This is a genomic window from Alteromonas sp. BMJM2 (genome assembly GCF_027257845.1).
Taxonomy (GTDB): Bacteria; Pseudomonadota; Gammaproteobacteria; order Enterobacterales; family Alteromonadaceae; genus Alteromonas.
This window is the reverse complement of the sequence record NZ_JAPVOT010000009.1, coordinates 1-57,671: the sequence shown is the minus strand read 5'-3', so window position 1 is coordinate 57,671 and position 57,671 is coordinate 1. Positions and strand designations below refer to the sequence as shown.

At 44.0% G+C, this 57,671-nt stretch carries 54 protein-coding genes and 1 pseudogene (1 of these 55 running past the window's edge); 30 read left to right on the top strand and 25 right to left on the bottom strand.

Annotated elements, in window-relative coordinates; all coding sequences use genetic code 11:
- Window positions 1–219, top strand: the end of a protein-coding gene (locus O9X84_RS11465; protein ID WP_269519907.1) for a TonB-dependent receptor. Its footprint begins 2,115 nt before the window's first position; only the last 219 of its 2,334 coding nucleotides appear in the window; its start codon lies off the left edge, out of view; its stop codon occupies window positions 217–219.
- Window positions 220–462: 243 nt separating this feature from the next.
- Here O9X84_RS11465 and O9X84_RS11460 read toward each other — a convergent pair whose 3' ends face one another.
- The 4 genes from O9X84_RS11460 to rne all read right to left on the bottom strand — a co-directional run bounded on the left by O9X84_RS11460 (window position 463) and on the right by rne (window position 7,390).
- Window positions 463–1,134 (bottom strand): response regulator transcription factor, encoded by a 672-nt coding sequence (locus O9X84_RS11460; RefSeq protein WP_269519906.1) that lies wholly within the window; start codon window positions 1,132–1,134, stop codon window positions 463–465.
- A gap of 61 nt (window positions 1,135–1,195) precedes the next feature.
- Window positions 1,196–2,752: a sensor histidine kinase gene (locus tag O9X84_RS11455; RefSeq protein ID WP_269519905.1), complete on the bottom strand. Its 1,557-nt coding sequence runs from the start codon at window positions 2,750–2,752 to the stop codon at window positions 1,196–1,198.
- A 133-nt stretch (window positions 2,753–2,885) separates the two neighbouring features.
- The gene (locus O9X84_RS11450; RefSeq protein WP_269519903.1) at window positions 2,886–3,962 is read right to left on the bottom strand and encodes a phosphotransferase; all 1,077 of its coding nucleotides are present in this window, start codon (window positions 3,960–3,962) and stop codon (window positions 2,886–2,888) included.
- A gap of 113 nt (window positions 3,963–4,075) precedes the next feature.
- Window positions 4,076–7,390: a ribonuclease E gene (rne, locus tag O9X84_RS11445; RefSeq protein WP_269519901.1), complete on the bottom strand. Its 3,315-nt coding sequence runs from the start codon at window positions 7,388–7,390 to the stop codon at window positions 4,076–4,078.
- A 785-nt stretch (window positions 7,391–8,175) separates the two neighbouring features.
- Between rne and rluC the strand changes: the two genes are divergently transcribed.
- Together rluC and O9X84_RS11435 are read left to right on the top strand one after the other, a co-directional pair.
- Window positions 8,176–9,126, top strand: coding sequence for a 23S rRNA pseudouridine(955/2504/2580) synthase RluC (gene rluC, locus O9X84_RS11440; protein ID WP_269519899.1), 951 nt, complete (start codon window positions 8,176–8,178; stop codon window positions 9,124–9,126).
- Between the two features lie 16 nt (window positions 9,127–9,142).
- Window positions 9,143–9,832, top strand: a complete 690-nt coding sequence (locus O9X84_RS11435) for an HAD family hydrolase (RefSeq protein ID WP_269519897.1) — start codon at window positions 9,143–9,145, stop codon at window positions 9,830–9,832.
- A gap of 140 nt (window positions 9,833–9,972) precedes the next feature.
- Here the strand turns inward: O9X84_RS11435 and O9X84_RS11430 are convergent, their stop codons facing one another.
- A complete protein-coding gene (locus tag O9X84_RS11430) occupies window positions 9,973–10,587 on the bottom strand; it encodes a Maf family protein (RefSeq protein ID WP_269519896.1) in 615 nt (204 codons plus the stop codon).
- A gap of 152 nt (window positions 10,588–10,739) precedes the next feature.
- Here O9X84_RS11430 and yceD point away from each other — a divergent pair, with 152 nt between their 5' ends.
- From yceD to O9X84_RS11360, 14 genes are all read left to right on the top strand, one after another.
- Window positions 10,740–11,273: a 23S rRNA accumulation protein YceD gene (gene yceD / locus O9X84_RS11425; protein ID WP_269519895.1), complete on the top strand. Its 534-nt coding sequence runs from the start codon at window positions 10,740–10,742 to the stop codon at window positions 11,271–11,273.
- Between the two features lie 3 nt (window positions 11,274–11,276).
- Entirely contained in the window at window positions 11,277–11,447 is a 171-nt protein-coding gene (gene rpmF / locus O9X84_RS11420) for a 50S ribosomal protein L32 (protein WP_032095795.1), read from the top strand.
- 15 nt (window positions 11,448–11,462) lie between these two features.
- On the top strand, window positions 11,463–12,488 hold the full coding sequence (plsX, locus tag O9X84_RS11415; protein WP_269519894.1) for a phosphate acyltransferase PlsX: 1,026 nt from the start codon (window positions 11,463–11,465) through the stop codon (window positions 12,486–12,488).
- On the top strand, window positions 12,485–13,450 hold the full coding sequence (locus O9X84_RS11410) for a beta-ketoacyl-ACP synthase III (RefSeq protein ID WP_269519891.1): 966 nt from the start codon (window positions 12,485–12,487) through the stop codon (window positions 13,448–13,450). The genes plsX and O9X84_RS11410 overlap by 4 nt, the downstream gene beginning before the upstream one ends.
- 60 nt (window positions 13,451–13,510) lie before the next feature.
- The gene (fabD, locus tag O9X84_RS11405) at window positions 13,511–14,440 is read left to right on the top strand and encodes an ACP S-malonyltransferase (RefSeq protein WP_269519890.1); all 930 of its coding nucleotides are present in this window, start codon (window positions 13,511–13,513) and stop codon (window positions 14,438–14,440) included.
- 9 nt (window positions 14,441–14,449) lie between these two features.
- A complete protein-coding gene (gene fabG / locus O9X84_RS11400) occupies window positions 14,450–15,190 on the top strand; it encodes a 3-oxoacyl-ACP reductase FabG (RefSeq protein WP_269519889.1) in 741 nt (246 codons plus the stop codon).
- A gap of 199 nt (window positions 15,191–15,389) precedes the next feature.
- Window positions 15,390–15,629: an acyl carrier protein gene (gene acpP / locus O9X84_RS11395; RefSeq protein WP_032095800.1), complete on the top strand. Its 240-nt coding sequence runs from the start codon at window positions 15,390–15,392 to the stop codon at window positions 15,627–15,629.
- 81 nt (window positions 15,630–15,710) lie between these two features.
- Window positions 15,711–16,949 carry a beta-ketoacyl-ACP synthase II gene (gene fabF / locus O9X84_RS11390; RefSeq protein ID WP_269519888.1) on the top strand — a complete coding sequence of 413 codons (1,239 nt, stop codon included), beginning with the start codon at window positions 15,711–15,713 and terminating at the stop codon, window positions 16,947–16,949.
- Window positions 16,950–17,090: 141 nt separating this feature from the next.
- Window positions 17,091–18,098 carry an aminodeoxychorismate lyase gene (pabC, locus tag O9X84_RS11385; RefSeq protein ID WP_269519887.1) on the top strand — a complete coding sequence of 336 codons (1,008 nt, stop codon included), beginning with the start codon at window positions 17,091–17,093 and terminating at the stop codon, window positions 18,096–18,098.
- Window positions 18,099–18,100: 2 nt separating this feature from the next.
- Window positions 18,101–19,210, top strand: coding sequence for an endolytic transglycosylase MltG (gene mltG / locus O9X84_RS11380; RefSeq protein ID WP_269519885.1), 1,110 nt, complete (start codon window positions 18,101–18,103; stop codon window positions 19,208–19,210).
- Window positions 19,211–19,316: 106 nt separating this feature from the next.
- The gene (gene tmk, locus O9X84_RS11375) at window positions 19,317–19,940 is read left to right on the top strand and encodes a dTMP kinase (RefSeq protein ID WP_269519884.1); all 624 of its coding nucleotides are present in this window, start codon (window positions 19,317–19,319) and stop codon (window positions 19,938–19,940) included.
- A gap of 3 nt (window positions 19,941–19,943) precedes the next feature.
- A complete protein-coding gene (locus O9X84_RS11370) occupies window positions 19,944–20,825 on the top strand; it encodes a DNA polymerase III subunit (protein ID WP_269519883.1) in 882 nt (293 codons plus the stop codon).
- Between the two features lie 43 nt (window positions 20,826–20,868).
- A complete protein-coding gene (locus tag O9X84_RS11365; protein WP_269519882.1) occupies window positions 20,869–21,648 on the top strand; it encodes a TatD family hydrolase in 780 nt (259 codons plus the stop codon).
- Between the two features lie 9 nt (window positions 21,649–21,657).
- Window positions 21,658–22,215: a pyridoxamine 5'-phosphate oxidase family protein gene (locus tag O9X84_RS11360; protein WP_269519881.1), complete on the top strand. Its 558-nt coding sequence runs from the start codon at window positions 21,658–21,660 to the stop codon at window positions 22,213–22,215.
- A 280-nt stretch (window positions 22,216–22,495) separates the two neighbouring features.
- Here the strand turns inward: O9X84_RS11360 and O9X84_RS11355 are convergent, their stop codons facing one another.
- Window positions 22,496–23,131 carry an SDR family oxidoreductase gene (locus tag O9X84_RS11355; protein WP_269519880.1) on the bottom strand — a complete coding sequence of 212 codons (636 nt, stop codon included), beginning with the start codon at window positions 23,129–23,131 and terminating at the stop codon, window positions 22,496–22,498.
- Between the two features lie 247 nt (window positions 23,132–23,378).
- Between O9X84_RS11355 and O9X84_RS11350 the strand changes: the two genes are divergently transcribed.
- Entirely contained in the window at window positions 23,379–24,932 is a 1,554-nt protein-coding gene (locus tag O9X84_RS11350) for a substrate-binding periplasmic protein (protein ID WP_269519879.1), read from the top strand.
- A gap of 305 nt (window positions 24,933–25,237) precedes the next feature.
- Window positions 25,238–25,579: a DUF4870 domain-containing protein gene (locus tag O9X84_RS11345; RefSeq protein ID WP_269519878.1), complete on the top strand. Its 342-nt coding sequence runs from the start codon at window positions 25,238–25,240 to the stop codon at window positions 25,577–25,579.
- A gap of 107 nt (window positions 25,580–25,686) precedes the next feature.
- On the opposite strand, the gene O9X84_RS11340 is transcribed toward O9X84_RS11345, so the two are convergent.
- Both O9X84_RS11340 and O9X84_RS11335 read right to left on the bottom strand, forming a co-directional pair.
- The gene (locus O9X84_RS11340; RefSeq protein ID WP_269520004.1) at window positions 25,687–26,163 is read right to left on the bottom strand and encodes a YchJ family protein; all 477 of its coding nucleotides are present in this window, start codon (window positions 26,161–26,163) and stop codon (window positions 25,687–25,689) included.
- A gap of 181 nt (window positions 26,164–26,344) precedes the next feature.
- Entirely contained in the window at window positions 26,345–26,770 is a 426-nt protein-coding gene (locus O9X84_RS11335; RefSeq protein ID WP_269519877.1) for a deoxyguanosinetriphosphate triphosphohydrolase, read from the bottom strand.
- 501 nt (window positions 26,771–27,271) lie between these two features.
- Between O9X84_RS11335 and O9X84_RS11330 the strand changes: the two genes are divergently transcribed.
- Window positions 27,272–27,703: a YqaA family protein gene (locus O9X84_RS11330; protein WP_269519876.1), complete on the top strand. Its 432-nt coding sequence runs from the start codon at window positions 27,272–27,274 to the stop codon at window positions 27,701–27,703.
- 45 nt (window positions 27,704–27,748) lie between these two features.
- On the opposite strand, the gene O9X84_RS11325 is transcribed toward O9X84_RS11330, so the two are convergent.
- Both O9X84_RS11325 and msrP read right to left on the bottom strand, forming a co-directional pair.
- Window positions 27,749–28,429, bottom strand: a complete 681-nt coding sequence (locus O9X84_RS11325) for a sulfite oxidase heme-binding subunit YedZ (protein WP_269519874.1) — start codon at window positions 28,427–28,429, stop codon at window positions 27,749–27,751.
- A 1-nt stretch (window position 28,430) separates the two neighbouring features.
- A complete protein-coding gene (gene msrP / locus O9X84_RS11320) occupies window positions 28,431–29,438 on the bottom strand; it encodes a protein-methionine-sulfoxide reductase catalytic subunit MsrP (protein WP_269519873.1) in 1,008 nt (335 codons plus the stop codon).
- A 534-nt stretch (window positions 29,439–29,972) separates the two neighbouring features.
- On the opposite strand from msrP, the pseudogene O9X84_RS19645 reads away from it, so the two are divergent.
- A pseudogene (locus O9X84_RS19645) lies at window positions 29,973–30,104 on the top strand (RDD family protein); the annotation flags it as partial.
- A 41-nt stretch (window positions 30,105–30,145) separates the two neighbouring features.
- On the opposite strand, the gene O9X84_RS11310 reads toward O9X84_RS19645, so the two are convergent.
- The 3 genes from O9X84_RS11310 to O9X84_RS11300 are packed head-to-tail and all read right to left on the bottom strand — an operon-like array spanning window position 30,146 to window position 33,330.
- The gene (locus O9X84_RS11310) at window positions 30,146–31,489 is read right to left on the bottom strand and encodes an anti-phage deoxyguanosine triphosphatase (RefSeq protein ID WP_269519872.1); all 1,344 of its coding nucleotides are present in this window, start codon (window positions 31,487–31,489) and stop codon (window positions 30,146–30,148) included.
- A 19-nt stretch (window positions 31,490–31,508) separates the two neighbouring features.
- Window positions 31,509–32,108 carry a 5'-deoxynucleotidase gene (gene yfbR / locus O9X84_RS11305; protein WP_269519871.1) on the bottom strand — a complete coding sequence of 200 codons (600 nt, stop codon included), beginning with the start codon at window positions 32,106–32,108 and terminating at the stop codon, window positions 31,509–31,511.
- A gap of 1 nt (window position 32,109) precedes the next feature.
- On the bottom strand, window positions 32,110–33,330 hold the full coding sequence (locus O9X84_RS11300) for a pyridoxal phosphate-dependent aminotransferase (RefSeq protein WP_269519870.1): 1,221 nt from the start codon (window positions 33,328–33,330) through the stop codon (window positions 32,110–32,112).
- A 281-nt stretch (window positions 33,331–33,611) separates the two neighbouring features.
- On the opposite strand from O9X84_RS11300, the gene O9X84_RS11295 reads away from it, so the two are divergent.
- A complete protein-coding gene (locus O9X84_RS11295; RefSeq protein ID WP_269519869.1) occupies window positions 33,612–34,406 on the top strand; it encodes a DUF2189 domain-containing protein in 795 nt (264 codons plus the stop codon).
- Between the two features lie 360 nt (window positions 34,407–34,766).
- The gene (locus tag O9X84_RS11290) at window positions 34,767–35,087 is read left to right on the top strand and encodes a DUF3718 domain-containing protein (protein WP_269519868.1); all 321 of its coding nucleotides are present in this window, start codon (window positions 34,767–34,769) and stop codon (window positions 35,085–35,087) included.
- Between the two features lie 104 nt (window positions 35,088–35,191).
- Here the strand turns inward: O9X84_RS11290 and O9X84_RS11285 are convergent, their stop codons facing one another.
- The 5 genes from O9X84_RS11285 to O9X84_RS11265 all read right to left on the bottom strand — a co-directional run bounded on the left by O9X84_RS11285 (window position 35,192) and on the right by O9X84_RS11265 (window position 44,511).
- Window positions 35,192–38,365, bottom strand: a complete 3,174-nt coding sequence (locus O9X84_RS11285; RefSeq protein WP_269519867.1) for an efflux RND transporter permease subunit — start codon at window positions 38,363–38,365, stop codon at window positions 35,192–35,194.
- Window positions 38,362–41,760 carry an efflux RND transporter permease subunit gene (locus O9X84_RS11280; protein WP_269519865.1) on the bottom strand — a complete coding sequence of 1,133 codons (3,399 nt, stop codon included), beginning with the start codon at window positions 41,758–41,760 and terminating at the stop codon, window positions 38,362–38,364. Before O9X84_RS11280 ends, O9X84_RS11285 begins: the two co-directional genes overlap by 4 nt.
- 25 nt (window positions 41,761–41,785) lie before the next feature.
- Complete coding sequence (locus O9X84_RS11275; RefSeq protein ID WP_269519863.1) at window positions 41,786–42,928, bottom strand: efflux RND transporter periplasmic adaptor subunit; 1,143 nt, start codon at window positions 42,926–42,928, stop codon at window positions 41,786–41,788.
- Between the two features lie 244 nt (window positions 42,929–43,172).
- Complete coding sequence (locus O9X84_RS11270) at window positions 43,173–43,568, bottom strand: OsmC family protein (protein ID WP_032095821.1); 396 nt, start codon at window positions 43,566–43,568, stop codon at window positions 43,173–43,175.
- A 22-nt stretch (window positions 43,569–43,590) separates the two neighbouring features.
- Window positions 43,591–44,511, bottom strand: a complete 921-nt coding sequence (locus O9X84_RS11265; RefSeq protein WP_269519862.1) for a hypothetical protein — start codon at window positions 44,509–44,511, stop codon at window positions 43,591–43,593.
- A gap of 65 nt (window positions 44,512–44,576) precedes the next feature.
- On the opposite strand from O9X84_RS11265, the gene O9X84_RS11260 reads away from it, so the two are divergent.
- The 4 genes from O9X84_RS11260 to O9X84_RS11245 are packed head-to-tail and all read left to right on the top strand — an operon-like array spanning window position 44,577 to window position 47,945.
- On the top strand, window positions 44,577–45,302 hold the full coding sequence (locus O9X84_RS11260) for a 5-oxoprolinase subunit PxpA (protein ID WP_269519861.1): 726 nt from the start codon (window positions 44,577–44,579) through the stop codon (window positions 45,300–45,302).
- A 57-nt stretch (window positions 45,303–45,359) separates the two neighbouring features.
- Window positions 45,360–46,100: a 5-oxoprolinase subunit PxpB gene (pxpB, locus tag O9X84_RS11255; RefSeq protein ID WP_269519860.1), complete on the top strand. Its 741-nt coding sequence runs from the start codon at window positions 45,360–45,362 to the stop codon at window positions 46,098–46,100.
- A complete protein-coding gene (locus tag O9X84_RS11250; RefSeq protein WP_269519859.1) occupies window positions 46,090–47,082 on the top strand; it encodes a biotin-dependent carboxyltransferase family protein in 993 nt (330 codons plus the stop codon). The genes pxpB and O9X84_RS11250 overlap by 11 nt, the downstream gene beginning before the upstream one ends.
- The gene (locus O9X84_RS11245) at window positions 47,079–47,945 is read left to right on the top strand and encodes a D-amino acid aminotransferase (RefSeq protein ID WP_269519857.1); all 867 of its coding nucleotides are present in this window, start codon (window positions 47,079–47,081) and stop codon (window positions 47,943–47,945) included. Before O9X84_RS11250 ends, O9X84_RS11245 begins: the two co-directional genes overlap by 4 nt.
- A gap of 81 nt (window positions 47,946–48,026) precedes the next feature.
- Here O9X84_RS11245 and fur read toward each other — a convergent pair whose 3' ends face one another.
- A complete protein-coding gene (gene fur / locus O9X84_RS11240; protein WP_032095827.1) occupies window positions 48,027–48,452 on the bottom strand; it encodes a ferric iron uptake transcriptional regulator in 426 nt (141 codons plus the stop codon).
- Between the two features lie 313 nt (window positions 48,453–48,765).
- Between fur and O9X84_RS11235 the strand changes: the two genes are divergently transcribed.
- Window positions 48,766–50,763 (top strand): methyl-accepting chemotaxis protein, encoded by a 1,998-nt coding sequence (locus O9X84_RS11235; RefSeq protein WP_269519856.1) that lies wholly within the window; start codon window positions 48,766–48,768, stop codon window positions 50,761–50,763.
- Window positions 50,764–50,854: 91 nt separating this feature from the next.
- Here O9X84_RS11235 and fldA read toward each other — a convergent pair whose 3' ends face one another.
- From fldA to O9X84_RS11210, 5 genes are all read right to left on the bottom strand, one after another.
- Window positions 50,855–51,379 (bottom strand): flavodoxin FldA, encoded by a 525-nt coding sequence (fldA, locus tag O9X84_RS11230; protein WP_269519855.1) that lies wholly within the window; start codon window positions 51,377–51,379, stop codon window positions 50,855–50,857.
- 30 nt (window positions 51,380–51,409) lie between these two features.
- Entirely contained in the window at window positions 51,410–51,628 is a 219-nt protein-coding gene (locus tag O9X84_RS11225; RefSeq protein ID WP_032095830.1) for a DUF2788 domain-containing protein, read from the bottom strand.
- Between the two features lie 152 nt (window positions 51,629–51,780).
- Window positions 51,781–52,557, bottom strand: a complete 777-nt coding sequence (locus tag O9X84_RS11220) for an alpha/beta fold hydrolase (RefSeq protein WP_269519854.1) — start codon at window positions 52,555–52,557, stop codon at window positions 51,781–51,783.
- Window positions 52,558–52,646: 89 nt separating this feature from the next.
- On the bottom strand, window positions 52,647–53,045 hold the full coding sequence (locus tag O9X84_RS11215) for an H-NS histone family protein (RefSeq protein WP_269519853.1): 399 nt from the start codon (window positions 53,043–53,045) through the stop codon (window positions 52,647–52,649).
- A 155-nt stretch (window positions 53,046–53,200) separates the two neighbouring features.
- Window positions 53,201–54,850 carry an electron transfer flavoprotein-ubiquinone oxidoreductase gene (locus O9X84_RS11210; RefSeq protein WP_269519851.1) on the bottom strand — a complete coding sequence of 550 codons (1,650 nt, stop codon included), beginning with the start codon at window positions 54,848–54,850 and terminating at the stop codon, window positions 53,201–53,203.
- Window positions 54,851–55,221: 371 nt separating this feature from the next.
- Between O9X84_RS11210 and O9X84_RS11205 the strand changes: the two genes are divergently transcribed.
- Window positions 55,222–55,974, top strand: coding sequence for an electron transfer flavoprotein subunit beta/FixA family protein (locus tag O9X84_RS11205; RefSeq protein WP_269519850.1), 753 nt, complete (start codon window positions 55,222–55,224; stop codon window positions 55,972–55,974).
- Window positions 55,971–56,897, top strand: a complete 927-nt coding sequence (locus tag O9X84_RS11200; RefSeq protein WP_269519849.1) for an electron transfer flavoprotein subunit alpha/FixB family protein — start codon at window positions 55,971–55,973, stop codon at window positions 56,895–56,897. Before O9X84_RS11205 ends, O9X84_RS11200 begins: the two co-directional genes overlap by 4 nt.
- A gap of 141 nt (window positions 56,898–57,038) precedes the next feature.
- On the opposite strand, the gene O9X84_RS11195 is transcribed toward O9X84_RS11200, so the two are convergent.
- On the bottom strand, window positions 57,039–57,347 hold the full coding sequence (locus O9X84_RS11195) for an isoamylase early set domain-containing protein (RefSeq protein ID WP_269519848.1): 309 nt from the start codon (window positions 57,345–57,347) through the stop codon (window positions 57,039–57,041).
- Window positions 57,348–57,671: the final 324 nt, after the last annotated feature.

The following is a 57,671-nucleotide window of genomic DNA, read 5'->3' as shown; positions in this document are numbered from 1 at the left end:
AATCCAGAGGTAGATGACGTCGAAGCGTACAATCTGTTTAACGCCAATTTGTCATACGACTCGCCGGATGAAAGTTGGGGAGCCGATCTTATGGTTTACAACATTACTGACCAGGACGGCGTTAACTCATCAATGACCGACGTGTTTGGCGTTAACGAAACAGGCTTTCAGTTTATTCCACCGCGAATGGTAATGGGACGCATAAGATTCGCATTTTAATCTTCTGTTCATCTACTTTTAATGAAGCGTAAAAGGTTTCGTTATAATTTTTCTCTACTATACAAAGGGTAGCAAATGCAGTTGCCCTGTTGCTTAAAGGACATCAGGGGTGTCGGCGGAATATCTTGGGTTAAGGATTTGATGTGTGTGCCAATGATAAACCGCGTTAACGACAACACCGCCATTATTGCTACAACTATGCCCAACGTTGTCCCTTCGTTGGGCTTTTTTTTATTTGCGGTTTTATTTTACCGTTAACCGATAACCATTTCCCCGCAATGTTTCTATTGAAATTGAGTCATTGACGCTAAGCTTTTGCCTTAGGCGACTGATATACACATCGACAACGTTAGTGAGTGGATCGCTATGGCTTTTCCAAACTCGACTCAGTATACGTTCTCGCGAGAGCACTTTCTCCGCGTTTTCCGCAAAGTAATACAAGGTGTCATACTCTAGCTTTGTCAATGATAGCTCATCGCCGCACAAGGTAACAATTCTAGAATCTTTATCAATTTGTAAAGGGCCCACTGTTAAACTGTCGTCTACAGTTGCCGACCCCGCCCTGCGTTTTAGTGCAGTGATACGCGCTAATAATTCGTCAAAGTCGAAAGGTTTACACAAATAGTCATCAGCACCTAAAGTAAGGCCATTAACGCGCTCTTTTACGTCATCCACGGCAGTCAGTAGCAATACCATTGGAGCATTTGGCATGGCCTTTATCGTGGGTAAAAGCTCAACACTGTCCTCATCGCCAAACATCCTATCTAGCACAGCAATACTTGGCGATTCTTGCCGAATTCGTGTAATTAAATTGTGTAAGGTGCTCTCTTCTACGCATTGATATCCCTCGGCCGTGAGGCCGCGAGATAAAAATCGTAATAGAGGTGCCTCGTCGTCGGCAATTAAAATTTTCATTATAGGTTGTCTCTTCTCTTTCTTGTTTGTTCGCTGTTAGCCCTAAGAGCCGGCGCTAGCGTTAATGCGATGCTGGTTTTTTCAAGGATATTGTAAAGACCGACCCCTTTGATAGCACTGAGCTTGCCGTTAGTGTTCCGCCATGCGCTTCAGCAATGGCTTTTGCAATTGAAAGACCTAAACCCATGCCATCTCCCTGTCGCTTAAGGCGAACAAAGCGTTCAAAAATATGCTCCAAGTCGGAAGAAGAAATACCTTCGCTGGTATCCATGATATTAATACGTATCCAGTTATTATCATCATCTAGTGATACTACGATGGGAGTGCCGGGCGAGGAATATTTATTAGCGTTCTCAATCAAAATGGTTAATGCCTGAATGATTCGCTCTTTGTCTATCACAACGCTCTGGTTGTGTTGAAGTTGGCTCTGAAAAGTAATGTCACGTGTTTTAATCACTTTCTGCCACTTGGTCACTTGTTCAGAAAGTTCGCTCTCGAGCGTGCACTGAGCAACGTCTAAGTTAAATTCGTGCATTTCAGCCCTTGCCAATAAAAGCAGATCGTCTACCAGCTTACTGAGCTTTACAGATTGCTCTAAAATGGTGTTAAGCGTCTCTTGGTAAATTTCCACAGTAGCGGTTTGTTGACGAAGGGTTACCTGCGCTTCTCCTCGGATAATAGTGAGAGGGGTGCGCAGCTCATGGCTGACATCCGCCATAAATTGACGGCGCTTAGTATCGAGTTGCGTCAGCTTGTTATTGACCTCTTGCAGTGCCCGCGTTCGTGTTTCCACCTCATACTCAAGTTGCTTTCGGTGTGCAGACGCTTTGTCTTCATGGGCGCCAAGCCGCACAATCATAGAATTAAACGCTTTAACTAAATCGGTAAATTCGCTATCGAGAGTTTCTGGTAGCCTATAATGATAGTTGCCGGAGGCAATAGCGTCTGTTCCCGTTCGAATAACAGTGAGCGGATGATACAACGCATTAAACAGCCAATAGCATCCTAATAGGATAAACGGGCATGTAATGGCACCTAAAATAATGGTAAACCAAACAATACTGGTATTCAGTGTGTCTATACTTGAATTAATGCCCGACACCACACTGCTTTGGCGCACTACAGCGGTATTAATGGCTTCTCGAAATTGATTATCAATGGTGCTTTCAAGTAGCGTATGCAGTCTTTCTTGCTCTTTTAATGGTGTACTATCATTGCGCGCGGCTATAGCGCGAAATTCGTCGACAATACTGCCAATCAATGCTTCTAGTTCGTCAGTGTCTTCAACACTTCCCTGAGTTGCGTCAAAGCCAAGAGCGTCACGCTGAGCAAGCTCAAATTGTTTTATTCTTGCTATAGATTGGTCAATTCTTTCCTGTTTATTTCTTACGTTTGCTTGGTTTGCACTTTTACCGAAGATAAGTTCGTCAGTCAATTGTTTAAATAGTCGGTAGGATGTACTGGAAAGCTGCTGATGTTCAGACAATAAGGACTGAGCCAGCTGACTTTGTTCTAAATTGGTTCGCGTAAGATGTGCAGTTACCGCAGCGCTAGCAAGGGCGATGAATAGAATAAAGGTAGAGAGAAGGCCAAAAAGGTATAGTTTGCGTTTGTACATAAGAGCAGTAAGCTTCCGGTATTTATAACTATTACGTTAGGTTATTGTAAATTGGTCACTTATAAACCCAGTAATCCAAATGTCGCTATCCCAAATATCCTAATTAAGTGTATTTTGAAATAGACCTGAATTCTTAATCAGTGCTGCCTTCAAGCCATGATAACGCGATAGCGGTTTGATGCTGTAGCGCTTTATCAATTTTCCAATGATGTGGACTCCACCCTGCTAAAAATCGATGAAAGTCAGCACAAGCGATGGGGTAGAGTGTACGCCACTCGTTGATGAGTAGAGGTATTTCTGACTTTTCCAGTGCTGCTGGCGGCGCAGATTCGTATGTTTGAGAACCCATTGAGCAGCGCTGGTGTAAGGCGAGCGCTAGCGCATTAAAATAAACCTCTAAACAATGCTCAGAATACGTTACTTGATCATCTTCACTTAGCGCGCTCCCTAAAAAATACGCCACGTCTTTTACACCTATACCAAACCCAACGTATTGAAAGTCTACTGCCGCGCAAGACTGATAATCAGGTGTAAAACAAAAATTGGCGACCTTGGCATCACCATGCACCAAGGTTTGATATTTAGCGTTGTTCAGCGCGTTGTCTATTTTGCTTGCGCTATCTTTTAATTGGCAGGGAGTCATGGCTTGGTATTCATCTTCACGGGTTTTTAAATGCCAATAGGTACCCGTGTCCCAAAGCAATACATTGTGAGTTTGAAAGTACGATTTTGTGTGAATAAAGCGACTGTGAAATTCAGCCAACCAGATAAGCACTACCTCGGCCTGCGCCACTGTCAGTCCTAGCGTTGTTTGCGTAAAACCTAACTCTCCAAGGTCTTCCATGACTAATAACGTGCTGTCTCCGTCCTTCGCGGCTGCGATACAGCGAGGGGTTTTACAGCGTTCGGTGGTAAAAGGTTGAACGTACTGGTAAAAACTATTTTCTATAGCAAATGAGCGCAGCTTTCTGTGATGACCTGCATCACCGTTCCAGCCTCGAGGGTGCTCTTGAGTTACAGGTGTCACTGCGCATTTCACCACCGCAGATAAAGGCGCAGCAAGGTGACTGTTGCCTGCAGGTTGCAGCGTTGCGCGAAAGCAGGCGCCATAGCCGCTCCATAGTGTTTGAATAAGCGACGTCTCAATTGCGTTTGCCTGACAACGTTGTTCTAGCCAAGATATGAAGTGTGGGTTAATGAGTTGACTCATCGCTTAGCTCCTTATTTTTATAACGTATTTAAGGATGAGAGGCATAAAAAAGCCGCTTTAAACAGCGGCTTTTATTATTAGAGACGTTTTATCTCAAAGGTTCTAGCAAACGCTTAATCTACGCTGCCTGGTAGTGTGGCAGGAGCAGATGCTCGCGCTGATACCTGAGCCATGTTTGCAGTTTTACCGCAAACCGTCACAGCGGGGCGTGAATCATCTGACTTCGCTGTAAGCTTCACATCAACAAACTCATCGTCAACAGACGCAGGGGTTGTCATAGGGTGAGACGCTCTGCGTTTTCCTGTTCCGCTAGCACCTAGTGGTGTCGCTGGCTTGTCAGCCTTTTTAGCTGTTGCAGGCGTTACAGGTTTTTGATCAGCTACAGGCTTAGAAGGCGCTTTATTCGCTGAAGGCTCCTTACCCGCTGAAGGCTCCTTACCCGCTGAAGGCTCTTCAGCCACAGACTGCTTAGCCGCAGGCGCTTCTGCTGCATCTGATGACGCTTGCACAGTAGCGGCCTCAGCTTCCTCTGCTAAGTTTATTTCAACTTGCTTTGGTGCTGCTGTTTCAGCGTCATCTTGTTGAGCCGCTTTTACAGGCGCTGCTTCTTGAGTAGCACTTGATTTTGGTACTTCTTCTGCTTGCGAGGCTGCCTCGAACTGCAGTTCGTCTTGAACCGCTTCAACACTTGGCGCCTTCGCTGAGTCTTCCTGTGTAGCAGAAGTGTCAGTAGCAGGTGCTTTTGTCTCTTCAACGGTTGACGTTGTTTGTTCAGCAGTTGCAGTTACCGCATCTTTAATGCTGTCTGGTTGTGCAGTTGTTGACTGCGCTTGTGCAGAAAGTTCGCCAGGCAGGGTAGCCTGCGTTTCATCAACATTTACTGGTGCGGCATCGGCATGACTGACGTGACTATCTTGATTGGTAGTTTCGTTAGTCGCATCGTCATTTTGCTGCGCTTCCTTCTTGCGACGTTGACCTGCAGCACGAACGTGACGAGGAGAGCGACGTGAACGTCCTCTGCTTTCACGTTTTTGGCCGTTTTCGTCATTAGTTAGCTCTGAGATCACCGCGGCTTCTTGAATTTCTTCGCCAGAATCAGATGATTCAGCAGAAGAACCAATAACCGTTTTTTGCTTGGCGTGATGCTTCTCTAACGGCTTTCCTGCTGCGTCTTCAGTAACAGGCGCAGTGTTAATAATTTGCTCCTCAGGCTGCTTCTCAGCGCTTTCTGGCTTCTTAGGTGCAGCTGGTTTAGTTTCAGCTGGTTTAGTTTCAGATTTAGGCGCACTTTGTGCGTTAGCATTTGCTGAGTCATCTTTGTTCACTCGAACGCTACGACGCTTATCACGACGCTTTCTGCGCTCGGCAACTTCACGTTTCTTCTCAACTTGATTGTCCTGTTGTTCCACATTGTCATTAACAGGAGCGTCTTGTTGAGGCTTTTCGTGATTTGGCTTTTGCTGCTCATCACGAGGCTGTTGCGCTCTGCGGGGCTTGCGGCCACGGTTATTGCGCTTGTCGTCTTGATCACTGCGTGGTGGGCGTTGTTCCTGCTCACCGTCTTTTACTTGGGCTGGACCATTGCGACGGGTATTTTTACGAGGCTTACGACGACGGTCGTCATTATTGCGAGTATTACGCGGGTTTTTACCTTTGTAATTAGACGACGTTTTCTCGTCTTTCTCTTGGTTTTCATTCGGCTTAGCTTCAGGTTTGTTGCTATCGCCAAATACATCGTTTATCCACTTACCAATGCGAGCGAATAATGATGGAGATTCGTTTGTCTGCGCCGCTTTTTCCTGAACTTTAGGCTGAGCTACAGGCGCTGCCGTAGTAGGAGCAACAAGGCCTTTAAGTGCGGGCTCTTCACGCTTGACAGGGGCAGTGGTCGTCGTCACTTTCTCTGTTTCCACAGCAGGCATTAGATCAACTTCATAGCTTGCATCTTGCAGGGCATCATCTGGACGACGGCGCTCTACTTGATAATGAGGCGTTTCTAAATTTGCGTTTGGAATAAGCAGTAAATCAACACCGTGACGCTTTTCAAGAAGCTGAATAGACTTGCGCTTTTCATTTAACAGGTAAGTTGCCACCGACACTGGAAGCTGCGCTTCAATCTGTCCCGTATTCTCTTTGATACTTTCTTCTTCAAGTATGCGAAGGATGGAAAGTGCAAGGGATTCAGTACCTCGGATAGTACCGTGGCCTGAACAACGTGGACATACGTGATGGGCAGATTCACCAAGAGAAGGGCGCAAACGCTGACGAGACATTTCAAGAAGACCAAAGCGAGAAATGCGGCCTAACTGCACACGGGCTCTATCACTTCGTACCGCGTCTTTCATGCGGTTTTCCACATCGCGCTGATGTCTAACTGGAGTCATATCAATAAAGTCGATAACCACTAACCCACCGAGGTCACGTAAACGCAATTGGCGAGCAATTTCATCAGCCGCTTCAAGGTTTGTGTTCAGTGCCGTTTCTTCAATATCTCCGCCTTTTGTTGAACGGGCAGAGTTGATATCAATAGAGGTTAACGCTTCTGTAGGGTCAATAACGATTGATCCACCAGATGGTAAACGCACTTCTCGTTGGAATGCTGATTCAATCTGACTTTCAATTTGATAGTGACTGAACAACGGAACTTCACCGCGATAGAGTTTTACGCGGCTTGCAAAGTCAGGGCGTACCAATTCGATATGCTGAAGCGCTTGTTCATAAATACTGGTTTTGTCGATGAGAATTTCACCGATGTCACGGCGAAGGTAATCACGGATTGCGCGGACAATAACATTGCTTTCTTGGTGAATTAGGAAAGGTGCTTCTCGTTCCTCAGCAACGCTGGATATTGCGTCCCAGTGCTTGAGTAAGACTTTTAAATCCCATTCCAACTCTTCGTATGACTTACCAACACCGGCTGTTCGAACAATCAGTCCCATTCCGTCTGGAAGGTCTAGTTTACCCAGTGATTCTTTAAGCTCAGTACGCTCGTCACCTTCGATACGACGAGAAATACCGCCTGCACGAGGATTGTTAGGCATAAGAACTAAATAGCTGCCTGCTAACGATAAAAAGGTAGTTAGCGCTGCGCCTTTTTGGCCACGCTCTTCCTTATCGATTTGAATAATAACTTCCTGACCTTCCTTAATAACCTCTTTGATATTAGGTCGGCCTTCAAACTTGTAACCTTTTGGGAAGTAGGTGCGGGCTATCTCTTTTAATGGTAGGAATCCATGGCGGTCAGCGCCGTAATCGACAAAAGCCGCTTCTAAACTTGGCTCTACTCGGGTTATTTTGCCTTTATAAATATTTGCTTTCTTTTGCTCGTGCCCAGGACTTTCTATATCTAGGTCGTACAAGCGTTGCCCATCTACTAGAGCAACACGCAACTCTTCTTGTTGAGTTGCATTAATTAACATTCTTTTCATTGTATCTAACTCTGTTTTTGTACAGCCGTTAAGACACAAAATTAAAGTGACATGTGCAAACCCTCACCGCGCAACCTCACGGTTGGACGGGGACTTTGTTGTTACATCGCATTATCCCGAGTGGGTAGCCTATGCACTTTCTAAATGCATATCTGTCAGCGTTACAGGTTACAAACGTTGTTTTTGCTTGTCTATTTTACCTAAACGACTGGCCTTACCTAGGCTACGCTGCTTTGAGGATGTCGGGAGCGACAAACCCTTATTTCAAATTTCATTTTAACAAGCGAAATAATGAGCCTCGCTTGTTTGTCATTTAATTCTGTTGGCTAAACGGCAAACTTATTTTATGTTCGCAAGCACGGTTTCGCTTTACTACGGCAGTGTTGTCGTTGCCTCTTAGCGAGTTCGGTATGAAATGTCTTGTTTCTTTACTGACACTACCGACATCTAACTCATGCTTTTTCGTTTGCGACGTGAAACATCGACCGCAATATGTCGTCGTTTTTTTGTTTCATTATCGTCTAAGTTGTTTTTACGCGTTTTGTTCGCAAAATGAGCGCGTTGGCGCTAGGTTACATTCGCGGTTGATTCGTGTAAAAACCACCAATGATTATCGCACCAATAACTAAAATTAAGCAAGGTAAGTCGGTGAATAAAAGCAACTTATAAGTAGTTATTTTCATAAAACGGCGAGCTCTGGACAAAAAAGGGTCAAAATCAAGAAATTTTAGCAATTAGAAATTTTCATAATGTTGGCGGCGAAGCATTGCGGTATAATCAAACGCATGAAAGAACAAGCTCCCCAAAAAGTCCGTTTTATAACGGTAGAGGCCGATTTAGCCGGCCAACGCATCGATAACTTTTTGCGTACCCAATTGAAAGGCGTACCAAAGAGTATGATTTATCGCATTTTACGCAAAGGTGAAGTACGCGTTAATAAAGGTAGAATAAAACCTGAATATAAATTGCAAGCTGATGACATAATACGCATTCCTCCTGTTCGGGTATCCGAAGGGGCGCCAGCACCTTCACCGAAACTTGATAAAATAGCAGCGCTTGAATCGCACATTCTGTTTGAAGACGATCGTTTAATCGTTATGAATAAGCCTACAGGTATAGCTGTTCATGGCGGAAGTGGATTGAGCTTCGGCCTTATTGAAGGGTTAAGAGCACTGCGCCCTGAAGCTAAGTTTATGGAGCTGGTGCACCGACTGGATCGCGATACATCAGGCTGCATGCTGATAGCGAAGAAGCGCTCTGCGCTGCGTCACATGCATGAACAGCTTCGAACAGGAAAAATGGACAAACGCTACAATGCGTTGGTTGCGGGTGAGTGGCCGGTAAATCGCTTTAAAGTAAAAGCTCCGCTTAAAAAAAATACGCTGCAATCGGGTGAGAGAATGGTCAGCGTGAGTGATGATGGTAAGCCTTCTGAAACCCGCTATAGAATTTTAAAGGAATTTGCGGGAGCAACGCTGGTTGAAGCATCTCCGATTACTGGTCGAACGCACCAGATACGCGTGCACTGTTTGCACGCAGGGCATCCTATTGCTTGCGATCCAAAGTATGGCGATAGTGCATTTGACGCGAGTATGCGAGCAAAAGGATTAGATCGGCTATTTCTACATGCCCAAAGTATTGCATTTATTCACCCAGCCACAGAAGAGAGAATGACGTTTACCGCACCCCTTGATAACGCGCTGACAGATGCCTTAAAAGCCCTGAGCACAAAATAGAGAGTAGTAGTGATTTATGCCTGACATTTCAACCGCGTCACCAACACAAACGTCGCCTCGCTACAAGCTCGTCATTTTCGATTGGGATGGCACGGTAATGGACTCTGCTGATAAAATTGTTAACTGCATGCAGATTGCTGCAAAACAATGCAGTATGCCAATTCCAAGTAGCGATGAAGTGGGGCACATTATTGGCATCAGCCTTAAGCCAGCGATAAAGCAACTTTTTGGTATTGACGATGACGCACTCGCAGAACAGTTAGTGTTAGCTTATAAAGAAGCGTTTGTTGCCAAAGACACCACGCCATGCCCTTTGTTCGATGGCGCCGAAGCATTGTTCAATGCGCTGAAAGCATCCGGCTGTATACTTGCAGTCGCAACAGGCAAAGCACGAAGAGGTCTGGACAGAGCTTGGAAACAAACGGACACGGGCAGCTTTTTTTCTGCCTCACGCACAGCGGATGAGGCGGAGTCTAAGCCATCACCCGATATGCTACTGCAACTTATCGACGAATTGTCTATTCCCGCCAGCGACGCTGTAATGATTGGCGACACCACCTATGATATGCAAATGGCCAAATCTATTGGTATGGACAGAATAGGTGTGTCGTATGGCGTGCATGCACAGGTCCATTTAGAAGCGTTGCAACCAAAAGTGATTGTTCATTCAATTGCAGAACTACAGCACTATTTACTGGGTGAATAGTACTACTGGGTGAATAGTACTACTGGGTGAATAGCATTTAAATGAACTCTTCTGTCTGATCGGTTTTTAACTGAACGGCTTTTAGCGTAACAGCTTTTGGTTAAACAGCTTCTGGCTGTAGAGCTAACAACAAGGTGATCTTAACGAGTTGCGAGCTCTAACAAGTTAGTATTAAAGTGGGATGACAATATATCGTTCAGCAACATTATGGGCAAACCAATAAGACTATTGGGATCTCTTCCTTCTACACGCTTAAAGAGTAGTACGCCCATACCTTCGCTTTTAAAACTACCAGCACAATCCAATGGTCGCTCTTTTTCAACATAGTCTTGTAATAAAGCAGTCGTGTTTTCACGAAAATGAACCCGAGTTTCTTCCACATCAGTTATTAATGTATCGCTACTTGCTTGATAAACACAGATAGCGGTAAAAAAAGACACAGTTTTACCTTGGCAACGTGTTAACTGTTCAACAGCGTTACTGACATTTAAAGGTTTACCAAGTAATACCGGGCCGTCGTCTGTCGCTAAAAAAGCGACTTGGTCGCTGCCTATAACGATGGCCTCGTCACACTTCACACGTGCGCTTACTTTTAGCGCCTTTTCTTGTGCCAAGCGTTTACTCAGTGTCAGGGCGGTTTCGTCAGGCTTAGGCGTTTCATCAATATACGGACTCATGGTTTCTACATGTAGACCAATATCATCCAGTAACTTTTTTCGATACTGAGAAGAAGAGGCTAAAATTATGGGAGTCATAGTAAGTATTCCTGTATCAAGCTCTTATTTAAGGCGCTTTACGTTAATACGCCCCAATAACGGTATGCCGTTTAGTTTACCCTGTTTAACCCCAAGTTAAATCGCAATTTTGCTTTGACAGAAGCGGGGTGACGCTATATCATGCGCGCCCTATGCAGAAAGTGAAATTACCCCATTCGGTTGAACCGATTAAAACCGCTACTAAACGTTCCGATTATCGGGGTGTTATTTTGGCTAGTGATATGGAACGATTGAGCGGGGCAGTTGTCCGATGCAGTGAGTATGTGGACGCAGAAGTACAGTTTAGAAAAGACGAGCAGGGTCTTACTGTTTTTCACGGTCACCTATCCACTGACGTTACACTTATCTGTCAGAGGTGTAATGGTGAACTCGATTTATCCGTTCATTCGGATTTCTGCTTTACTCCAGTGCAGGGAGGAGAGCAAGAAAATGAGGACATCATTCCCGAGGCTTACGAACCGGTAGAGGTCGACGACCACGGAGAAGTTAGTCTGCTTCAGATATTTGAAGACGAGTTACTATTATCATTGCCAATTGTACCCCTTCATGCAGAGTCGGAGTGTGCAATAAAGCGAGATGAGATGTCATTCGGAAAGATTGAACCGGAACAAGAGCGACAAAACCCATTCGCGGTTTTGAAAGAACTTAAGCGAGACCAGGAGTAAGTTATGGCAGTACAAAAAAATCGTAAAACGCGTTCTAAGCGCGGTATGCGTCGTTCACACGATGCGTTGACAGGTGCTACTTTGTCCGTCGATTCAACGTCGGGTGAAACTCACCTTCGTCACCACGTGACTGCTGATGGATACTACAAAGGCAAGAAAGTAATCGGCGCGTAATTCGGCGACTACATTTTGTCTGAGCTAACCATCGCGTTAGATATCATGGGGGGCGATCATGGTCCCCCTGTTATCCTTTCTGCGGCCGTAAAGGCTATCCAACTACACCCTCAAATTCGCTTCACTCTTTGCGGCGACAAATCTGTTATTGAAAGCGGCATCACAGCCCTTACCTCTGACGAACGCGACCGCGTTGAGATTGTTCATTGCTCCCAAACTGTAGAAATGGGAGAGGCACCAACATCGGCGCTCCGAAATAAAAAAGACTCTTCTATGCGAAGAGCAATTGAGCGCGTTAAAAGCGGTCAAGCCAATGCTTGCGTAAGTGCCGGAAACACCGGCGCCTTGCTCACACTTTCTTTTTATCTACTCAAAACCTTATCAGGCATTGATAGGCCCGCACTGATCAATATGTTGCCAACCACGAGTAACCATAAGGTTTTTCTACTCGACTTAGGGGCAAACGTTAATTGTACGCCTGAAATTCTCTTTCAATATGGTGTGATGGGCTCAGTTCTGGCTCAAGAAGTCTCTGGTATTACATCGCCAAGAGTTGCACTGCTTAATGTCGGCGAAGAGGATATAAAGGGCAACGCACAAGTGAAGTCTGCCGATCAGCTTTTTAGAGATGCCCCTGGTATTAATTACATTGGTTATGTTGAAGGTGATGATATATTCACCGACTATGCTGACGTTGTCGTCACCGATGGTTTTACTGGTAACATTGCGTTAAAGTCGAGCGAAGGTTTGGCTAAGTTAGTGATTAACGAAGTAAAACGCCAGTCTCAAAAGAATTTATACACCCGTGTATTAGCCAGAATTGCCTTCCCATTACTGAAATCTATCTACAATAGCGTGAACCCCGACCAGTATAATGGTGCGAGTCTGATAGGATTGCGCGGCATTGTTATCAAGAGTCACGGAAATGCACAAAAAGATGCTTTTTATTACGCCATTGTTCAAGCAATGAAAGAAGCAGAAATGCATTTGCCGGATAAGATAAAAACAAAGATAGAAACGGTATTGTTGGAGCAACTTTGAGCAAATATTCTCGCTTTATAGGAACAGGCAGCTATTACCCCAGTGACGTGCGCACAAACGCAGATTTAGAAGTCATGGTTGATACTAGTGATGAGTGGATTACTGACCGTACTGGTATCAAAGAGCGTCGCATAATTGGTGCAGATGAAACTGCTGCGACCATGGGAGTTGAGGCTAGCAAGAAAGCCATTGAAATGGCGGGTATCGACCCTAAATCCATTGATATGATTGTGTGTGCCACTACAAGTGGTCGCTACGCACTACCTAGCACCGCGTGCGAAATTCAGCGCATGCTCGATTTAGACGGCATTCCCGCATTTGATGTGGCAGCGGCGTGTGCAGGATATTGTTATGCATTAAGTGTTGCCGATCAGTATATTAAATCAGGCATGGCAAAACGTATTTTGGTCATTGGCACAGATTGCTTGAGCCGCCTTATTGACCCCGCTGATAGAACCATGGTCATTTTATTTGGCGATGCGGCAGGGGCCACAATCATTGAAGCAAGCGACGAACCTGGTATTTTGTCAACGCATATTCATGCGGCAGGTTCGTATGGCGACCTTCTCTATGTTGGTAACCCAACTCGGGGCGACGAAAAATCGGTACACGAAAATTGGGGCGTAATGCGCGGCAATGAAGTGTTTAAAGTTGCAGTGAATAAACTATCTCAGGTGGTTGAACAAACGCTAGCTGCCAACGGTATGGAAAAGACAGATTTAGATTGGTTGGTGCCGCACCAAGCCAATTTCAGAATTATAAAAGCGACAGCTAAAAAGCTGAATATGTCTCTTGATCAGGTGGTGCTAACGCTAGAGCAGTATGGCAATACATCTGCCGCTACGGTTCCTACGGCGTTAGACACCGCGATACGAGACGGTAGAATCCAGCGCGGTCAACATTTGCTATTAGAAGCATTTGGTGGCGGTTTTGCGTGGGCGTCTGCGTTAGTTCGCTACTAAGCGAACGTGAACCACGCCATTTTTCACTTCTAACGATTTACACAATAATAAGGAAGAAGAATGACTAGAACAGCCTGTGTATTTCCAGGTCAGGGGTCTCAAAGTGTGGGCATGCTAAAAGCGTTAGCAGCTCAATATCCAGTGGTTGAGACTACGTTCAAAGAAGCGTCTGACGCATTAGGTTACGACCTATGGAGTCTTGTTCAGAACGACTCAGAAGGTCAACTTAACGAGACTCACATTACCCAACCTGCATTATTAGCCGCAAGTGTGGCTACATGGCGCGTTATTCGAGAGCAGGGCATAGAGGTAGATTATCTTGCCGGTCACAGTTTAGGTGAGTATTCGGCATTGGTATGCGGTGGCGCTATGGACTTTACCGACGCAGTCAAACTAGTTGAGGCTCGCGGCAAATATATGCAAGAAGCTGTACCTGCCGGCGCAGGCGCTATGTTTGCCATTATTGGTTTAGATGATTCATCTATCGCTAACGTGTGCCAACAAACCGCTATCGCCACTGGCGATGTGGTTGCTCCGGTTAATTTTAATTCGCCTGGGCAAGTGGTTATTGCTGGTGAAAAAAATGCGGCAGAACAAGCTGCTAATGCGTGTAAAGAGGCAGGTGCGAAACGTGCTTTGCCTTTGGCGGTCAGCGTGCCTTCACATTGTGAACTTATGCGCCCAGCTGCGGACAAACTAGAAGACGCATTATCTTCACTGTCGGTGAAAGAACCGGCCATCAACATTGTAAATAATGTTGATGTGACCATTGAAACGCAAGGTGAGGCAATTAAAAACGCACTAGTGCGGCAATTATACTGCCCGGTTCAGTGGACTCGCACAGTTGAATATTTAGCCGCAGCAGGTGTTGAACGCGTGATAGAAGTAGGGCCTGGTAAAGTGCTTACCGGTTTGAATAAACGAATTAACAAGAGCCTTGAGTCTCTTGCTGTTAATACACCCGAGGGTGTGGAAGCATTAAATCAATAAGGAAATGCAATGAGTCAGTTAGACGGTAAAGTTGCCCTTGTTACTGGTGCGAGCAGAGGTATTGGAAAAGCCATCGCTACTGCACTTGCTAGTCAAGGCGCAACGGTAATCGGTACAGCAACAAGTGACAGTGGCGCAGCTGCCATATCGGCGTATCTCGAAGCGTTCGGCGGTAGAGGCTTAGCACTCAATGTAACCGATAAAGCCAGCGTAGATGAAGCCATAAAAGCGATTAGTAGTGCCGACGGCGGCATTGATATTCTTATCAATAATGCGGGTATTACCCGCGATAATCTCTTACTGCGAATGAAAGACGACGAGTGGCAGGACATCATTGATACTAACTTGACGTCAATATTTACGCTGTCAAAAGCAGTACTTCGCGGTATGATGAAGAAACGCTTTGGCCGTATTGTCAATATTGGCTCTGTTGTGGGCAGTGCTGGTAACGCAGGCCAAGCTAATTATGCCGCTGCGAAAGCGGGCGTAATCGGTTTTTCTAAGTCTATGGCGAGAGAAGTGGCCTCACGAGGCATAACAATTAACGTTGTTGCGCCCGGTTTCATTGATACAGATATGACAAAGTCATTGTCTGATGACCAAAAAGAAGCCATTTTTAAAGATATTCCAGCAAGCCGATTAGGTTCGCCGGATGAAGTTGCCTCCACGGTTGCGTTTTTAGTAAGCGACGGTGCCGCCTATATTACAGGTGAAACAATCCACGTTAACGGTGGAATGTATATGGGGTAAATTCGCAATATTTGCGAATTTTGTTGAGTTTAGGGTGGTATTTACCCGAACTTGGATGTAAAAATAGTATTTAAATAATTTCGAATGTCGCTGGTTTGACCAGAAAATTAGTTTACACTGGTGCTTGCAAGGAACGACCTAGCAAAATAAACTAGCGACACTTTTGTTATCTAGTGACGTTTAAGGGAAACCTAGAATTATGAGTAACATTGAAGAACGCGTTAAGAAAATCATCATTGAACAGCTTGGCGTTAAAGAAGAAGAAGTAAAAGCAGAAGCTTCATTCGTTGACGATTTGGGCGCTGATTCACTTGACACTGTTGAGTTGGTAATGGCTTTGGAAGAAGAATTCGATACTGAAATTCCTGACGAAGAAGCTGAAAAAATCACTACTGTTCAATCAGCTGTTGATTACATTAATGCAAATAAAGACGCATAAGTCTTTTTTTCAGTTACGAAACGGCTCTTTTTTAGAGCCGTTTTTGTTTCTCCTACCTTAGTTCCAAAGCGAGGACTTTTTGTGACAAAACGTCGCGTAGTGGTTACCGGTATTGGGATGCTTTCACCATTGGGTCTTAACAGTGAAGACACATGGCGCAAACTGCTCGCAGGCGAGAGCGGCATAGGTGAAATCACTCATTTCGATTGTAGTAACTATTCAACCCGTTTCGCAGGCCAAATTAACGATTTTGATCCCCTGGATTATATCGATAAGAAAGAAACGAAAAAAATGGACCGCTTTATCCAGTTAGGTGTTGCAGCGGGTAAACAAGCACTAGCCGATTCAGGGCTACCAATTACTGATGATAATGCTCACCGCGTAGGTGTAGCAATAGGTTCGGGAATTGGTGGTTTAGAGCAAATTGAACAAAATCATTCAAAATTGCTCAACAGTGGGCCAAAACGTGTATCTCCTTTCTTTGTGCCATCCACGATAACGAACATGATTTCTGGCTTTCTTTCCATTATGGAAGGGTTGAAAGGGCCTAATATCAATGTTGTAACAGCCTGTACCACAGGGGTTCACAACATAGGTATCGCCGCAAGAACAATAGCCTATGACGATGCAGATGCCATGTTAGCAGGCGGTGCTGAGGCAACTATTACGCCGCTAGGTATTGCAGGCTTTGCTGCTGCACGGGCATTGTCATCTCGTAATGACGACCCGAAAGCTGCAAGCCGTCCATGGGACAAAGACCGAGATGGCTTTGTGATGGGCGAGGGTGCTGGCGTGGTAATGCTAGAAGAATACGAAGCGGCTAAAGCTCGCGGGGCAACTATCTATGCAGAACTTGTTGGGTTTGGTATGAGTGGCGACGCTTATCACATGACTTCTCCACCAGCAGACGGTGAAGGTGCGGCAACGTCGATGCAAAACGCAATACGAGACGCGAAGATCGACCCCACCGAAATTGGATACGTAAATGCTCACGGTACATCTACACCAGCCGGAGATGCCGCCGAGGTTGCAGCTGTTAAGCGAGTATTTAACGAACACGCCTACGATCTGTTGGTGAGCTCTACTAAATCGATGACAGGACACTTGCTAGGTGCTGCGGGTTCAGTAGAGGCCATCTTCACGATATTAGCGTTGAGAGATAAAATGGCGCCACCTACTATCAATCTTGATGAGCCGGGCGAAGGTTGCGATTTAGACTTTGTAGCGAATAAAGCAAAAATGTTTACTGCCGAGCATGCGTTATGCAACTCATTTGGTTTTGGTGGTACTAACGGCTCATTAATCTTCAAGCGTTTGTAAGCGCACGGGGATAGTTATATTCAGCTGAGCGTTGATAAAACAAAGGGTGATGCATCTTATGCATCACCCTTTGTTGTTTGCAGTCAACAACTTGGTATACTCCTCTCTACTAACATTAGCACTTGAAATACCGAGTAGGCAGTGAAAATAATTTCCAGTGATATGCCCATAGCGTCAAGTGACAGGGCTTTTAATTATGGTGACGGCGTATTTACTACCCTATGTGTGGTAAACGACCATCCTGAATTGCTGTCTCTCCACCTGTCTCGGTTATCCCACGATAGTGCGGCAATTGGTCTGTCTATCGATATTCGCACTCTGGAAAGCGCCATTTGGTCTACAATACGTACGCTCCATACTAGTGTTGGTCTTAGCAATAAAGAGCCCTCTCAGATAAGCGATGAAAAAAACGCGGTATCAGAAAGAGCTTCAAGCTCGTCACAACACGAAAAATCAGAAATTAAGTATGTTTTAAAAGTGCATGTATCTGGGGGAGAGGCCGGGCGAGGGTACAGTCGTGATGAAGCTAATCCACCGTTAGTTCGATTCTCTCAACATCCATACCCTAATCATTACGACTCCCTGTTGGGCAGGGGGGTTACATTAATGTGTGCGCAAACAGCATTGGCTATTCAGCCTGCGTTAGCCGGCATTAAGCACATGAACCGTTTAGAGCAAGTACTTATCAAAAGAGAAATTAACCAAGCCGATGCTGACGATGCGCTTGTGTGCGACACACAAGGTAACGTCATTGAATGCAGTGCAGGTAATATTTTCTTTTTCACGGATAATACGTGGTGCACCCCCTCACTAACAGGTAGCGGTGTAAATGGTGTAGTAAGGCAATGTTTACTCAATGCACTAGGTGATGAAAATGTACCGTACATGGTAGGAGAGTTTACGCTTAGTGATGTTAAGAGGGCGAAGTATGTGGTTATCACTAATGCCCTTATGAAGGTACTTCCGGTAAAAAGCATTTCGTTTACCGATGGTGGCACATCGATATACTCAGTAAACGACAACAATATTCATGCCCTTCAATCACTGCTGCTCAAGTGCATCGAGGAACAACGTTCTTGTGAAAGCCGCACTTTAGAACAGCGTGGTGCTGAAGCCTTAAGTTATCAATCGAAAAGACAGGAGTCTTGATTGTGAAACGTGTTTTATTTGTAGCTACCTTGCTGATTATACTAGGGTTGGTATGCGCTGCCGGCGGAACTTACTATATTTCCAACGAGGTTACTAAGCCTCTTGAGTTAAAGCAGAATACACTGTTCTCTATCGAAAAAGGGGGCAGCGCGCACAGAACTATAAAGCAGCTTCGCAACGGCGAAATGACCGACATTAGCCCTATTGTTGCCAAAGTGTGGCTTAAGTTCTTTGCCGCCAGTACAGATATTAAATCGGGCACTTATATGTTGCTTCCCGGGCAATCGCTGGCCGATATTTTCACTATATTCACACAAGGTGATGAGTACTTCTTTTCTGTCAGTCTGGTTGAAGGGTTAACGTTGGCTCAATGGCACAATACACTAAAGGGCATTGGCGAAATTGAATTTGATTTGGGCCAACAAGCAGCCAATGACAGTGCGTCTTCGCTATCGGGCGTTGCAAGTTCATCATCAGAGGCTGAGGCGTTAGCACCAGACATGACGTCTATTCTGTTGTCGCAAACCAATACGTTAGCTCAATTAGGGGTAAGTAAGAGCGAAAAACTCGACAATACCGAAGGGCTCTATCTTGCTGATACTTACTTTTTCACTAAAGGCACTAAAGCCAGCGAAATATTGACCCGGGCACATATCGCCCTTGTTGATTTTCTTAACTCCGAATGGGAAGCCCGAGAAGTAGATTTGCCGCTAGCAACGCCATACGATGCTCTTATCTTGGCTAGCATTATTGAAAAAGAAACGGCGGTACCAGAAGAGCGAGATTTAATAGCCGGTGTCTTTGTTAATCGACTCAACAGGGGCATGCGCCTACAAACTGATCCAACAGTAATCTACGGTATTGGGCCTTCATTTGATGGTAATATAACGCGTAAGCACTTACGTACGCGAACACCTTATAATACCTATGTCATAAAAGGGCTTCCGCCAACACCCATTGCGATGGCGGGCAAAGCGGCCATCCGCGCGGCGTTAAAGCCGAGAACCACTGAAGCGCTTTATTTCGTCGCTAAGGGTGACGGAAGTCACCAGTTTTCAAACACGCTAAGTGAGCACAATGCAGCCGTACGACAGTACCAACTGCGACGCTAAAATTAATTATTAGCTAGGTAATAGCTAAACTTAGCTTAGTAGAGGCCAGGCATTAGCCGTACTTATTCGTCGAATAGCAATTAATTAAAGAGATGTTTTTGAAACCATGAATGGAAAGTTTATAGTCGTTGAAGGCCTAGAGGGTGCAGGCAAAAGTTCGGTCATTGGACTTATCGTGGACGCCTTAAAGAACGCAGGTAAATCCGTTGAGCAAACACGGGAGCCAGGCGGCACACCCATGGCAGAAGCTATTCGAGATTGTGTAAAACACGACTGGGACGAACAGGTTTCTGAAGAAACAGAGCTATTATTAATGTACGCCGCCAGAGTTCAGCTTTTAACAAATCGCATTTACCCAGCGCTAGAGAGCGGTGCTTGGGTAGTTGGAGATAGGCACGACATGTCATCACAAGCATATCAAGGTGGTGGCAGAGGCGTATCGCCCGAAACGATGAGCGCAATAAGTCATATAGCCCTTAAAGGGTTTAAGCCCGATCTCACCATTTACTTAGACGTTGAGCCTGCTATTGGTCTGGAGCGCGCCCGTGGACGGGGAGAGCTAGATAGAATTGAACAGTCGGGGATCGCATTTTTTGAGCGTACTCGAAAGCGCTACCTAGCGCTTGCCAACAACGATGACAGTATTCAAATTGTTGATGCTATGCAGCCAATGGAAAGCGTTCATACTGACGTTTATAGCATAATCAATAACTATATAGCAGGTGTGTAAGCGATGCTTCCCTGGTTCAATGATGTCTTTCATTTATTTACGAGTCGCTACTTGGCTAACAAGCTACATCATGCATTATTGCTAAGTGGTGCAAGTGGAATTGGTAAATATAGATTGGCACAAGAGTTAGGAAACGCTCTTTTGTGCAAAACGCCATCCGAGCAGGGGGCGTGCGAAATGTGTTCGTCTTGCCTGCTGCGTATAGCCGGTAACCATCCCGATCTGTATATTTTAGAAAGCGAGAAGCAGCTAGGCGTTGATAAAATACGCGAAGGCATTGCTAAACTCAGTGGTACGGCTCAGATGAGTGGTAATAAGGTACTGCTTATACCCAATGCCGATACGATGACGGAAGCCGCGGCCAACGCACTGCTAAAAACGCTTGAAGAGCCTACAGCGAATACCTATCTTGTGCTGATCACCAGTAGCATAACAAAGTTAATGCCTACCATATTGAGCCGATGTGAAAAACACGCGCTGCCACTGCCTAGTTTAGCGTTAAGTTTGAACTACTTGCGGGAAAGTGGCGTAGAAGATGCCAGTGAAGCATTATTAGCAGCGTATGGTAACGCCCCGTTACGCGCTGAAGCGGCTTTAAAAGGTGAGGAAGAATTTAGCTTTCGCACGTTTAATGATGATTTTCAGGCATTGCTCGCGGGCGATGCCAACAGTCAAGCACATCGCTTGGCAAAAAAATGGCAGGACAACGCAGTGTTGGCCTCCCAGTGGTGTATGCAAAAAGCCCATGGCGATTATATAGCTAGCCAACAGCCGTCAGATTATTCCCGCTACGCACAGTGCGTAGATGTAGTGAAAACATTGCAACATCCTGGGGTGAATAGGTCGATGGTACTATTTGGGCTTTTAAAGCTATTCCAGCGATAAGTAGTAGCCAACGAATAACGACTAATATGAGTAAAGGTGTAACTTGTTTGTAGATTCTCATTGTCATTTAGACAGATTAAAGCAGGGCCCTGAGGCCTTGGCTGAAACCCTTAATTTTGCGCGCACTCGTGGCGTTGAGCACTTTTTATGTGTTTGCGTTTCGGTTGCCGATTTTGACAGCATGCGAGAGACCGTTGCCAAATTTGATGATGTCTCCGTGTCCTGTGGTGTGCACCCTCTTCATCAAGATGAAGCATGCACGTACGATGAGTTATTAGAAAAAGCGCAGCAGAGTGAAGTAGTGGCAGTGGGCGAGACGGGCCTTGATTATTTTTATAGCCCTGAAAGTAAAGATGTTCAGTTAACTTCGTTCATCGACCACATAAAAGTGGCGAACGTCACCAATAAACCACTTATTATTCATACTCGAGACGCCCGTGATGATACAATTAATTTACTGAAAGAGCATAAAGACCCGAGTACGAAAGGGGTGTTGCACTGCTTTACTGAATCTTTGGAAATGGCCCAAGCTGCAATAGAGATGGACTTTTATATTTCTATCTCAGGGATCGTTACGTTCAATTCGGCAGATGAATTACGCGAGGTTGTTAAAGCAATTCCTCTAGAGCGTTTGCTAATAGAAACAGATTCCCCTTGGTTAGCGCCGGTGCCACATAGAGGCAAGCAAAACCAGCCCGGGTATGTGGTTGAAGTGGCTGAGTTCATTGCAGACCTTAAGGGTATATCGGTGAAGGAATTAGCACGTGTCACTACTGAAAATTTTTATACTCTTTTCGCATTAGCGAAAAAGAGCGCTGCGTAAGGACTGACTATGCCGTCATGGCGCCAAAGCTTAGTGAAAAGTTTACACAAAACGCGAAGCATACCTGAAAGCCGATATTTTCAAATAGCCACCGCTGACAAAGAAGGTGTCCCTTTTTGCAGAACCGTTGTTCATCGCGGTTTAACCGACGACAACAAACTGTTGGTGATTTCAGATACGCGTACAGACAAGTATCAACAACTGAGTGAAAACAACCGATGTCACGTGTCGTGGTACTTTGCTAAAACTCGCGAGCAGTATCGTTTTAACTGTATAGCTTCAATGGTAACTAAGGTTGAACAGCCTGATTTGGTGGAAGCGCACTGGGAAAAGCTTTCTGATGCGGGTAAAAAACAGTTTCTGTGGGGCCGGCCCGGAACGCCTAGGCAAGATGAGTCTGCATTGAATACCGAAGGGGATTATTCAATCGTTCCCGCACATTTCTGTGTACTATCCCTTAACATTGAAAACGTGGATTACCTTAATTTACGTGGTAATCCACAGCATAGGGAATGGCACGAAAAGGATGAAAATGACAACTGGGTGAGTCAGTCGGTCATTCCGTAATGCCGCTTACGGTTAAGGCTCACGGTTGCGAATTAAGGCTGGGACGTGAGGCAAAGGCGCGAATTTGAGGTTTTAGCTAGCCACGAATGGTTGAAACCGCGATTAAAAACTTCGATTGAAAAATGTGCCCGAAAAACCAGCTTAAAGAAACGTTCTCAAAGAGTACAACTGCCACTTAGTGTGGAAGGGAGTATATGAGAGAGGGTGAAAGAGAGGGTGAATAGGAAGTAGAGCCGCCATATAGAATCACAGGCGGCTCAGCAGATTGCGGGCTAGGTGTTTAATCAAATACCTTAGAAATCGGCTCATCGCCCTTAAACAGGTAAGTGATAATATTTTCTTCAGCTGCACGTCCGACACTTTCCACGATAGCAGTAGCCACGTCTTCTCTTGGAATGACTGCTTCATCTTGATTGTCAGGCATGTCAGTTCTCACTAAGTGCGTGCCAGGCTCATTGAGTAATGTTCCCGGACGTAGAATAATGTGATTCACACCACTATTTATTAAGTATTCATCCGCCACGTGTTTGGCAACTAAATAGGGTCTCATTTCGCCCTGTATTGAGTCAGGATCACCGGCGCCGATAGAACTCACCATGATAAACTTAGGGACTTTTGCCCGCTTAGCGTAGTCGACGGCTTTTTGAGCAGCCCATAGGTCGATCATAATCGTCTTGTCTGCACCAGTATCTCCACCTGAACCTGCGGTAAATACCACAACGTCCACGCCTTCGAAGTGGGAAGAAAAGTCTTTTTCTAAATCTTGCTCAATAACGCTTAGGTTACTGTTATCAATATCAGACAGTTTTTCTGGGCTTCTGACTGGTGCAATAACATGATGACCAAGCTCTAACAGTTTTCCCGTTGCTTGTTTACCAATTTGACCAGATGCGCCAATTACGAGTACTTTCGCCATAAATATACCTCCTTGAATGTGTGAATTAATTAATAGTCAGCACAATCAAAAACGATCAGTTATTTCGACAAATTGCCCGTAACTGCGGTTTATTTACAAAGAATTGGAAGATTTAAAGAGAAAATAATCATTGTTCGTAACTTAGTTAGGCTTTTACGGTTAATCATACCTTCAGTGAATGGCACAATTACCGGTGTATGTTGTACACTTAATCTACTTTAAATTAAGAGAACGTAATGTGTTTTATTTGAAGTGGGTCCTTCTTTTTGTCGGTTTGCTTTTGTGTCTTAGTAGTAAGCAAATAAGTGCTGCTGAAACCATCAAGGTTCTTTCGGCCAACACACCTATATTCAGCGAATTTCAAGATGATGGGAGTGTTAAAGGCTATTCAGTGGACTTTGCCACTGCATTGCTCGAATCAGCTGGGCTCAAGCCAGAAGTCACACCGCTCCCTTTCGCGCGACTAATACAAGAACTCGATACTGGCGAACTCATGTTAGCAACCGGTATTGGCCGAACAGCTGAGCGTGAAGACAAATATTTTTGGATAGCGCCTTTAACCGCAAACGCTGTGGGGCTATATGGCAAAAAAGCCATTGATCTTGATACATTGATGGCGCAAAACGACACCATTTCTGTTGCTGTTTTGCGGGGCGATTATCGCGTTGAACTGGCAAGCGGATATCCTCAGTTCGTATTGCACCAGTTCAATACCTGGAATCAGGCGGTAGATGCAGTGTTAAATGATCTTGTAGACGCTGTATTTTTCTCAGATCTTGGTATGGCTATATTTTGCCAGAAAAATGGGTTGGATTGCTCCACCGTTAGTAGACAATATTCTCACAACGTACTCTACAGCTACATTGCAATGCCTAAGACGGATAAAAACCGACCGTTCGCCACTGCTCTCGTGAAAGAAGCTAATCGGCTTTTGAAGCGACCAAAATATGCTGAGATTAAACAACAATGGATGCCAGTATTAGCAGAGTATTCGCCCAATGTGACTGAAATAGAAGGCGTTATCGTTCTTGGGGACACATTAGTCGACGAAAATAGCAAACTAAAGCCTTGGGTGATCACCAATGAAGAACCGTTATTTAGTGAGCGAAATAACCGCGGTGAACTATCGGGATACGCCATTGATTTAGTTCAAAGCATACTGGTTGAAGCGGGTATAAAAACTGATATTTTAAGTGCTCCTTGGCAGCGCATTTTGATTGAAAGCGCAATGAAGCGTGATGTTTTAGTGTTTTCTATTGCGAGAACCGCAGAAAGAGAAGGCCAATTTCATTGGATTACACCGATAACGCAAAATGCGTATTCCATATTTGCAAAACGTGACGGTATTACTCATGTCTCCTCATTGAATGAATTACCTGCAGGTAGTCGAATTGCAGTGCTAAAAGGGGACTTTAGGCAGGAAATTATTAAAAAAGCTGGGTATTGGGCTGTACCTATGGATAGTTGGAAAAATGCATTATTGGCCTTAGAATACGGCCGTGCAGACTATCTATTTTTCTCCGATGGCGGAATGGACATCATTTGTGATGATTTAGGTGATAAGTGCAATAGCATCACTAAACTTTTTACCTATCAAAAAGCAACAACGTACTTAGCGGTATCAAAAAAGGGGGCCACCCCTGCCCTTGTAGAAAAACTTATTGATGCCTCTACTAGCTTTAAACTATCAAGCCAGTACAAACACCTTACTGAGAAGTGGTTAGCTGATTACGCAACTCGTACGTCGCTTTCGCTGACTGAATACGAGGGAGTAATAGTGTTTGGAAAGACTGAATATTGAGTAGCGACCTAAAAATAGAAAGGCCACTGTGAGTTGACCATTGCGAGTGGGGCTAACTATGAAAAAGTTGTCTAACAACCGGTATGTTGACTACCCAATAAGGTAAATTAGTGGTACTACTATTTCATTGCTGTAAATACTGCCACAGTAGGGATGCGCTCAAGCACTCACGATGTATCAAATTAAACGGCGATGCTCTACACAACATTCAATATCCATGAATTTTTGAAAAACTAAATTCAATGTACACCTCATTCTAAAAACATAATTAAGGGAGTAGTAATGACAACGGAAGAAAAAATGTATTGGGGCTTACAGCAAGAACATACTGCACGCTCATACATGTAAGCCAACTAGCGAGTATTGTTATACCTGGGCTGGGGCTTATTTTGCCTATTGTTATGTGGATAGCACACAAAGACCAAAATGAAGACATAGATAAACACGGTAAGGTAACGGCAAACTGGCTGATAAGCTTGGTTATCTATTCAATAATCTGCGGAATTCTGCTGTTGATATTTATTGGCGCGTTCGGATTAATGATTCTGGGCATTCTAAACTTAATTTTTGCGATTATTGCAGCGTTAAAAGCCAATAGTGGCGAGCTGTGGCATTACCCATTGAGTATCAAGTTCTTTAAAGTATAGAAGCTCAGCATCTGCTCGTTGCTAATACCTATTTGCCTGTGATGCATATCACAGGCCTACACTTTGCCCACATGCACATGCACATGCACATTCCAAGACGACACTCACTACCGCAATTTTGTTGCACAGCACTGTTTAAACTTCTTATTGCTGCCACAAAGACAGGGCAAATTCCGACCGTATTTTATTTTTCCACAGTCATCGTGAAGCGCGCCATCGTGATAACGCCATTGGTTATCCTCAATAAGGAAATTTGATGTTTCATGCAGCTGAAATAGGCTTTTGTTTTCGTAATAGAATGCCTTAAATTCAACGGTATCAGATATTGTTTCTTGAGCGGAGTGGGGCGTTACCTGAAGAGCAAACCACAAGGTGCCATCAGCACTTTGTTTAAGGTTTTCTACGGTTAAGCCTTCTTGCTTTTCACGGGAGTAGGTATTCAGTACGTAATCGTACTGTTTTGTCGCATACGCTGAAAATCGAGAACGCATAAGTTGCTCTGCACTTTTCGGCGATTCGGTACCATTTAAAAAGGGCTCACAACAACGTTCAAAAGAAGCGGAAGAACAACAATAGCAACGCATAACACTCATCTACACTCAGGGTTTCATGACGGGATAGTGTATCGCATTATCAGAGTGAATTGCGAGGAAGCACTGCGAGAGAGCTTATTGAAAATGTAGACAGATGAGACCGCTATATTCCCTATTTCTTCTCTATTTTCTTTGTACTTCTTCTGTGTTTCTTCTCTGTTTCTTCAGTGTTTCACCAGGGGCCAATCGCAACATTTTTGCTCTGCTGAGTATTGTCTACTTTTACGTTAACTAAACTCACTGAGTAAAGTTCACAGAGCTTGCGGATCATGTCGCTGTCTGTGGGTTGTAAATCTAAATCTATATTTTCAACATACAGCGTTTTACATTGGCCGCCAGTAATGAGCTTACTTATCCACTTTGGTACTTTCTCTTTCTCAGGCTTTTGAATGCGAATAGCATTTACAACGTCTTTAGAAAACGCAACTGAGTCAGAGAGAAGATAACTCCACCCCTTGTCGTTTCTTTCTTCAAAGCTTCCTTTTCCTTCACCGGGGTAACCTTCAATGGGTAATGGAAGCTGAACTACATTTTCAACCGCGGTATTTGATACTGCGTTGCGAAGTGCATTGAATCGACAAACTGGTGAATTACTCATAGGACATACCTTATTTTTATAAAACCATTTTAACTGTTTAAGTATACAGTGTGTATGTGTATACAGTAGTTGTGATGAATCTCTTTTGCAAGCAGTAGATTGTGTTTTTTTCGAACAACTGCGAGAAATGTATCTAAGTGCTTTTAAATAAAAGGAATTTTTATTACGCCGTAAAATTTGAATCTGGTACTGTTTGCAGTTGCAGTTGCAGTTGCAGTTGCAGTTGCAGTTGCAGGTATAAGTACAGGTATCAGTACAGGCGTCAGTACAAGTAAAAAAACTAGAGATAGGAAATACCCGTTATTTCTTGTGTGTACTTTTAAAGTAACCACGGGCTTTTTAGAAATTGGGCTGCACGTTTATTGATAACCTCACATACATTTGACAGTGAGTTTAAGGCAGAGTGCTAGGGCTGAGTGCTATGGCTGTGAGTTTGAGGCAGTGAGGTTAAGGCAAAGTGATAGGGCAATGAGGATAAGGCAATTATAAAAAGAGAGCATAATGAACTTCTTTGTTAATCTTGGTTATGCGGGCATGTTTGTCAGTGCATTTTTGGCTGCCACAATATTGCCCTTTAGTTCAGAAATAGTTATCACAGCACTGTATAGCAATGGACTCTCTGGTTGGGGTTTACTGTTAGTGGCGTCCAGTGGAAATATTCTAGGTGCTCTGGTGAACTACGTACTGGGTTTTAAATACGGTAGGGTGGTTGCAACAAAGCTTTTAAGAATAAGCGAAAAAGCGTTTCTTCGCGCCTCTCACTTTTTTACCCGTTGGGGAAAGTGGAGCCTGCTTTTGTGTTGGGTGCCAATTATTGGCGACCCAATCACGCTAGTAGCAGGAGTACTTCGCAGTAATTTTTGGTTTTTCCTTTGTGTTGTTACTATGGCGAAAACAGCTCGCTATTCACTGCTGCTATTCATACTGTCATAAATCGTTCAATGCGCTATTGAAAAGTCGTACGCTGAAAGTAAATATTTAAGGGTATTGAGGGCTATTTGCTTTAGCCGCTGATTTTTTTGCCTGCTTACGACTTCTTTTCTTCTTGTATGTTAGTAGCCACTGTTTTGCTCTCGGTGCTAAGAGGATGATTCCCGCTAACCAATACCAAATGGGTTCTTGCCAAAAGGTTTTTTGTGACCAGCTAAAGTGCAAAAGAGTCAGTGGTAATATGAGGTAAATTGCATTATGGAGCTGCTGCCAACGCTTCCCCATTTTTCTTTGTATTACCTTAAAAGAAGTCGCAGTAAGAGCCAATAGTAGCAATAACGCCACCATGCCAACCACAATGTAAGGGCGACTAACGAGTTCACTTAGCACTAGCGCCATATCAAGTTGAAGCTCAAACAAAACGTAGGTACTTAAATGAGCCAATGCGTAGACGAACACATACACACCAAGCATTCTTCTGAACTGAATGGGAGCTGGGCTGCGCATTTGCTTAGCCAGTGGACTGAGCAATAAGGTAATGAATAAAAGATGAATTGCCCAGATGCCGGTCTCGTTTAAGAGTGTATCCACTGGGTCCGGCCCTAGCGTGTCGGTAATTCCAGCGTAGAACAGCCACACTAAGTAACCGAGAGCGACTACGTGAATGACTGATTTAATTGAACGTCTGATCCATGGAGACAGGCGCAGGGGAGCTTTCCTAGGTGCCATATTAGTAAAACTTTGCCAAGTTCATATCCGAATAAAGAGGAGCCACTTCTGAATACCCATTGAATATCTGTGTTTCTATTCTATTTCGAGATAAAAGACCACCAGAGGTAATTCGACGTTCGCTCGCCTGACTCCAACGAGGGTGAGAGACTTTAGGGTTCACGTTGGCATAAAAACCGTATTCATTAGAGGCAAGTCGATTCCACGTTGTTGGAGGTTGTTTATCGGTCAAACGGATACGCACCACAGACTTAATACTCTTAAACCCATACTTCCAAGGTACCACCAACCGAATGGGGGCTCCGTTTTGTGGGGGCAGGGTTTTCCCGTATAGGCCAACCGACATCAGAGTTAATGGGTGCATAGCCTCATCTAAGCGTAAGCCCTCAACATAGGGGTACTCAATACCGCCACCCAAAAATCGATTACTTTGCCCTGGCATTTGCTCTGGATCATACAGGGTCTCAAACGCCACGTACTTTGCTGACATTAATGGATCGGCTTGTTTGATAAGGGCTGCTAATTCAAACCCTATCCACGGCACCACCATCGACCACGCTTCTACACAGCGCAAACGATAAATGCGCTCTTGCAGGGGAAAGCGCTTTGTCAGTGAGTCATGGTCGAGAATTAATGGCTTTTTAACTAAACCATCTATTTTCAATGTCCATGGATCGGTTTTAAATTCACTGGCGTTTTCTGCTGGGGCATCTTTAGATGTGCCAAACTCATAAAAATTATTGTACGACGTGACTTTCTTTTCAGGGGTTCGAGTCTCATTAATTTGATACTGACTAGGTTTGGTAAAATCCAGCGGCTTACTTTGAAAGGTTGCTTTCTCTTCCTCATCTTCCCAAAACCAGTCAGCCGCACTTGCGGATTGTGCAAGTAGCGTTGACGCGCCGACAAACCCAAGAGACTTAAGCAATGACCTCCGGTTCATATAAACACTTTCATCGGTAACATGATTGTCGGTTAGCCTTACTGAAGGCTTAAAAGGTTTAGACATACTTACACCATAATTATTGAGCGCGCTTAGATATTGAAAACCGAAAAGCAGCTAACGTCGACTGCGCGCGAAGGCACTGAGGTTACACTACTTACGTGAAGACAAGGTTTTAGGATTGCACCATTTAATACACTTCTTGTATTACATGCGTTTTATTACATGGAATTACACACGCGAATTTTATAAAAAGTCACTACAGATTTAACACGTACAAAATAAGACCCAATTAATAAGAATAAAATTTCATAAATTAAAAAGAACACGCCCTAAATAAACCCACAATGCTTTTTTATGCATAGTAATCAATAGCTTTAACTTGTTCTGGAAATGAAAGGCGCGTAGCGTGAATGATTTACGTATTTAAATAAAAAGTATAAAAATGAAAGCCAACGAAATAGAGCAATTAGCGCTGTCTGGCTCAGAAACCAGAAATGTAATAACCCCGTATGCCTTTAAAGTTGATCAAGCGCTATTAGGCATTCCTTTGGCTATACCTATTAAACGCGCAACGTTAATTGCCTTTGTTGCTGCTATGGCTTTTTACAGGTTTACTGGGATCCAAACAGACAGGCCATTCAGCATAAAATATCAGCCACCGTGGTTATTCAGGGAAGTGTGAACCAAGTTGTAAATGCAACAACTGTTGCGGATGCGGTCAAAGGTTAGCTTTGACAACATAACCTAATAACTTTATTCCACATTTAACGCTAGATATGGAAGCTGTCTTGTATACCGCCTTGTTTAGGTGAAAATATACTGCTGTAAAGGCGAGATGCAAATTCGTCGGTCATACCTGATATATAGTCGGCGAGCACACGCATGCCGTTTCCCTCATCCTCTGCTTTACGCCAGCGCTCTTGTGTGTTCTCTGGCAGCAAGCGGGCAGGATCTGAGGCAAAGGCTTCAAAGAGCTCCATCACTACCAATTGCCCTTTATATTCTAACAGCTGAACATCAGGGCGGCGTATTACCTTTCTAAACACAAACCGCTTAAACAGCGCCAATGCTTCACCAAAGCCCTCGGGCATGGTGGCATTAAAGGCTAATAGCGGATGAGAAAATCCGTCTACCTTTTGAATTTCGATTGCAGTAATAAAGCTGTTTACCAGCGCACCAATAGCATTTTTACGCTCGTGGTGGGCGTGACTAAACAATTTTGTGGTCAGCGATTCGATATTATGTGAAAGCCAAGGAATAGACAGAGCTTTTAATGGATTCGTTACATCTTCTATGAAATGCGCTTTTTGCACCATATCCATGACAATGGCATCTTCTAAATCGTGGATTCCGTAGGCAATATCATCGGCCAGCTCCATAATAGAACAATCAAATGACTTGAAGCAGGTTTTACTGTGAGCGCTTGTACTGCCAGTAAATTGCATAAACAACTGTTTATCGTCACTGTTTAGCGGAGCAAGTAGCCAATCGAACAAGGGCTTATCACATTGAAATAACCCTTTAGGCGGGTGCCAATCATCGGCTTTAACTTGGCGCAATGACTGGGGCCGAGCGCCGGCAGCCTCTTTAGTATGCAGTGTATTTATGAAGTTGGGGTATTTGACTAATCCCAAAATACTGCGTCGGCATAAATTCATGCCATGGTCGGCCGTGTAAGGCTCCAACTGAGTAATAATACGAAACGTTTGACCGTTACCTTCAAAACCACCGTGTTCATGCATCATATAGTTGAGCGCAATTTCTCCTCCATGACCAAAAGGAGGGTGGCCAATGTCATGAGCTAAACAGATGGTTTCAATTAACGTTGGGTCGAGCACTAAGTCTTTGGCTATATCGGGAAATTTGTTCCAAAGCTGCGCAGTTATCCCCGTACCTATTTGAGCGGCCTCTAGCGAGTGCGTCAGTCGAGTTCGGTAAAAGTCACTTAAACCAACGCCCAACACTTGTGTTTTTGCTTGAAGCCGTCGAAAAGCGGCGCTGTGGAGTACTCTTGCTTTATCTCGCTGGTAAGGATTTCTGTGATCGCCGTCTCTCGATTCGCTGCGAGGAAGGCGACGCTCGTGTAAATCTAATTCCCATTGAGATATCGTCACAGTAACTCCTTTTTGAATGTTACATTTCGTCTTGGGTTATTTCATCAAGACTCAACGAAAAGCTCGGTACATATTGAGTGAGAAAGTAATCCACTTCTTCAGAGTGATACTCTTTCAAAATCTTGTCCAAGCGTTTCTTTGCTAGCGTAAACTCGCGATTTCCAGCGGCAATTTCTTCTAACGTTTTTAGGTAAGCACACAGCACATCCGCTGCTTTCACAATGAAGGCATCTTCTGGATTATGGTTTTGTGAATCTATCAGCGCAGCATAGTCATCGCGAAAGGATTCAGGTGCCATTTCAATGAGCTTATTTTCCGCTATCTTTTCTATCTTTTTATATTCTTCCTTTATCGCCGGGTTAAAGTACTTCACCGGTGTAGGGAGGTCTCCAGTCAGTACTTCAGATACGTCATGAAACATAGCCATAGTGGCTATGCGCTCAGGATTTAAAGTTCCACCAAAAAATTTGTTTTTAATAAGCGCAAGAGCATGAGCAACCATTGCCACCTGTAAGCTGTGTTCCTGCACATTTTCGGTACGCACATTGTGCATCAGTGGCCAGCGGTTAATTAACTTAAGCCGAGATAAGTGAGCAAAGAAATGGCTTCTATCTGACATATTAAGCTCCCTGCTTGTAGGTTCTAAAGAAATTTCCAATTCTGTGCAGGGCTGGTACTAACACGTCACTGTGAGGTAAAAATACTAAGCGAAAGTAAATGCCACTGTTAAGGTTGAATGCTTTGCCATGTACCAGCAGAATTTTTTCCGAGCTAAGTAAGTCTAAAATCATTTGCTCATCGTTGTGAATGTTGAATTTTTTCTCGTCCACTCGGGCAAAGCAGTACATAGCGCCTTTAGGTTTAACGCAGTGTATGCCATCGATGCCGTTAAGCATGTCAGTGGTCACATCACGCTGTATACGCAATCTGCCATTCTCTTTTACCAGGTCGTTAATACTTTGATATCCACCAAGGGCAGTTTGAATAGCGCTTTGACAAGGTACGTTTGCACACATTCTCATAGAAGAGAGGATGTTGAGCCCCTCAATATAATCTGAGGCCAGTCGCTTATTACCACTGACTAATAGCCAGCCAGCGCGAAATCCGGCTACACGATAGTTCTTACTTAAGCCGCTAAAAGTAACAAAAAACACGTCATCGGCAAGCGACGCAATACTGGTGTGTTTTGCTTCGTCGTAAAGAATTTTATCGTAAATTTCATCACTGAATACAACAAGCCCATGTTGACGTGCTAGTTCTACAATATCTTGCAGCAACGCTTCATCATACACAGCCCCCGTGGGGTTATTCGGGTTAATCAGAACAATTGCTCGGGTTTTGCTGGTGATCTTACTTTTAATATCATCAAGGTCAGGAAACCAATCGGCCTGTTCATCGCAATGATAATGAACCGGAGAGCCTGACGATAGACTTACCGCTGCTGTCCACAGTGGATAGTCTGGGCTTGGAATAAGTACTTCGTCACCATGATTAAGCAGCGCTTGCATCGCCATCATGATGAGTTCGCTTACCCCGTTACCAATATAAACATCGTCAACGCGAATATCTTTGATATTTCGCTGTTGATAGTACTGCATAACTGCTACACGCGCCGCGTAAATTCCCGTTGAGTCTGAATACCCTTGGGAAGTCGGCAGATTATGAATAACGTCTTTTACTATATCGTCAGGGGCTTCAAAGCCAAACGGGGCAGGGTTACCGATATTCAATTTCAATATGCGATGACCTTCGTCTTCCATCTTTTTAGCTTGTGCTGCTATTGGGCCTCGAATGTCATAACAAACGTTATCTAATTTATGTGAGCGAGATACAGTTTTCATGGTCTATCTGGTTGATTTACATGCCTTGAGATTATCGCAATCCACAGTGAGATGCGACGGCAATTTATAAGAATTCAGCGAATGGCGACACTTTTTACCTCTCATTGCACAAATTGCGAACAATAATGATGATGGCTATCCTTATGACTATCCTTTTGGCTATAAAGTCATAAAAATTATGTTAATAACTTGTGAACTTATTCATATAAGCCTATCGTAAGAACAAGGTGTTTATAAAAACACCAAGAAAAAGCAAGTTTACCATCAGAGGTGATTTTACTATGTCGCACCATTTTAAAGAAACTCCAGAAAATGCGATTACTCAAAGTGGCATTGCGCGTGTCATTCCCTGTAAAGAATTAGATGTTGGCGACCCCATAAAATGGTTGTCATTGGCGTTGCGAGACGCCATGCGAGCGCCAGGATTAACAGTTTTTTATGGTGTACTGTTCGCCGTTATTCCTTGGTTCATCATGTATTTGGTTGAGATGACGGGCTGGCACTTGGTTATATTGCCCGCCATCGTGTGTTTTATGTTGATAGGACCATTTTTAGCAGCGGGTTTGTATGACATAAGCTGGGAAATGGAAAAAGGGCACAAGCCTACTTTGCGGCATTCATTGAGAGCAATGCGCAGAAATGCAATGAATGAATGGGGATTTGCGCTACTCCTTATGGTCATGATGATTTTTTGGCTACGTGTCGCGTCGCTAATCCATGCACTTTACCCTCCTTATATAGATAATAATCTTGAGAGCTTGCTACCGTTTCTTGTTTTGGGAACTTTAGTGGGTGCAGCATTTACCATGATCATGTTATTTATCACCGCATTTACTCAGCCCATATTGATGGAGCGAAAAGTCGACCTTGCCACTGCCGTGCTGACCAGTGTTAATGCAGTGTGGTTAAATAAAGTACCCATGTTGATTTGGGCGGCAATAATCTTCTCGGCCGTTGCCATAGGATTTGTCACTGGGTTTGTCGGTTTTATCATTCTAATGCCGCTTATTGGATATGGATCTTGGCATGCATATATCGATGCGATTGAAACTAAAGTCGAAAGAAAATACGAGTAAAATGTAGTTTTATTACAAAATGAAGTGGCATTTCAGTGTGAAAAACAATCTGAAATGCCTTTTTTTTTGTTAAAATTTCAGAATTAGAGGGGCGGCAATACATTTTCTAGACTTTAGTATTAGAATTTTTTGTTCGCTATTTGAGTTTTGTAATATCACTCAGGAATATAAGTTCTAACAAAATGCATATTTTTCAAGTGCTTAAAGTTTTAAATATGCATTAACAACTCAATTTACCGCAAATTTACCTGCCTGACACAACATTACAACAGAAAAAGTTTGAGTCTTGGTGCATAACTAATGGGCACTCAGCGATTACCTGAGCGCTAACACCCTTTTTTATGCATCGAGGAAAACACTATGAAACTTTTAAAGACGATTATCGCTACCGCAACCTTATCAATAGCATGTAGTGCAAGTGCTGCTACTTCAGAAAAAGAAGTACGCTTTGTTGGTGAAACTGAATTTGCAGGGTTTTGCAAAGCCATTATCAACGACGACATTGAAACTTTCCGTTCAAATTTATCACGCAATGTAGGCCGTATTGGTGATAACCAGCGTCAAGTATTACGCTTAGTTACTTCTGAAACCGGGTTAACCTGCAATGGCAGCAACCTTATTCAGTTCTCAGCGGAACGTAATGCAGATACGGTTCACGAATTCCTTACTTCACGTAGTTAAGGCTAGCGTTGACTATGGTTAATATGAAAAGGCGGGTGGTGCTGTTCTTTAAAAAAACATCACACACCCAGCCAGTAAGCCACAATTGGTTAATGATGCTCGGCTCAAACCCTTACCCAACGAGACACTCTGTTACGTCCGTTGATGAAGAGTCGCTGAGTGTGGAATCTCAACTTGAGGAGTAGTACATATGCTAACGGCACAAGGAACAAGCTGGTTAGTGTAGAAAATAGCAAACCTCCAATAATGGCGATGGCCATTGGGGAATAAGGTGGGCCATCGCCGCCTATCCGCGTTGTGCCTATGGCAAGCGGAATTAACCCCAGCACAGTGGTCGCCACTGTCATAAGAATAGGTCTTATTCGGGTAACGCAGCCTTCGATAACAGCGTCGTATAAAGACAGCCCCTCATTAATAAGCTGATTAATTCTATCTACCAGCACAATACCGTTGTTTACCACAATGCCCATGAGTATAAGCATACCAATCATCCCCATTACCGACATTGACGTTCCGGTTACCATAAACGCCCAAAATACACCGGTGAAAGAAAACAATAACGACGTTATGACGGATGTAGGTAAGACCAGCGATTCAAACAACGCTGCCATCACCACGTATATCATGCAAAGCGCCAATAGCATGTTCATTTGCATAACCGCATTAGCTTCATTTTGGCGAGAAAAGCTTCCGTCTAAGGTCCAACTGTAACCTGTAGGTAGAGTTATGTTTTCGAGCGCTGCCTCTATTTGCTGTCTCGCCTGTGCGGTGGTGGTTTCACCCTCAAGGTTGGCACCAATAGCCAGCGCGGTTTGGCGATAGCTACGGTTAATTTGCGACAGCTGGGGCTTTATTTCAAAATCAGCAATCATATTTAGGGTAATTGATTGGTTTTGCGCAAAGCCGATATTAATATTTTTCAGTGCACTGAGTGAGGACTGTATATCGCTGCCATATTTAAGCTGTACATTAACTTCTCCAGCGTCGCTGTAGCGAAACGTTCTCAGGTTACTGCCGCGAAGAGCCGTTGCGACAAGCTTAGCAACATCGTTTAACGCAATGCCAAATCGATTGGCTTTTTCTCGGTCAATTCGAATTTGAACTTCGTCACGGGTTGAGCCTGTGTCAGCCTTTACATCTTTAAGTCCTTCCACTTTGGCAAGAACCGGCACCAGCTGGTCTGAAATTGTCATTAATTGCTCTGAAGACTCGCCGAGCAATGTCACTCGAATACCGCCACCACTTCCACTTTCCCACTGAAAGGTGGGACGTGCTCTTACAAAAGAGGGCATAGACTCACGGATATCCTCTTTAATTTGGCTAACTGGTACAGGTAAGTCGTCGTTAAGCGTTAGGCCGCTTGTAGCATACCCTGGAGTAAAATAGGTATATACCTGTTTAATATGAAAGCGTTCTTGATTTTCATACAAATACGCTTCCATTTTTTCAACCGTATTTTCTACCTCTGATAGGGTGTAGTTTTCGGTTATGTGGTAATTCAGCCAAATGCGTTCTTGGTTGTTATTGCCATCGTCATCTGACGTCACCGCCTGCATGGGGATAATCGTGGAGGCCAGAATAGCAATAGCAATAAGTGATGTCTTACCCTGATTGTTGAGTACCCACTGAAGTATTTTTCCGTAACGAGATATGTAAGCCGGGGGCGCGGACTGCTTGACCACCGGAATTTTCACTCTAGTGGTCAGTAAAGGAATGAGGGTTTTTGCAATAAAAAGAGAGGCAAATAGGGAAATACAAATAGCAACTGCCACGTGCTCTAAAAAGATAGTTACGTCAATTTTAACGCCAATGATATTGGGTAAAAATACAATGGCGGTGGTTGCCGTACCGGCAATAACGGCCAAGCTTACCTTGTTGACACCGCTTTGTGTGGCATAAGAAATATCGTCATTTTGCTGACGTTCTTGAAAAATACTTTCAGTCACTACCACCGCATTATCTACCAGCATACCAACGGCCAGCATTAGCCCCATCAGTGAAAGTATATTTAGGGTGTAACCCAGTAAATACATGACGCCCAGGGCGATACATATTGAAAATGGCACCGACAGCACAACAATAAGTGTGGTGACCAGCTGGCGCAAAAATAAGTATAAAACGATGACTGACAGCAGCGCACCTAGTAAACCCGCATTTAACAAATCGCTTAGAGAAGACGTAACGCTTTTGGCGGTATCGTCCATTACAAAAAGGTTGATACCTGAAAACTCAGGGTCGTTTTTTGCTTCATTGATCACGGCCATTACGGCGTCTGATACGTTGACCAAGTTACTGCCAGATTCACGAAAAACATTGAAGCCTACAGCAAAGCTTCTGTCTAAATGGCGTCCCTCGTTTCGCAAAGGCAATTCATAGCTGACCTCGGCCACATCCGATAAACGAATATTGGGTTTGATCCACATTTGTTTAAAGTCGTTAATGTCGTCAAATTCACCTGTTGGGTTAACAAGCACCTTTTGACCATCGTTATACATGTAGCCTGCGGTTAGGGAAAAGTTAGCCCCCTGTAATTTTCGTTCAAGCTCATTACTGTCTATGCGATAGGTAGAAAGCTTTTTAGCGTTCAGCCGAATAGTGATTTGACGTTTCATGGTGCCATAAAGCTCAACTTTCGACACGCCGGGTACTCGCTCAAGCGGGTGCTTTAGGTTGCGCTCAAGCAAGTCATAAGCGTTAGAAAGATCCCGATCGCTAGACACGCGCAGCTGAAAAATAGGCATGTCATTGGTGTTAAATTTATACACCATAATGCGTTCAATATCTGAAGGCAGCTCATTTCTTATCGCGTCTACCTTTTCTCTAGCCTCGATACTTTTGGCTTTAAGGTTTTCTTCCCAATCAAACTCAACAACGATCTCGGCTTTATTATCATAAGAACGGGCTTGCAGGCGCTTAATCCCTGACATGGTGGCAATGGCTGCTTCCACAGGCCGCGTTATCATGGTTTCTACCTCAATGGGAGTAGCATCAGGGTAGGGGATTTCGATAACCATTTGGGGGATATCAATACCGGGAAATTTTTCTAACGGAAGCAGTCTGGAGGATACTAATCCAAAAAGCAGCATAGAGAAAAATAGCATGCCTATGGTGACGGGTTTGTTAAGGGCAAATCTTGCTAACGCCGCACCTATACCTGCTACTTTACCAGCATCGGCACCTGCGCCTTTACCCGCACCAACATCAGTACTAACATCAGCAAGATTGTCTACGCGACCTACCTCGTCTACAGTGGGCGGCTTTTCTTGTGAAGGCTTCATAGCGCGCCTCCCTTTGCAATAGGCTCGTTGCGTGTCATCACTGCACTGGTATCGACAGGTACTTTTTTATTGTCGAATAAGCTATACAGCACCGGCAGTAAAATGAGCGTAAGTAAGCTGGCAAACAGTAATCCAAAAATAACCGTTACCGCCATCGGTGTTCTTATTTCCGCACCCTCACCAAAACCTAATGCCATGGGGAGCAAACCGAGAACGGTTGTCAATGTAGTCATTACAATGGGTCTTAAACGGGTTTGGGCAGCGTCAACTATGGCAGCGTGCTTTTCCACTCCGTCTCTGCGCAGCTGATTTATTCTATCGACAAGGACAATGGCGTTGTTCACAACAATACCGCACAGCATAATTAGCCCGATAAACACCACCACACTAAGCGGTGTATTGGTGAGCCACAAGCCATACACTGAGCCTGCGCCTGCAAGTGGCACTGCGAACAAGATAAGAAGCGGATGAAGTAAGGATTCAAACTGCGACGCCATAACCAGGTACACCATAAAAACTGCAAGGGCGAGAGCAAATTGCAGCGAACGGAAACTGTTTTGCATATCTTCACTTTGACCTGCAATGGTGGCGCTGAGTGAGAGAGGAAGCTGTGTTTCGTTAAGCACAGTATTAGCAACCTCAACGGCTTCGTCTAGCTTTCCTTTCGCTAAATTTGCCGTAACGATAGCGACACGCTGCTGCCCCACACGGGTAATTTCACTTGGACCCACGCTCATATAAACATCGGCTACTGCGCTTAAGGGAATAGGCTGTGTTGAACGAGGATTAATTACAATTGCCCTTACGCCCGCTATATCGTTGCGCTGACTTTCAATAGTGCGAACCAGTACATCAACCTTTCTATCTTCAACACTGTATTGGGTGGCAATGCGCCCGCCCACTTTGGCTGCGATAAGCTGCGACACAGTGGCGGCATCTAAGTTTAGCCGAGCAAGCTTAGCGTGATCGAAGACTATTTTAAGCTCTGGATTGCCATCTCGAATGCTGGTGGTTACATCGGTAAAATTAGCAAAGCTTGCTAGCTTAAGCGCAATAGCGTCACCATATTCTTGCAACTGATTTAAATCGTATCCCGTAATTTCCACCTGAATTGGCGATGAAAAGCTAAATAGTTCAGGCTCTGAAAACACTGATTCGATATTTGGTTTGTTGTTTAGATAATCACGCAAAGTGTTCTGAACCTGCTGCATGTCATCTTGGGTGGCATTGGCGTGCATAACCACATTTAAGCGCCCCCAATGATCGCCACCTTGATTAGGCGCAGCACTTATGAGGCTGCCCGTTCCAGACATCGCATAAGTACGCTGTACTTTTGTGTGCGATCCACTCTGTTGTTCGTCCTTACGTTCGCCTGTTGAATCACTGCCCACGTTGTTCTTCTCATTAAATACAACGGCCGCTAGTGCGTTGAGTTCGGCATCGGTTTTCTGCAAAGGAGAACCTGCTGGCAAAGTGATTTCTACTGAGAACTCTCCTTGTGACATAGTGGGAATGAGCTCCATGCCCAACTGGGGTAACAGTAAAACCCCTCCAGCAGATACGGCTACTGCAATACCGAGCACTGCCGTTCGAGCGCGAAGGCTTGCTTTCAACAACACTTCATACGCTTTTGATAGGCCGTCAAACCCTTTGGAAAACAGCCAAACAAGTGGTGTGAACACTACCGACAAACATTTGCTGATAATGTGCCATGCACCAATTATCAAGGTCACAAGAGCGGCAGGTAAGAAAACAAAAACAAATTTAAACAGCGCTCTAACAGGCCAGGTGGCGTAAAACGCTATTTTACCTAACAGACTAGTGGGGGCAGTTTTTACAGAGGCTGACGGGTTATCGAATGTATCTTGGTGAGTTAATTGTTGCGTTGATTTTCTTCTCGCCATCGCCGGAATGATGGTGAGCGCTACCACGAGAGATGCAGCAAGGGCAAAGGAAACCGTTAGTGCTTGGTCTCGAAATAACTGACCAGCAATGCCTTCAACAAATATAAGTGGAACGAAGACGGCCATGGTGGTTAATGTAGAGGCGATTATCGCACCTGATACTTCTTTGGTGCCCTTAGAGGCCGCCTCAAATTGCGTAGCGTCTTCGCCATGTTGAGCCTTTGTTAAGTCACGCTTGTGTTTGCGGTGGCGGTCAATATTTTCAAGCACAACAATGCTGTTATCTACCAATAGCCCAACAGCAAGGGCGATACCGCCAAGGCTCATCATATTTAAGCTTATGTTGTTAGCATACATTAAATTAAATGTGGCGATAACAGATACAGGAATAGACACAGAAATGATGACCGTTGCCCAGAAGTCTTTTAGAAACAAATACAGCACCAACATCGCTAGAATACCGCCCACAATGGCTGCTGACTTCACGTTGTCGATGGCCTGTTTTATAAACACGCTCTGATCATAAGTTTGATCAAGTGCATAATTTGAGGGGAGGGCTTTTTGTACTTCTTTCAGGCGACGTGACACATTTTTAGCCACATCCACCGCATTAGCGTCACCTTCTTTATAGATTGCTATTTCAACACCTTCAGTGCCATTAAAGCGCGTGATAACACTCCTGTCTTTATAGGCACTTTGTACCACGGCAACATCTTTTAACTGGATGTTTCGATTACCTGAGCGGCCGATAAATAAGTTTTCGATATCGTCTAGTGTTTCAAACTGGTTTAGTGTTCGAACTAAAAAGGCTTGGGCGGCATTGTCTATTCTTCCGCCTGCAGCGTTAACATTTTCCGCTTTTATGCGCTCAACAATATCCGTGATAGGAATGGATAGCTGACTGGCTTTACGCTGGTCAATAAGAATGTGAATTTCATTTTCTAGCCCTCCGCCTAATCGCACGGCCGCAACACCTTCAACAGACTCTAAGCCTCGTTTTACTTGTTGTTCGGCGTATAAGCGCAAGCGCTTCATACCGCTTTCGGAAAGGTTTTCGGTGTCAGTAGTGAGGCCTAACTTAATGACGGGATCTAAGCTGGGGTTAAAACGCAGCAGTCGAGGTTTTTCAATGTCCAGAGGAAGTCGAAGTACGTCTAGCTTTTCTCTCACTTCTAAGCTGGCAAAGTCCATGTCTGTACCCCAAGCGAAGGATAAGACCACGTCTGATTGGCCCGCACGTGAGGTAGAGGTAACTTTACGCACGCCTTTAACGACGCCGATGGATTCTTCAATGGGTTTAGATACCAGTTGTTCTATTTCTGCGGGGGCGGCGCCATCGTAATCGGTGCGTATAGTTAAAGTGGGGTAAGACAAATCAGGCAATAAATTCACCGACAGCCTACCAAGAGACACCATACCAAATAACAACACCGCGAAAGTAAACATAGAAACGGCGACGGGACGCTTAACAGCAATATCGACAATACGCATAATACTATTCCTTATTTATCTTCGCTTAGCTGTTTACAACTTCAACCGGCGCATTGTCTTTTAAGTTTTGATGTCCCGCAGTAACGACTTGTTCGTTACCGGTTAACCCGTGAGTGACTTCAATAACATCGTTATTTTCAAATCCGGTAGATACATTGACTTTCTTAACCACGCCACCGTCGACTACAAAAACGCTGTGGGTATTATCAATGGTAACCAGAGCACGGCGGGGCACTAGTGTGGTATTGGCATGAGTGGCATATTCAAGAGACACATCGGTAAACATGCCGGCTTTTAACGTGTTTTGTCCATTGGGCACTCGCAGGGTTACTTTAAAGGTGCCGGTAGTGGCGTCAATAACGGGGCTGATACGCTCAACATGTGCGGTTATTTCTTGATCGTTTAACGCGGCAACGTTTAGGGTAGCAACCTGGCCTACAGACACATTCGTTAGTTCGTTTTCTGGTAGGAATACCACGCCCTGAAGGTCTTTTTGCTGCACAATATGAAACATTCTTTCACGCTGGAAAGACTCGGTGAGGTTGCCTACTTTGGCATTGCGAGATGCAATAAACCCACTGATAGGTGCTTCTATCGTGGTTTCTTTTAAATCTAATTCAGCAATGCTCAGCGAGGCCTTGACTGATTCATACTGAGCGTTGAGTTTATCGTAGGTATCGTGACTAATGAGTTTTTGCGAGTATACCTTGTTGACGCGTTCAAGCTCGTTTTCGATACCTTGTAAATCCGCGCGTGCTTTTGACACATTAAGCTCATACCGTCGCTTATCTAGCTGTGCCAACGCTTGTCCTTTTTCCACGTAGTCGCCTTCTTCTACGAATATGGCTTCAATAATTCCTGATGCGCGGGCAGAGACAAACGCTTCTTCACGGGCCTCTAAAATAGCGGTGGTATCGTACGTTGAGGTAATGTCGCCCGTTTTTAAGTGCAGTGCTTCAACGGGAATAGCGAATACCGTCTCTTCTACCTTGTCAGAGCCATTCGCTGCATCAATCGCATCAGCATCTGTGCAGCCAGTTGCAAATGCGCTAAGCGCTAGAATTGTGCTACCGATAACGGCATAGCGTAAAAGTGGAGAATGAGTGTTCGAACTGCGAAGTGAAGCGTTGTTTGAGTGCTGATATGAGGTGTTATGTGTTGTTTCCATGGTCAATGCCCTAACATTTATTGTCGTTATATCATAATGACCAGTATCAGCAGATAACGTGCCAGTAAACTAAACGCTATAAATTTCAGTGGGTTAGAGGTTTGTAGGGATGAAAAACAAAAAGGCCAACCGAAATGGTTAGCCTTTTTTACTATCTGTTAGCCAATATCACTAAGTTACAGCGATTTAAACTAAAGTCTAAAAACCCAAAGCCTGCCTAGACAACGCTTATTCCACTGATTATCTATTCAACCAAGGTGTAGCTGGTGGTGATGTCAACATTGCCCTTAAGCATTAACATGACCGAACAGTATTTTTCCGCTGATAGCTGCACAGCACGGGCTAACGCTTTGTCGGTAATTCCCGTTCCCGACACCGTGTAGTGAGCATGTACTTTTTCAAACACCCGTGGTGGCTCTTCAGCGCGGTTCGCCTCAAGTTCACAATGACACGCTGTAATGTCAAAGCGCCCTTTTTTCAAAATATCGACTACGTCCACACTTGAACAGGCACCAATAGCAACAAGCACCGATTCCATAGGTGAAACAGCGTTGCCGTTTCCATCCATCACGGTGTTGTAACCACTGTCGGTAGTACCAGTAAACGTAAGGTCTTTATCCCATGAAACACGTGCTTTCATTATATATCCTGAATTGTGTAGATTAAGTGTTAGTGTTCAATCGTATTGCATCAGCGTTAATAGTGATTTTTTTCTGTTTATACAGAGCACCTAATGCCTTTTTATAGGCCGCTTTACTCACATTAAAATGCGTGTAGATATCTTCAGGTGCACTCTTATCAGTGAGTGTCGATATGCCGCCGTGGGCGTCTAAATCATCTAAAATAGCCTGCTGAAGCTCACTTCGCGCATCTTTATCAATACGCTGAAGGACAACGTCAATTTTACCATCTTCGCGAATTGTTTTTATTACACCCGAGGTAGCTTGACCTACTTTCAATGGTTTAAACGCGTCGCTGTGAAAAATCAGACCAAGATTTTTTTCGTTTATCACGACTTTAAAACCAAGATCAGTTTTGGCATAAACTAGGCATTCAACATCGTCGCCTTCATTCAAATAGGCGTTGCTTTCCTGTAAAAAGTAGTGAAGCTTGGTCGCACCTAAAATGCGCTGGGTCTTATTGTCAAAAAACGTATAAACAACGTATTTCATACCTGCACTGACAGGCTCAGCTTGATAGTCGTCTGGAACGAGTAAATCGTTATCTAATCCCCAGTCGAAAAAAGCGCCAAAGTTGGTTGCAGATACCGCTTTTAATATTTTGACTTCACCCACTTGAATCAGCGGTTTTTTCACCGTTGCGTAGGGCTCTCCACGCTGATTCGTAGCAACAAATACATCTATCTCCGCATTTGTTGCAAGGGGTGTTTCAACCTCATCAAGAGGAAGAGTAACGGTTTCATCGATGCCAAGGGTGTGGGCCTCTGAATCAAATACAGCAGCACCTTCGTTTTCGGTCCCACGCTCAAACTCGTTTTCATTCGCGTCTAGGGCGGCTAGGGCGTACCCAAAAGGGTATTCTGCCACCACGCGCAATGTATTAATTTTTCCAATATTTATCATTAACACTGACTTTTTTAATAGAACAGGTAACATAATATCGGATTGGAGTTAAGAGCTAAACCATTATGAAGTTAAATTGCGATTTAGGTGAAAGTTTTGGGGCCTGGTCGATGCCTGTGGAAAAAGACATTATGTCTGAAATAGACCAAGCAAACATAGCCTGTGGCTTCCACGCTGGCGATCCGTTAGTCATGAAAGCCGCGCTGGATATTGCCAAAGCCCATGGTGTATCGGTTGGTGCTCATCCGTCTTACCCTGATTTACAAGGGTTTGGACGCAGAAGTATGGCAATGCAAGCAAATGAGCTTAGCGCCTGTATTCAATACCAAGTAAGTGCGTTGATAGGTATGGCTGCCATTGTGGGAACGACGGTCGATTATGTTAAGCCCCACGGTGCACTCTATAACGACATGATGAAAAATAAAGACATTAGGCAAACGGTGATGAAAAGTGTTGCCGCCATGTGCCAAGGAACACTTCCGTTGATGGTACAAGCCACATCTGAACGCCAAGAAATCACAGATGAAGCAAAACAGCATGGTGTATCGCTGCTGTTTGAAGCTTTTTCTGACAGACGCTATACCGATGAAGGCTATCTGCAGTCGCGTCAAATAGACGGCGCTGTACTCAGTTCGCAAGAGGCGTTAGTACAAGCCAAACAACTTATAGAGCAGGGCACAGTAATAACTGCATCAGGCGCCACGTTATCTATTCAAGCAGACAGTTTGTGTGTGCACGGCGATACAACCGGCGCTGTAGAGATAGCCCGTCAAATTAGAGCTTATCTATAACTATGTTGTTTCAAAAAACAGGTTATTTTGAAAGTGATCGTAAGATAGGAGGTGCACATGCAACCTTTTGGCAGTATTAAGCAGTTTGTTCCCGTGGGAGCAAATGCCATTATGTTGTATTTTTCAGGTTCAAACCTAGAGCAAGCAAATGCCGCCTGTCAGCAATGGTTGCGTGTATTTGATAGGGCTGCCAGTCATAGCGAACGACCTTGGCTTGTAGAATGTGTGCCATCCTACGATAGCTTATTAATTATATTCGATATTGAGCGAGTCGATAGCCACTTTGTATATAATACGCTTCGCAGCTGGCAAAACGGTGGAAACACCTTGATTGGCCCTGCAGGTGGTAGCCAGGAGGGTGGTGAAACTGAAGTAGCCGCAGGAAAATGCCATACATTGCCTGTGTGGTATGGTGCGCCAGACGCTAACGATCTTGCTGAAATTAGTAAAAAAACAACCTTATCAATTGAAGATATTATTTCGCTTCATACCAGCGTGGAATACAAGGTTTACGCGGTGGGGTTTGCCCCTGGATTTGGCTACATGGGAGATATTCCGATACAACTACAGTGCCCACGATTAAGCACGCCCAGAAAGAAAGTGCCGAAGGGAGCGGTTGCCATCGCAGATAGACAAACCGCTGTCTATTCTAGCGAATCTCCCGGCGGCTGGAACTTAATGGGCCTGTGCCCTGAAAACATGCTGGATAAAGACAATCAACCTTTGCTAAGTGCTGGTGATACCGTAAAATTTGTGTCGATAACAGAAAGTGAGTTTAACGCCTATCATGAAGGTTGAAGTAATTTCGAAAGGCCTTTTCAGCCTGATTGTTGATGAAGGCAGAATAGGTAAGCAGCGTCAGGGCTTCTCCCAATCCGGCCCTATGGACGAAATGGCGTATCATTGGGCAAATTTTCTTGCTCACAATCCTGACAATACGCCCTGTTTAGAAGTGATGGGGAAAATGACGGTCTGTTTTAGTGAGCCTACTATTGTTGCCGTTGCTGGGCGGCAGGTAAAGGTGCAGGTAAATGGGCATGACCAACCGTCTTATTCCAGTATCAAGGTCAATAAAAATGACCGCTTAAGCTTTGAAAGTGAATATGTTGGAAGTAAGGCGTATCTTGCTATTTATGGTAAGTGGAAGGTTCCTTATCAGGTTGGCAGTGCATGTACTGTAGTTCGAGAATCCCTTGGCGGCCTTCATGGCGATGGTCGGGTGATTAGCGACAGTGACTGTATCGATATAAGTCGTTGCGATGAGCAAACGTATGAAGCGGTATCTGTTCGTCAGCTGCCAATGCGGCACCGCTTGTCAATGCAACACAGCATGTCGAAAAAGTGCGGGACGCGTACTGCCTGTGACATAAATGCGCCGTTACGTGTCATTAAAGGTTATCAAGAAGCGCATTTTAGTCAGGTAGCGAAGCGCATGTTTGAAAGCTCAGAGTATACGGTCAGTTCATCAATCGACAGAATGGGCTATCGTTTGACCGGAGCAGATATTGCTTCATCTTTGTCGACTATGCGCTCAGAGGCTATTCATGTAGGCGCAATTCAAGTACCTCCAGATGGACAGCCTATTATTATGATGCGCGATAGACAAACTCTGGGTGGCTATCCGAAGCTAGGATGTTTAAACCCACTCGATGTAAATCGCTTGGCTCAGCGGGTTCCCGGTGAAACGGTTTCCTTTATTTTTCAAAATAGTGAAGAAGCCCGAGCCGACATTCTTTTGTCTCGGCAACACGTGCAGCGATTGAGAGGAGAAATAGCATGACAGTCGCTTTTTTAAACGGTGAATTCCTTCCACTTAGTGAAGCAAAAATTTCACCTATGGACAGGGGCTTCCTATTTGGCGATGGTATTTATGAAGTGATACCGACCTATGCGGGGAAGCCAGTAGGGCTTAAGGGGCATTTGTCGCGGTTGGCCTCGGGACTATCGGCCATTGAAATTGATAATCCTTATGACGATGCCATGTGGACATCCATTGTGCTGCAGCTGGCAACAGAAAATGCTCAGCATATAGAAAGTGGTAACGTGGGAGTGTATTTCCATGTGAGTCGAGGTACTGACACTAAGCGTTATCATGCATACCCAACTGGCGTTACACCAACGGTTTTTGCTTTCGCGTTTGAAATGGCAGCACCCCAGTCAAATTCAAGAAGCAGTGCCAAGGTGTTTAAAGTGGCGCTAGAAGAAGACAAGCGCTGGCAACGGTGCCATATAAAGTCCACATCGTTGCTTGGCAACGTCATGCACTTTCAAAGTGGCGTGAAAGCTGGTGTTAACGAAACGATTTTGTTTAACGAGAAAGGGCTGATAACTGAGGCAAGTTCGTGCAACGTATTTATGGTGAAAAACGGCATGATTAAAACGCCGCCCTTAAATAATGAATTGCTACCAGGGATCACCCGCCATATTGCACTAGAATCTTTTAAGCGTGCAAACCTTAACGTTGTAGAGGAGTGGTTTTCTAAAGAGTCACTGCTCGATGCAGATGAAGTGTGGCTTACGTCATCGAGTAAGGAAGTGTCTCCGGTTATTGAAATTGATGGGCATGTCATCGGTGAGGGCGAGGCAGGTGAAGTGTGGGAACGTGCAATAAGGGCGTATCACGCTTATAAATTTGACGCTTAATGCGCATATAAGCGGCGTCGAAAAAGAAAAAACCTGCCGGTACTAGAGCAGGTTTTTTTGCAAGTTACGAAAGTGTGTTGATCAGTCGAGGGTATCGCAGTTCCCGTCGGTACACTCACCGTAAAGGTACAGGCTGTGGTGAGTAAGCTTAATATTATGCTGCTTTGCCACCATTTCTTGTCGCTGCTCGATAATATCGTCTTCAAACTCAATCACTTTTCCACACTTAAGACATACCAAGTGATCGTGATGGTCTTTATGGCTTATTTCGAAAACAGATTTGCCGCCTTCAAAGTGATGACGATTTAAAATGCCAGCGTCGTCGAATTGGTTAAGAACTCGGTAAACCGTAGCCAGACCAATTTCTTCATCTTGTTCGATAAGAATTTTGTACACATCTTCCGCACTAATGTGTTGATTATTTGGGTCTTGCAGAATTTGTAAAATTTTAAGGCGAGGCAGAGTGACTTTAAGCCCTGCTCTTTTCAATTCTTTATTTTGATCCATTACAACCTACTGACAAAGTGTGAAAAACATTTGGGGGTATTATAGGTAACTTGTAGCGATTTTAAAGTAAAACTAGGCTTTCTTTAAACTGATGAACGAATTTTGCGCACTGCACAAATTGCGAGGAAGAGAAAAGTGTTTGTTCGATTAAGCGCATTACAGCAGCGATTGTTTATTAAGTGCAGGATAAGAAACGCGAACATGTAAAATAGATATAAACTTTTGGTGCATTGAATTTACATACTGTTAAACTAGAATTGAATGACTATTGTGACACTCCTTACTTGTGTCGGCGTACCTGTTGGATCCTATTATGCAGTTAACGATAATAAATAAAATAACATTAGGCTTTGGTCTGTTCGGATGCTTACTTTTATTTACCAGTGTTTTATCTTACTTCGGGCTTAATGATATTCGAAAATCTGCAGAAGATGTTGTAGAGCGAAAAATGCCTGAGCAGACCAGCATGGTAAGAGTGAAAACAGAAATTTTGTCCTTATCTGTTATAACAGCAAACGGTTTTCATGTAGAAAGCGCCACTTCTTTTGAAAAAAATAAAGCATTATTCGATGCTTTGTCCTCTGAATTTACAAAAGATCTCGATAATCTCAAATCCTTAATGCCCTCAAGTGACGATGCCCAAAAGGCAATTTCAGATAGCCTTCATTATGTGGATAGCAGTAACAAAATGTATTCGGCTATAAAATCTCGCATGGAAGTGGAAGCGCAGCTGCAAAGCCAGCTTGAACAAGTGCTTATGGTGGCCGATGAAGCTAGTGCACTCATGCTTGATCTTTCCTACATCGACTCTAATGATCCAAGCATAGAAACACTCATTGGTGCTGGCACCGCAATTGATAACAAGCTTCTGACAATGAACGACTCCTTTATCGAATTGGCAGAGTCTAATCACTCAGAAGAAAGCTTAGGGATTATTGACGATTTGAACTATCAACTCAGCAATCTTCAAGTTGATAAAGACTATATCAATAGACTAGCAACTGGGATAGACGACGGTGGCACAGTGAGTGCGTTTAACGAGCAATTCGACGCACTACTTGTCGCTGTTGAAAAGCTAACGGCGCTGCAAACAGCCAAGCTAGATATGATCGAAAGTACGGTGACAGAACGAGGTAATGCAAATTCATCGCTAAATACGGCCTTAGACGATATCAACGCACTCTTTAAACGGGTTCAGACTCAAGCGTTAAGTGGGCAAAACGCGATATTAGAATCTGTACAAGCTAACTTGGTAAAAAATACTATTGTTGCTGTGTTTGGCCTTATTACCGCCATTGTACTGGCCGTTGTGGTTACCCGCAGCATATCAAAACCTCTTGGCCGTATTAACCGCGGTTTGAGTTTATTGAGTAAGGGTGACCTAAGCCAAAAGCTGTCTGAAGAAGGTAATGACGAGTTCTCAGCACTGTCTGCCAAAGTGAATAGCCTGACCGACAGCCTAAGAGAGCTGGTTGGGAATATATTAGAGCAGGAAACACGGTTAATTGAGATAGCCAAAGAAAGCGTAGAGTTGGGTGACAAGAGTCTTTTAGATGTGGATGAGCAGCGAGAACAAGTCACTGTTACGTCCACCAATACGCAACATGTTCAGGAAAAAAGCCGCAGCAATCTCAAACAAATTAATCAAGCTATGTCTGCGCTACGGGATATAACCAATCAGAGTCAAGACATTGGCCACCTCGTAGAACGAAACAGACAGCAAGTAGATAGCCAAGCTAAACAGGCTGAAACATCTGCAGAGATTATCGCCCGGTTAGATGATAACTCTCGTAGCATTGGTAGCATACTTGACGTTATTAAAACCATTGCAGAACAAACTAATCTACTGGCGCTTAACGCAGCCATAGAGGCTGCCAGAGCAGGGGAGCAAGGACGTGGGTTTGCCGTCGTTGCCGATGAAGTAAGAACCCTAGCGAATCGAACTCATGACTCAACCGAAGAAATTGAGCAGATGATTGGCAACTTACAAAAAGATGCTGCTGAAGCGGTTAAAGCCATTGAATCTGGGAAAGAGCAGGCAAAGGGCAGCGTTGATATAACCCACCAGGTCGCAGAGCAGGTAAAAAGTATTCGGGAAATTATCGAGCAGCTGAGCAACATCAACGAGCACATTGTCACCGATACTGAACAGCAGGACGTGTTGTTAGCCGACGTAGCAGAAAGCTTAAACACCATTGTCAGCTTGGCAGACTCCAGTGCTCAAAGCACAAGGCAGTCTAACGAATCGACCATGAAGTTAGATGCGCAAACTGAAAGCTTGCGAAAAGCGGTTGAGCGTTTTCAATTGTAAACGAAAGCTTAATGCCAGAAATAAAATACCAGGCACAAAAAAACCGCTCATCATGAGCGGTTTTTTATTATCTTTAATAAACGGGCGTTGCTTACGCCAGTTCAGCGAGACATAGCTCGTCGTGAATCTGCTTACACCAAGCTTTCACTCGAGAGTCAGTAAGCTCTGGCTGTCTGTCTTCGTCAATACCAAGACCGACAAAGTGATTGTCATCAGCCATGCCTTTAGACGCTTCAAAGTCGTAGCCATCGGTAGACCACTGACCAACAAGAATTGCGCCTTTCGCTTCAACGATATCACGCACCATACCCATGGCATCTAGAAAATACTCAGCGTAGTCTTCTTGATCGCCACAACCGAAAATTGCCACTAGCTTATCATTGAAGTCGATGGCCTCAAGCTCTGGAAAAAAGTCGTCCCAATCGCATTGTGCTTCCCCGTAATACCACGTAGGTATTCCAAAGATAAGAAGGTCAAACTCGGCAATATCTTCTTTGCTGCTCTTAGCAATGTCTTTTACGTCAATGAGTTGCTTACCTAATTCTTTTTGAATCATCTTCGCTACGTGTTCGGTATTACCCGTGTCACTGCCGAAAAATAGGCCAACGCTCGCCATAACTAACCTCTATTAATCATTTCTATCTGTTTAAACGCCTGAATTAAGCCAGAACCATTCGATGAGTCCCTTAGCTAGAAACCCCACGGCACCTAAGCCAAGCACGCCATAGGTCACTACTTTACCGATAAGAGGAACATCGTTCTTACGCAATACATCGTGCACAGCAAAGCCCATCAATGCAAAAAGTATTGCAAGACCGCCGTATAGCATAATGGACTCTATCAGTTCATAGTTTTCTGCAAGCATGGTTTCGTTAATTCAATATCAGTAATCTACAAAATCTGCGCGAATGATATCACAATATGCGAATGTGTAAGAGACCAAAACATTCAAAAATATGTAATAGTATTCGCTGTCATCGCAAGTTTAATAAGAGATTGTTTTAACAATACAAAAAATCAATTTTTTTGTAACATTCTCTCTACAATTGCATTAAAGGCCGCAGGCTTTTCTGCGTGCAGCCAGTGCCCGACACCTTCGATAATATGCGCTTTCGCATTCGGGAAATAGGTACCGATAGCGGCTTTATGCTCTGCGGTTATGTAATCGGAATTGCCCCCTTTTATAAATAAGGTAGGCCCATTGAATTGTTTTGACGTTTGTTGCCAATCTACTATGTGAGGGTAGCTCTCTATCAGTCCTGCTAAATTAAATCGCCAAGACCATTTACCTTCGTCCGTTTTGTACAAGCTTTTCAGTAAGAATTGTCGAACACCAGGTTCTTCAATAAACTCAGCCATTGCCGATTCAGCGTCTTTTCTACCTTGTATCTCATCTAATGGAACCGCATTTAAACCATTAAATATATTGTAATGCCTATGGTTGTAAGCAACGGGCGCAATATCAGCCACAACAAGATGGCTCACTTTATCTGGATAGTTAAGTGCAAATTGCATAGCGACTTTGCCACCTAAAGAATGACCTAGTAAGGCTACATTCGAAAGGGAAAGTGCTTCGACAATATCGTTAATGGCGCTGGCTGCGTTAGTGACGTCAAATCCATTTGTCCATTTCGATTCACCGTGGTCGGGAAGGTCGATGCTTACAATATTGTATTGTTTTTCAAAATGCCGTTTAATTATTGCTAAATTATCAGCGCTTCCAAATAATCCATGAATTAAAAAAAGCCATGACGATGAATTATCGCATTGAGATATTTTGTAATTTATATCCACGTAGTCGCCAAATAAATTGATGAAAAAAAGAGGCCTGCAATGCAGACCTATATAAATGTAATTAATAACAGTATGTATTAAGGCGTGCCTTAATTAATTGAAAAGCTATCCAACGATTTACCACTATCAAGGGCGTCTTTATAAACTCGTGGCATTCTGCCAATACCGGTCCAAGGATGCTCAACGCCTTTTTCGTCAATAAGCTTGTATTTAACGGGGCGCTTTTTACCTGTTTTCTTACTTGTCTCGCTACTTAAAGCCTGTAGGTCTTCAACATTTAAACCTGCTTCTTCCATTTGTTGTTTAATGGCGGCCAGTTTTTCCCGTTTTTCCTGTACTTCTTTTTCTTGCTCTAGTGCTTTTTCTTTTCGCTTATCAACAATATTTGCTAATTTCTCTTGAACTTCTTCCAGTTCTTCAATGCTTAATTCCTTTACTGCACCTTGTAAACGTCTTCCATGGGTTAAAATATCTAAAAAATCACTCATTAATTAACCTTAGTACGTTGGGTGTAAATTCATAATGATAATAATTAATAAACGGGCAAAAAAAAAGCGGGCAGAGCCCACTTTTTAATTTAATACGATATACAGCGTAATTCAGTCGCTAAAAAAGCAAACTTTTACACAAATCGACTCCACATTTACATATTTGGATAGTTAGGACCGCCAGTACCTTCAGGCACTACCCATTTAATGTTCTGGCTTGGGTCTTTAATATCGCAGGTTTTACAGTGTACGCAGTTTTGCGCATTAATCTGAAAACGCTTTTCACCTTCATCTTCAATAATTTCGTAAACACCAGCAGGGCAGTAACGTTGAGCAGGCTCTGCAAATTTGGGCAAGTTTATTTGAATTGGAATAGAAGGAACTTTCAATTGCAAATGACAGGGTTGATCTTCTTCATGGTTTGTATTGGATAAAAATACAGACGATAATTTGTCAAAGCTCAAGACGCCGTCTGGTTTTGGATAACTGATTTCTTGTGATTTATCCGCTTCATTCAGCTGCGCATAATCTTTATGCTCATCTTTCATGGTAAAGGGTAAATTACCTTTAAAGAAGTTTTGTTCTAAGGTGTTAAATGCACCGCCCCAGAAATTACCCAATTTATGAATTGCCGGGCCAAAGTTACGCGAACGGAATAATTCATCGTATACCCAAGACGATTTAAATTTGTCTGTGAAACTGGTTAATTCTTTAACCGGTGCTTCATTATTTTCTTTTATTGCTTCAAATATACTCTCAGCAGCCAGCATGCCAGATTTCATGGCCGTATGGTTGCCCTTAATTTTCGCAAAGTTTAGCGTACCGGCGTTACAACCTACGAGTAGACCGCCAGGGAACGTCATTTTAGGCAGTGAGTTAAATCCACCCTTAGCAATGGCGCGAGCACCGTAAGAAACGCGCTTCCCGCCTTCAAGATATTGCTTAAATACCGAGTGGTGTTTTAGACGTTGGAACTCATCAAACGGACTCAAATAAGGGTTTTCATAATTAAGGTCAACAATTAAGCCCACAAACACTTGGTTATCTTCTGCGTGATACAGATAGCTGCCGCCAGTGGCTTCATCTAATGGCCATCCCGCGCTGTGCACCACTAAACCTGGCTGGTGTTTGGCTGGGTCGATATCCCAGATTTCTTTAAAGCCAATGGCATAATGTTGTGGTGAGCTGTCTTTATCTAGGTTGAAGTGAGAAATAAGTTCTTTACCAAGATGGCCTCTACAACCCTCTGCAAATACCGTGTATTTTGCGCGAAGCTCCATTCCCGGCATGTAGCCATCTTTATGCTCGCCATTTTCGCCAACGCCCATGTCGCCAGTTATTACACCACCAACGCTACCGTCTTCATTGTAAATTGTTTCTGCGGCAGAAAAGCCAGGGAATACTTCAACACCCAACTGTTCAGCTTGTTCTGCAAGCCAGCGGCAAATATTACCCATAGAGACAATATAGTTGCCCTCATTATGCATGGTTTTTGGGGTAATACCGTTTGGCAGCTTCTTAGCCGAATTCTCATCGTTAAGCAGGTAAATGTGGTCTTCGGTAACGGGCGTATTGAGCGGTGCGCCTTTCTCTTTCCAATCAGGAAAAAGCTCATTCATAGCTCTAGGCTCAAAAACGGCGCCCGAAAGGATATGTGCACCGACTTCGGAGCCTTTTTCGACTACGCAAACCATTAATTCTTGGTCATTTTCATTTGCAAGCTGCATTAGCTTACAAGCAGTTGATAGTCCAGCTGGGCCGGCACCGACGATGACTACGTCAAACTCCATCGATTCTCGTTCCACGGGAGGCTCCTTATGTTCGTATTTTTATAATGCACTATAGATGAAACAAATAATGCAATGTGTCAAAAACATGTAAATTAAATGTCGACCTGCAAGGTAATCCAGGTTGACGTTTACGTCAACAGTAAGTACATTGCATAGCAGTTTACGTTAACGTTAACTAACAACGCATTTTATGCGCTGGTAAACGTGGTGTTAATGCCTTTTTCGAGCTAGCCTTGTAAAAACGGACGTTCCACAGTTTCTTTTTTAACGTAAAGTGCTTTATTAAAGTTTCAAAAAGCGTGGTGAAGTAATACGTTTTTAATTTTTAATAGTTAATTATTAGTGAAACGTAGTAGACACCGACGAACTCTATAATTGAGGTAAATATGAAAATACTCGTACCGGTCAAACGCGCGATCGACTACAACGTTAAGGTAAGAGTGAAAGCCGATGAATCTGGCGTCGACCTTACTAATGCAAAAATGGCCATCAACCCGTTTTGTGAAATTGCTGTTGAAGAAGCAGTAAGATTAAAAGAAAAGGGCATTGCCACTGAAATCGTTGTTGTTTCAATTGGCGATAAAAGCTGCCAAGAGCAAATTCGCACGGCATTGGCATTAGGTGCTGATCGCGGCATTCAGATTGATACCGATCAAAACCTAGATTCTTTACAAGTTGCTAAGCTTTTAGCTAAAGTTGTTGAAGCAGAAGCGCCACAACTGGTTATCCTAGGCAAGCAAAGCATCGACTCTGATAACAATCAGACGGGTCAAATGCTAGCAGCATTAACGGGAATGCCTCAAGGCACGTTCGCTTCTGAAGTAGCCATCGACGGCGAAAAAGTGCACGTGACACGTGAAGTAGACGGCGGCCTTCAAACTATTGCGCTTTCTCTTCCTGCGGTAGTAACCACAGACCTTCGCTTAAACGAACCTCGTTATGCATCACTTCCTAATATCATGAAGGCTAAACGCAAGCCTTTAGATGTTAAAGCAGCGGCAGATTTTGGTGTAGCGCTAGAATCTAACGTGAAAGTGCTTAAAGTAACGCCACCGCCACAGCGCGAGGGTGGTATTAAGGTAGCAGACGTTGCTGAGTTAGTAGATAAACTTAAAAATGAAGCGAAGGTGATCTCATGACAGTACTTGTATACGCAGAACACGACAATGCGAGCCTAAAAACCGAAACTAATAAACTAGTGCATGCTGCAAAGCAAATGGGTGGCGACATTCATGTATTGGTTGCTGGTGAAGGCTGTCAGGCGGTTGCTGATGCAGCGGCGCAAGTAGACGGCGTTACCAAGGTATTGCTTGCAGACAACGCGGTTTATAAATATCAGCTAGCTGAGAATGTTGCAGACCTAGTACTTGAACTAGCGGGCGATTATTCTCATGTCATTGCAGCAGCAACAACCACAGGCAAGAACTTCATGCCTCGCGTTGCGGCACTTCTCGATGTAGCTCAAATTTCCGATATCATTGGCGTAGAAAGCGAAGACACGTTTATTCGTCCTATCTACGCGGGTAATGCGATAGCGACTGTACAATCAAGCGACGCAACGAAAGTGATTACTGTGCGAGCTGCGTCTTTCGATGCTGCTCCAACAGGCAATAGCGCTGAAGTTGCTGCTATCGACGTAGTAAAAGCAAACGAGAAGTCTGATTTTGTATCTGAAGAGCTTACAGAGTCAGAGCGTCCTGAGCTTACTGCTGCCGATGTGGTTATTTCTGGCGGTCGCGGTATGCAAAACGGCGAGAACTTCAAGCTCCTTGAAGGTATTGCTGACAAATTAGGCGCAGCTATGGGGGCATCTCGTGCAGCCGTTGATGCCGGTTTTGTGCCCAACGACATGCAAGTGGGTCAAACAGGAAAGATTGTTGCTCCTCAGCTTTATATTGCAGTGGGCATTTCTGGTGCTATTCAGCATCTTGCTGGTATGAAAGACTCTAAAGTTATCGTCGCAATTAACAAAGATGAAGAAGCACCTATTTTCCAAGTTGCAGATTACGGCTTGGTGGGTGACTTGTTTGAAGTACTTCCAGAATTGGAAAGCGCTATTTAATCAAGTGTTAGCAGTATGTTTGTATAACAGCTGACTGAATACCTGTTTGAATACGAGCGACAACACGCAATAAAAAAGGGCTGCTTCTGCAGCCCTTTCTGTAGGGAATCTGTAATTATTTTAGTGTGGCTTGCAAGTGGCTTACACGCGAACTACGGAGTTCTCTTCAAAACTAACTGGTGATGTTCTATATGCATCGGCTTCCCAGTCATTTTCCCAAGTTTTACCGTCTAAAAGGTAGCGGAATTGATATTCTGCATCTTTTTCTAGGTTAACTGTTAGGGTGAAGTCACCGCTTTTTAGCTTTTTCATCGACAGGGGCTTTTCGTCCCAGCCAGTAAAGTCGCCGCAAAGCTCTGCGTTTTTCGCTTCTCCTGCTGCTTCCGCATTCAGTCGAAATGTCACTTTGCACACTGGTTTAGATTTAAGGTATTGCTTCTTAAGACTCATAATGTGTTTCTCTTCAACGTAGCGAAAATATTTTTTTAGAAAAAAGTGTCTTTTCTAACGCTCTTTTTCAATTGAGCGCATAAATAATCACCGATTATCGAAAGTTTTTCAATCAGACTTTTTATTAGCCCAATAATTCCTTATATTACCCGTGCTTTATGTAGCGATGCGGTTTTCAGCAAAAAATACATAAAATCTAACACATATGAGCCTCCGGGCTGTCAATGAAAAAAGATAGCCCTTTGACCGCTATTTCAAGATCAATACCGTTGCCTTTTTAGAACTCGTTTACTTCGTCTGTCATGGTTGATGTTAGGCAAATTG

What these genes read in the sequence shown, in the direction of transcription:
- O9X84_RS11460 (WP_269519906.1), bottom strand. Translation starts at nt 1,134, where the DNA reads ATGAAAATTTTAATTGCCGACGACGAGGCACCTCTATTACGATTTTTA.
- O9X84_RS11455 (WP_269519905.1), bottom strand. Translation starts at nt 2,752, where the DNA reads ATGTACAAACGCAAACTATACCTTTTTGGCCTTCTCTCTACCTTTATT.
- O9X84_RS11450 (WP_269519903.1), bottom strand. Translation starts at nt 3,962, where the DNA reads ATGAGTCAACTCATTAACCCACACTTCATATCTTGGCTAGAACAACGT.
- rne (WP_269519901.1), bottom strand. Translation starts at nt 7,390, where the DNA reads ATGAAAAGAATGTTAATTAATGCAACTCAACAAGAAGAGTTGCGTGTT.
- rluC (WP_269519899.1), top strand. Translation starts at nt 8,176, where the DNA reads ATGAAAGAACAAGCTCCCCAAAAAGTCCGTTTTATAACGGTAGAGGCC.
- O9X84_RS11435 (WP_269519897.1), top strand. Translation starts at nt 9,143, where the DNA reads ATGCCTGACATTTCAACCGCGTCACCAACACAAACGTCGCCTCGCTAC.
- O9X84_RS11430 (WP_269519896.1), bottom strand. Translation starts at nt 10,587, where the DNA reads ATGACTCCCATAATTTTAGCCTCTTCTTCTCAGTATCGAAAAAAGTTA.
- yceD (WP_269519895.1), top strand. Translation starts at nt 10,740, where the DNA reads ATGCAGAAAGTGAAATTACCCCATTCGGTTGAACCGATTAAAACCGCT.
- rpmF (WP_032095795.1), top strand. Translation starts at nt 11,277, where the DNA reads ATGGCAGTACAAAAAAATCGTAAAACGCGTTCTAAGCGCGGTATGCGT.
- fabD (WP_269519890.1), top strand. Translation starts at nt 13,511, where the DNA reads ATGACTAGAACAGCCTGTGTATTTCCAGGTCAGGGGTCTCAAAGTGTG.
- fabG (WP_269519889.1), top strand. Translation starts at nt 14,450, where the DNA reads ATGAGTCAGTTAGACGGTAAAGTTGCCCTTGTTACTGGTGCGAGCAGA.
- acpP (WP_032095800.1), top strand. Translation starts at nt 15,390, where the DNA reads ATGAGTAACATTGAAGAACGCGTTAAGAAAATCATCATTGAACAGCTT.
- tmk (WP_269519884.1), top strand. Translation starts at nt 19,317, where the DNA reads ATGAATGGAAAGTTTATAGTCGTTGAAGGCCTAGAGGGTGCAGGCAAA.
- O9X84_RS11370 (WP_269519883.1), top strand. Translation starts at nt 19,944, where the DNA reads ATGCTTCCCTGGTTCAATGATGTCTTTCATTTATTTACGAGTCGCTAC.
- O9X84_RS11360 (WP_269519881.1), top strand. Translation starts at nt 21,658, where the DNA reads ATGCCGTCATGGCGCCAAAGCTTAGTGAAAAGTTTACACAAAACGCGA.
- O9X84_RS11355 (WP_269519880.1), bottom strand. Translation starts at nt 23,131, where the DNA reads ATGGCGAAAGTACTCGTAATTGGCGCATCTGGTCAAATTGGTAAACAA.
- O9X84_RS11340 (WP_269520004.1), bottom strand. Translation starts at nt 26,163, where the DNA reads ATGCGTTGCTATTGTTGTTCTTCCGCTTCTTTTGAACGTTGTTGTGAG.
- O9X84_RS11335 (WP_269519877.1), bottom strand. Translation starts at nt 26,770, where the DNA reads ATGAGTAATTCACCAGTTTGTCGATTCAATGCACTTCGCAACGCAGTA.
- O9X84_RS11330 (WP_269519876.1), top strand. Translation starts at nt 27,272, where the DNA reads ATGAACTTCTTTGTTAATCTTGGTTATGCGGGCATGTTTGTCAGTGCA.
- O9X84_RS11325 (WP_269519874.1), bottom strand. Translation starts at nt 28,429, where the DNA reads ATGGCACCTAGGAAAGCTCCCCTGCGCCTGTCTCCATGGATCAGACGT.
- msrP (WP_269519873.1), bottom strand. Translation starts at nt 29,438, where the DNA reads ATGTCTAAACCTTTTAAGCCTTCAGTAAGGCTAACCGACAATCATGTT.
- yfbR (WP_269519871.1), bottom strand. Translation starts at nt 32,108, where the DNA reads ATGTCAGATAGAAGCCATTTCTTTGCTCACTTATCTCGGCTTAAGTTA.
- O9X84_RS11300 (WP_269519870.1), bottom strand. Translation starts at nt 33,330, where the DNA reads ATGAAAACTGTATCTCGCTCACATAAATTAGATAACGTTTGTTATGAC.
- O9X84_RS11295 (WP_269519869.1), top strand. Translation starts at nt 33,612, where the DNA reads ATGTCGCACCATTTTAAAGAAACTCCAGAAAATGCGATTACTCAAAGT.
- O9X84_RS11290 (WP_269519868.1), top strand. Translation starts at nt 34,767, where the DNA reads ATGAAACTTTTAAAGACGATTATCGCTACCGCAACCTTATCAATAGCA.
- O9X84_RS11285 (WP_269519867.1), bottom strand. Translation starts at nt 38,365, where the DNA reads ATGAAGCCTTCACAAGAAAAGCCGCCCACTGTAGACGAGGTAGGTCGC.
- O9X84_RS11280 (WP_269519865.1), bottom strand. Translation starts at nt 41,760, where the DNA reads ATGCGTATTGTCGATATTGCTGTTAAGCGTCCCGTCGCCGTTTCTATG.
- O9X84_RS11275 (WP_269519863.1), bottom strand. Translation starts at nt 42,928, where the DNA reads ATGGAAACAACACATAACACCTCATATCAGCACTCAAACAACGCTTCA.
- O9X84_RS11270 (WP_032095821.1), bottom strand. Translation starts at nt 43,568, where the DNA reads ATGAAAGCACGTGTTTCATGGGATAAAGACCTTACGTTTACTGGTACT.
- O9X84_RS11265 (WP_269519862.1), bottom strand. Translation starts at nt 44,511, where the DNA reads ATGATAAATATTGGAAAAATTAATACATTGCGCGTGGTGGCAGAATAC.
- O9X84_RS11260 (WP_269519861.1), top strand. Translation starts at nt 44,577, where the DNA reads ATGAAGTTAAATTGCGATTTAGGTGAAAGTTTTGGGGCCTGGTCGATG.
- pxpB (WP_269519860.1), top strand. Translation starts at nt 45,360, where the DNA reads ATGCAACCTTTTGGCAGTATTAAGCAGTTTGTTCCCGTGGGAGCAAAT.
- O9X84_RS11250 (WP_269519859.1), top strand. Translation starts at nt 46,090, where the DNA reads ATGAAGGTTGAAGTAATTTCGAAAGGCCTTTTCAGCCTGATTGTTGAT.
- O9X84_RS11245 (WP_269519857.1), top strand. Translation starts at nt 47,079, where the DNA reads ATGACAGTCGCTTTTTTAAACGGTGAATTCCTTCCACTTAGTGAAGCA.
- fur (WP_032095827.1), bottom strand. Translation starts at nt 48,452, where the DNA reads ATGGATCAAAATAAAGAATTGAAAAGAGCAGGGCTTAAAGTCACTCTG.
- O9X84_RS11235 (WP_269519856.1), top strand. Translation starts at nt 48,766, where the DNA reads ATGCAGTTAACGATAATAAATAAAATAACATTAGGCTTTGGTCTGTTC.
- fldA (WP_269519855.1), bottom strand. Translation starts at nt 51,379, where the DNA reads ATGGCGAGCGTTGGCCTATTTTTCGGCAGTGACACGGGTAATACCGAA.
- O9X84_RS11225 (WP_032095830.1), bottom strand. Translation starts at nt 51,628, where the DNA reads ATGCTTGCAGAAAACTATGAACTGATAGAGTCCATTATGCTATACGGC.
- O9X84_RS11215 (WP_269519853.1), bottom strand. Translation starts at nt 53,045, where the DNA reads ATGAGTGATTTTTTAGATATTTTAACCCATGGAAGACGTTTACAAGGT.
- O9X84_RS11205 (WP_269519850.1), top strand. Translation starts at nt 55,222, where the DNA reads ATGAAAATACTCGTACCGGTCAAACGCGCGATCGACTACAACGTTAAG.
- O9X84_RS11200 (WP_269519849.1), top strand. Translation starts at nt 55,971, where the DNA reads ATGACAGTACTTGTATACGCAGAACACGACAATGCGAGCCTAAAAACC.
- O9X84_RS11195 (WP_269519848.1), bottom strand. Translation starts at nt 57,347, where the DNA reads ATGAGTCTTAAGAAGCAATACCTTAAATCTAAACCAGTGTGCAAAGTG.